Below are 57671 nucleotides of genomic sequence, written 5' to 3'. Positions count from 1 at the left end.
TGTCCGCCGGCTGTTCCGCCAGCGTGGTTGCCGCATCGGTTGGCGCGAGCGTGACCGCGTTTTCAGCGACTTCGGCCACCATGGTGTTCTCGTCCACGCTCAGGCCGCTGGCGGTGGCGCCGTAATAAGCCTGCAGGTCGGAGGCCTCCCAGCCGCTGCCGATGGGCGGTCCGGCAAAGGCCGTGTCATCGCCCACCACGCCGTCGTCCACGCGCGTGATGCCGGCAGCAACCACCTGCTGGGCGAGCTGGTCGGCCCACGCATCGCCGGCCAGGGTGGGGTCGCCGCGGCCGCGCAGCACCAGGGCGCCGCGCAGTCGGCCGCGGCGGATGTCACCCGCGGCGAGCACGTCGGTGTGCGTGCGGTAGTCCGGGCCCAGGCGGTCCATGGCGACTGCCGCGGTGAAGAGCTTGGCCGTGGAGGCCGGCAGCATCAGCTTGCCGTCGTCGTGGCCGTATACGGGGTGCCCGTCGTCGAGCGCGACCACGCTGATGCCCCAGGATGCGGCGGCGAAGCGCGGCGCGGCGAGGTGCGCGTCGATGCGCTGGGTGAGCGATTGCGCGGTGGCGCTACCAGCCAGAAACCACAGGAGCAATGCAACCCCCGTAGGAACGCGCTTGCGCGCGATGGGTCTTGCGGCACGCTGGCTATCGCGCGCAAGCGCGCTCCTACAGGGGGAAGGGGGCCTTGTCGCGGGCTGGCTTTCGCGCGCAAGCGCGCTCCTACAGGAGGCGGTGGTGTCTTTGCTTATCTGAGCCATGTGGGCAGTCCCTTGTCGAGGAAGGCCGAGAGGCCATCCTGGCCCTCGGGTGAAACACGCAGGCGGGCGATGAGCGCGGCGTTTTCCGCGTCGACCTGTTCCATCGCTTGTTCGGTCATGTCGCCCATACCGAGCGCCAGGCGCTTGGCTTCGCGCTGGGCGACCGGGCCGCCCTTGGTGAGCAGGCCGAGCACGCGTTCGATGGCTGGCTCAAGCTCTTCCATCGGCACGGTTTCATGCACCAGGCCCATGGCGGTCGCCGCGGCGGCGCCGAACACCTCGCCCGTGATGAAAAGGCGGCGCGCTTGGCGCAGGCCGATGGCGGCGATGACGTAGGGGGAAATCACGGCGGGAACGAGGCCCAGCTTCACTTCCGAAAGGGCAAACTTGGCGCCCTCGGCGGCGATGGCGATATCGCAGCAGGCCACCAGGCCCACGCCGCCGCCAAACGCCGCGCCGTTCACCCGGGCCACGGTGGGCTTGGAGAGGAACTGCAGGCGGCGCATGAGCCGGGCAAGGCGCAGGGAATCGGCGCGGTTGTCCTCTTCCGATGCCGAGGCCATGCCGCGCATCCAGTTCAGATCCGCGCCGGCGGAAAAACTTGCGCCTGCGCCTGTAAGCACCACCGCGCGCACGGCGGGATCGGCATCCACCTCGTCGATCGCGGCGGTAAGGTCGGCGATCAGGGCGTCATCGAAGGCGTTGTGCACCTCCGGGCGGTTCATCCGCAGGTGGGCGACGGCACCGCGGCGGGTCAGTTCAACAGCCGGCATGAAGGATCTCCGAAAGGCGTAATGCGAATCATAAACGGCCGGTCTGTAGGCGTGGGCCCCGATCTCATCAGGCCTGACCCTACACCACCCCCGATTTTGTAGGAGCGCGCTTGCGCGCGAAAAGGCTAAACGGAGACGCCACGCTTGAATAATGTCTATAATGCGAACAGTTCTTATTTGAGAAATCCCGTGCGCCTGTCCGACGCGCCGAAAGGTGCCCAAGCCGTGGTCCAGTCCGTTACCGATGCTCACCCCGCCGACCCCATTGCGCAGCGTCTGCGCGATCTGGGCTTTGTCGCGGGTGAACCGGTCCGCCTGGTAGCCCGGGGCCCGCTCGGCGGCGATCCCTTGCTGATCCAGATCGGCTCGACGCGCTTCGCGTTGCGCAAGACGGAAGCGGCGCGCGTGGAAGTCACTGTGGATGGTGCGGCATGAGTGCCTCGACGATGCGCATTGCCCTGGTGGGCAACCCGAACTGCGGCAAGACCGCACTGTTCAACCAGCTCACCGGTGGCCGCCAGAAGGTGGCCAACTACGCCGGCGTGACGGTGGAGCGTAAGGAGGGCCGGTTCACGGCACCTTCGGGCCGTACCCTGCAGATCCTGGACCTGCCTGGCGCGTACAGCTTTGATGCCACGAGCCCGGACGAAGCGATCACCCGCGATGTGTGCCTGGGGCGCTACCCGGGTGAAGCCGCGCCGGACCTGATCGTTTGCGTGGCCGACGCCACCAACCTGCGTCTGCACCTTCGCTTCGTGCTGGAAGTGCGTCGACTGGGCCGCCCGGTCGTGCTCGCGCTCAACATGATGGATGCGGCTCGCAAGCGCGGGCTGGTGATTGATGTCGATAAGCTTTCGCGCCGGCTTGGCGTGCCGGTGGTGGAAACCATCGCGGTGCAGCGTGGCGGTGCGCGGTCGCTGATCGAACGCATCGACAAGGCCGTGCCGGATATCGTGCCGTCGGCCATCGATCAGGCCAACGTGGATGAGCTGCATGCCGAAGTGCGCGCCATCCTTGCCGAGACCGTCAGCACCTCGCGCAACACCGTGGCTATCGACGACGCCATCGACCGCTGGGCACTGCACCCGGTGTTCGGCCTGGCGATCCTCGCCGTGCTGATGTTCATGATCTTCCAGGCCGTGTTCTCCTGGGCACAGCCGGTGATGGATGCGATCACTGATGGCATCACGGCGCTGGGTGTGTGGACCACGAGTTTCCTGCCCCCCGATAGCGCGCTGCACAGCCTGCTCAACGACGGCGTGTTTGCTGGCCTCGGTGCGGTGCTGGTGTTCCTGCCGCAGATCCTGATCCTGTTCCTGTTCATCCTCATCCTCGAGGAATCGGGTTACCTGCCGCGTGCCGCGTTCCTGCTTGATCGCATGATGTTCAAGGTAGGCCTGACAGGGCGCGCCTTTATTCCGCTGCTGTCGAGCTTCGCCTGCGCCATTCCCGGCATCATGGCCACGCGCAGCATCAATGATCCGCGCGACCGCCTCACCACCATCCTGGTGGCGCCGCTGATGACGTGCTCGGCGCGCCTTCCGGTGTACACGCTGCTCATCGCCGCGTTCATCCCCGACCGCGCCGTGGGTATCTTCAACCTGCAGGGTATCGTGCTGTTCGTGCTGTATTTCGCCGGCATCTTCAGCGCGCTGGGCGTGGCCTTCGTCATGAAGCGGTTCCGCAAGGACCGCAGCGAACACGCGCTGATCATGGAGCTGCCGTCGTACCGCCTGCCCAATGTGCGCGACGTGGCGCTGGGCCTGTGGGAACGCGCACTCATCTTCCTGAAGCGCGTGGGCGGCATCATCACCGCGCTGACCGTGCTGCTGTGGTTCCTCTCCAGCTTCCCGGGCGCACCCGAAGGGGCGACCGGCCCCGCCATCGATTACAGCCTGGCCGGCATGCTCGGCCGTGGCCTGCAGTACGTGTTCGCGCCGATCGGCTTCAACTGGCAGATCTGCATTGCGCTGGTGCCTGGCCTGGCCGCGCGCGAAGTAGCCGTGGCGGCACTGGGTACGGTGTACGCCATGTCCGGCACCGATGATGCGGTGGCGAGCCAGCTTGGGCCGGTGATCGCTCACTCGTGGTCACTGGCCACGGCGCTGTCGCTGCTGGCCTGGTACGTGTTTGCGCCGCAGTGCATGTCGACGCTGGCGGTGATCCGCCGTGAAACCAATTCCTGGCGCAACGTGGCTATCGCCGCGGGCTACCTGTTCGGCCTGGCCTACCTTGCGTCGCTTGCTACCTACCAGATCGCGAGGGCTCTCTCGTGAGTACGTTCCAGCTCATCCAGGGCGTCATTATCGGCGTGGTCGTGCTGGCCAGCCTGTACGTGGCGTTCCGCAAGCTCCTGCCGAAAACCTCGACACGGGTGATGGCGGGTGTTTCTGCCAGCCTCAACCATGACGGCCGCCCTGGCGTGCTGCGCACGATCGGCAAGAAGTTGCAGCCGGCCAGTGCCTCGGGCAGCTGTGGTGATGGTTGCGGGTCGTGCAACAGCTGCGGGCCGGCGCCGGCGGCGAAGAATGATGCGCAGCCGCTGACGTTCAAGTCACGGCAGTAAGTCACGTTGTAGCGCTGTTGCGGGCTGGGATCGCGTGCAAGCACGCTCCTACAGCGATCGGCGCCCGCTAGGCTGCCGGCTCGTCCGGGTGCTGCTTACGCTGCCGCCGCAAGGTAAACCAGTTCACGCTCAGGTTCACCGCGAACCACGCGCCGATCAGCGCGAGCGGCCATGCGATCACCGCGGGCCAGAAGATCAGTACGGCCGTCACCACGATCGCCGCCAGGGCACCCGCAAGCACCGGCCCGGATTCGGTATCACCCAGCACGCGGTGATGCGTGATGGCTGCACCCACCGTATTCGCGATACGCAACGCACCAGCCGCCGCGCGGCTGGAGCTGCCACCGCCATGCTTCGGTCGTGGTGGCCGCGGCGAACGGCTGCGCATGCGCTCGTTGCCGGACCGGCGGCGGCTGCCCCGCAGCAGGATCTCCGTGGCGTTCTCCAGGTCCGCCTCGTATTGCGCCGCCAGCTTCTGGGCGAAGCCGGCATCCTCGATCGCGACATCGATCTCGCGATTGCTAAGCCAGCTCGCGATATTGAGGTTGGACGAACCGACGCGTGCCCAGCGCCCGTCAGCCACCGCGGTCTTCGCGTGCAGCATGGAACCGTTCCACTCGAACACGCGGATGCCTGCCTTCAATAAGGGCCGGTAACCCGAGCGCGACATGCCGGCCACCATCGGGATATCGCTGGTCCCCGGCACCAGCAGGCGCACATCCACGCCATCGCGTGCGGCGGCCGAGAGGGCCTGCACATACGGTGCGACACCGACGAAATAGGCATCGGTAAGCCATAGCGTCTTCGTGGCCATGGCCGCCACCATCTGGTCCAACCGGTACATGCCGGCCGTACTCGGCTGGGTGGCGATGACGCGCAGGCTCACGTCGCCGGCCTCGGCCACGCCCTCGTGGCGGGCCACGCGCGGATCATCGGGCAGGCCGGCCGGGCCGGCATCGCGCCAGCTATCGGCAAAGGCCTGTTCAATTTCCGCGACGGCCGGCCCGCGCAGCATCACGCCCGTGTCGCGCCACGGCGGAACGTCCCGCGCGGGATCGCCCAGCCATTTCTCGCTGATGCACACGCCGGACAGGAAGCCGATCTCACCATCCACCACCAGCACCTTGCGATGATCGCGGCTGATCCAGCCAAACGAGCTGCCCAGGCGTGGCGGGTTATAGATGCGCACCGAGCCACCGGCCTCACGCAGCGGGTTCCAGAAGCTGGAGCGCGACTGGCCCAGGCAGCCGGCCCAATCGGCGATGACCGCGACGAACACGCCCGCCCGCGCCCGCTCCACCAGCGCATCGAGGAAGGCCTGGCCGATGCGGTCGTTGCGGATGATGTAGTTCTCGAGGAACACGTGGCGCTGCGCGCCCGCAATCGCCTTGAGCCAGGCATCGTAGTGGGCCTGGGCATCGATCAGCAGATCGACGGCATTGCCGCTGATCAGTGGGGCGCCGGCGCTGCGGCTCAGGGCCTGTTCGGCGAACTGGCGGGTGGAAAAGGCGTGGCTGCGGTTTACGTTCATGAGGGGCGAGTGTATCGGCATCTGGCATCATCGCCGCCATGGCATCGATTCCGCGTGACAACGCTACGGCCGCCGCTGTCGAGGCGATCCTTTCCCGTACCGGCGGGCATCCGCGGGTGGCGGCGCCGCTCGGGCTAGGCAAGCCGCATGGTCTGCTCAATGCGTTATATGGCGAGGTCGCCGGGCGGGGCGACCGCTCGTTGACCCTGTTCACCGCGCTCTCGCTGACCCGGCCATCACCCGGCAAGGGCCTTGCCGCCCGGTTTGCCGGGCCGTTCCTGGCGCGGCACTTCGGCGCTGACTACGAAGACCTCGACTACGCGCTGGCCCAGGCCCGCGACGCGTTGCCGGCCAACGTGCACGTCCACGAGTTCTACATGCAATCGGGCGCGTTGCTGCATGCCTCGTCGGCCCAGCGCGATTACATCAGCCAGAACTACACCCATGTCGCCCGCGACCTCGTGGGCCGGGACATCAACGTGCTGGTCCAGCTCGTCGCGGTGCAGGGCGAGCGGATCAGCCTGGCCTCCAACCCCGACCTGACCATCGATTTCCTCGCGCAGATGGCGGTGGCCGGTAAGCCCAAGCCGTTCTGCGTGGCGGTGGCGCACCCGGATATGCCTTTCGTGAGCGGCAACGCGGAAGCCCCGCCAGGCATGTTCGATCTGCTGATCACGCCGCCTGCCATGTCGCCGCTGTTCGCGTTGCCGCGATCGCCCATCGCACCCGCGGAGTTTGCGCTGGGCATGCACGCGAGTGCGCTGGTGGTGGACGGCGGCACGTTGCAGATCGGTATCGGTGCTTTATCCGATGCCCTCGTGCGCGGCCTGTTGCTGCGCCATGAGCAGAACGCCGCGTGGCGCGAGGGCCTGCAAAGCCTGGGTGGCCGCGACGTCGCGTGGGGTGGCAACGAACCGTTCGCGCGCGGCCTTTACGGTGCCAGCGAGATGGTGATGGATGGCTTCATGCACCTGCAGCGCGGGGGTGTGCTGAAGCGCCGCGCTTACGAAGACCTGGCAACGGAGCGCGCTGCCGCACGCGGCGAGGATCCAGGCCCGGCCGGTGGGCACTACCTGCGGGGCGCGTTCCTGCTCGGCTCGCGCGAGCTCTACGCGTGGATGCATGCCTCCGAGCGTGATGATCCCGATGCGATCGACATGTGCCGCGTCTCCAACGTGAACCACCTCTACGGCGATCACCAGCCACTGGCCGCTTTGCAGCGCCGTGGCGCGCGTTTCTTCAACACCTGCATGATGGCCACGCTGTTCGGCGCCGCGGTCTCCGATGGGCTCGAGGACGGCCGGGTCGTCAGCGGAGTAGGTGGCCAGTACAACTTCGTGGCGATGGCGCACGAGATTCCAGGCGGCCGTTCCATGCTCTTGCTGCGCGCGGTACGGGGCAGCGGCAAGGCGGCACGATCCAACATCCGGTTCAACTACGGCCACGTCACGATTCCGCGCCACCTGCGCGATGTGTTTGTTACCGAATACGGCGTGGCTGACCTGCGCGGCCTGTCGGATGAAGCGTGCGTCGAAGCGATGCTGGGCATTGCCGATGCGCGCTTTATCGACGCGCTGGCGGGTGAAGCGAAACGGGCAGGGAAGCTGCGCAAGGATTTCCAGATTCCCGAGGCATGGCGAGCCCATACGCCGGAAGGACTGAAACGCCAGCTCGAGCCGCTTGCCCGCCGCGGCCTGCTCGATCCGTTCCCGTTCGGCAGTGATTTCACCGAGGTGGAGCGGCAGCTTCTGCCGGGCCTGACCTGGCTGAAGGATGCGCCGAAGCAGGCGCTGCTGGGCGCGTTGCTGGCCCCTGGCAAGCCTGTGGCCGGAGAGGCGGACGCTTTGGCGCGCGTGGGGCTGGACGATCCGAAGACGCTGGAGGACCGGGTGGAGCGCCGCCTCGTTCAGGCCGCGTTGCGCCGCAACCCCCTGTAGGAGCGCGCTTGCGCGCGATAGCCAGCCAGCGAAGGCGCAAACCAGGCATCAAGGCAACCCCATCGCGCGCAAGCGCGCTCCTACAGCCCATGCGCTAAAATGCTCCGCTATGACCGAAGAACAGACCCGCCCGCGCCCCGCGGAAGCCGAAGCCCGCCGTCCCAGCACCGGGGTCCATATCGACCGGGTACAGGTCGGTGGCGGCGCGCCCATCGTCGTGCAGTCCATGACCAACACGGATACCGAAGACCCGGTATCCACCGCCAAACAGGTGGCTGAGCTGGCCCGCGCCGGCTCGGAGATGGTCCGCATTACGGTGAACACCCCGGCCGCCGCGGCTGCCGTGCCGCGGATCCGCGAGCGCCTGGAGATGATGGGTGTCTCGGTGCCGCTCATCGGCGATTTCCACTACAACGGCCACCAGTTGCTCGAGGGCGAGCCGGCCTGCGCCGAGGCGCTGGCCAAGTATCGGATCAACCCGGGCAATGTCGGCTTCGGCAAGAAGAAGGACAGCCAGTTCGCCTCGATCATCGAGATGGCCATCCGCTACAACAAGCCGGTACGCATCGGCGCCAACTGGGGCTCGCTCGACCAGTCCATGGTCGCCGCGCTGATGGATGAGAACGGCCGCCGCGCGAACCCGTGGGATGCCGGCCATGTCGCCCGCGAAGCGCTGATTCGCTCCGCGCTCGATTCCGCTGCCCGCGCCGAGGATCTCGGTCTCGCGCGTGATCGCATCATCCTGTCCTGCAAGGTCTCCGGCGTACAGGAACTGATCGCGGTCTACCGCGACCTCGCCCGCCGCGGCGACTACGCGCTGCACCTGGGCCTGACCGAAGCCGGCATGGGCTCGAAGGGCATCACTGCCTCCGCCGCGGCGCTATCCGTGCTGTTGCAGGAAGGCATCGGCGACACCATCCGCATCTCGCTCACGCCGGAACCGGGTCAGTCGCGCACGGCGGAAGTCATCGTGGCGCAGGAGCTGCTGCAGACCATGGGCCTGCGCGCGTTCACGCCGCTGGTCACCGCTTGCCCGGGTTGTGGCCGCACCACGAGCGAGTTCTTCCAGGAACTGGCCAAAACGGTACAAGGCCACGTCCGTGAGCGCATGCCGGAATGGCGGGTGAAATATGACGGCGTGGAAAACCTCACCCTGGCCGTGATGGGTTGCATCGTGAACGGCCCGGGCGAATCGCGCCACGCCAATATCGGCATCTCGCTGCCGGGTAATGGTGAAGCACCCGCGGCGCCGGTGTTCATCGATGGTGAAAAGGCCATGACCTTGCGTGGCGACAACATTGCCGACGAGTTCGTTGCCATCCTCGATAACTACGTCGAAACGCATTATTCCGCGCGCCACGACTAGCCATCACGCCTTGCATGCGGGGCCACCTGCCACCATGGCAGGTGGTTTCCCCCTCCCTAAGGAGACATGGCATATGGCGAACAGCGTCCCCCTGCTTGGCCTCAACGATGGCCATAAGGCACCGCAGCTTGGCTTCGGCGTCTTCCAGATTCCTGATGATGAAACCTCCCGCGCCGTGCAGGAGGCCTTGAAGGCGGGCTATCGCTCGATCGATACCGCGGCCATCTACAAGAACGAAAAAGGCGTCGGCGACGGCATCGAACGCTCCGGCGTGGCCCGCGGCGATATCTTCCTTACCAGCAAGCTGTGGAACTCGGAGCAGGGCTTCGATGCCACCCTGCACGCGTTCGATGCCAGCGTGAAGAAGCTCGGCACCGATTACCTCGACATGTATCTGATTCACTGGCCCACGCCGAAGCACGATCGCTACGTCGACACGTGGAAGGCGTTCATTCGCCTGCGCGAGGAAGGCCGCATCCGTTCCATCGGCGTCAGCAATTTCCAGCCGGCGCACCTGGATCGTATCGTCAAGGAAACCGGGGTCGCGCCCGTGGTGAACCAGATTGAGGTGCACCCGGATTTCGCGCAGAACGATGTCGTCGCCGCGAACCGCAAGCACGGCGTGATCACCGAAGCCTGGAGCCCGCTGGGCCAGGGCGGTGATCTGCTGAAGAACGATGTGCTGGTGCAACTAGGCAAGAAGCACGGCAAGTCGCCGGCCCAGGTCGTCCTGCGCTGGCACGTGCAGCTGGGCCACATGGTGATCCCGAAATCGGTCACGCCCGAGCGCATTCGTTCCAACATCGATGTGTTCGATTTCGAACTGAGCGCTGAGGACATGGCGGCGATCGCGAAGCTCGATGCGGGCAACCGCATGGGCCCGGATCCCGATAAGTTCAACTAATCCATGCCGTAACCGCGTTAAACACCGGCTCTTTGTAGGAGCGCGCTTGCGCGCGATGGGTCTTGTCGCAAGCACCCATCGCGCGCAAGCACCCATCGCGTGCAAGCACGCTCCTACAAAACCCGGTTATTCCATGGAGATATCGATTTCCATGGGGTAGGGCGCGGGCGCCTTCGGCGGCACGGGCAAGCGCCATGCCGAGAACTGCCCGGCGAAGCACGTAGCCACGGGCGTCGCAGGCTGCACTACCACGTCGCTCGACTGCCCCTTTGCATCCACCACCGCCACCAGCGTAAACGCCCTCTTGTCGGCCGGCTTGTTGCTCGCGATGCAGCCCTTCAGCGCATCCGTGGCGGGGTTGCCCACGCTATCCCACAGTTTCGCCTGCCAGGCCTTGCCCTCGGGCTTCGCTTCCAGTGCTTTTGCGGCCTGCACGCGCGCATCAAAACCATCGGCACCGGCCAGGGCGAACATGAGGGCAAGCAGCATCGGGTGTCTCCGGAATGGGAAGGCCAGAGCCTAACAGGCAGGCAGGGTGTTCACATGGGCCGGGCTAGGGTCAAAAGCCAAGGCGCCTGCGGGCGCGTTATGCGGAGCTGCCATGCGTCCTCTCCTCGCACTCGTCCTCCTGGGTACCTCGCTGCTGGACACCTCATCCATGGCGTTCGCCCAGGCCGGTGCACCCGCGCGGCCGGCTTCCGCTCCGCCGCCGCCGGTGCAGACGAATCCCTCGGCTTCGCATGTCGGTACTAATCCGGCATCGGCGCCAATGCAGGCCAACCCTGCCTCCGCACCGTTGCAGCCCGTCTCGGATGCGGGTGCGACCGAGCGGGGCCTCAATAACACCGCGCCACCCGCTACCGGCGTCTCGCCGCAGGTACGCCACGCGGCAAACCATGACACGGATGCCAACGGGCACACGCTGGATCCGCATGGGAAACCGGTGGGGCAGAAGCCTGCGGTGCCCTCGACCGTCAAATAACACGCAGATCGTCTGTAGGAGCGCGCTTGCGCGCGATGGGGTGTACGGCAAGCACCCATCGCGCGCGAGCGCGCTCCTACAGGGTCAAGGTCAGCCTTCGACGATTTCGCGTTCGTCGGGGGAGGTGACGGCGAGTTCCGACCAGTCGAGCTCGTTCTCGAGCAGATGGAATACGTCGTCCTCGATCTCGCCCTTGTGGCGCATCTCTAGCAGGCGTTTGCGTTTCGCCTTCAGGCCGATGCGTTTTAGCTCGGACAGGCGCGTGCCTGCGACGGGGCTGCGGCCGGCTTCGGCTTCATGCCGTGCATCTTCGTAATATTCGCGAGCGCGCCGTGCGGCTTCGTCGGATTCGCCGACCAGGGTCGCCTCCGCCACATCGATCAGTTCCAGGCGCACCTTCGAGGCATCGTCGCGCAGGCTGGTATCCGTGCCGAACTTCAAATACCGGACCAGCCACGCCAGCGTGGTGCCCTGGAACACCAGCGTGCCCACCGTGACACCAAACGCGGTGAGCACGATCAGGTCACGCTGCGGGAAGGCATCTGGCAGGCCCAGCGCCGTCGCCAGCGTAACCAGCCCGCGCATGCCGCACCAGGCGACGACCAGGCCTTGCTGCGGCGTCGGGTTCGGCTGGCTCTTGCGGAACCGGCGCAGGGTCCCGTTGTAGAGCATGACCCAGGCGAACCGCACGGCGATGCAGACACCCAAAGTCGCCAGTGCGAACCACAGCGCGTGTTCCAGCGCAGGGCCTTGCATGCGGGCAATGATCGTGCGCGCTTGCAGGCCTACCAGCAGAAAGGCGATGACATTCGAGATGAACACGACCGCCGCCCACACGGAATACGCATGCACGCGATCGCGCGGGGGCGTCTCGCCGGGCAGCACGTGTGCGATGGTCATGGCGAACGACACCACGCAGAGGATGGCCGAGACATGCAGGTACTCGGCGATCAGCCACACACCGAATACGCCAGCGAACTGCAGCAAGGTGGCGCTGAGCGTGCCGCGCAGCTCGCGCGAGAAGTAGATGAAGACGCGGCCCAGCAGCCAGCCGAGCAGCAGCCCGCCCGGCACGGCGAGGACCAGCAGTGGCAGGGTGTGGGCCAGGCCATCCGGCGCCAGTGCCGTGCGTACCGCAACGCCGAAGATCAGCAGCGCCGAGGCATCGTTGAGCAGGCTCTCCGCCGTCAGCACCTGCACGGTCCGCCGCGGCAGGTTCAGGCGGGAAAGCATGGCCGTCGCCGCCCCGGCATCGGGCGGCGCCACGATGGCGCCCATGGCCACGGCCGCCGCCAGCGGCATGCCCGCCCAGGCCACGCCCAGCCAGGCTACGGCCGCGGTGGTGAATATGACCGCCACCACCGCGAGCGACACCGTGGGCAGCCAGAACCGGCGCAGGGTGCGTGGCGGCATGTCGAAGCCGGCATCGAGCAGCACGGGGGCGATGAACAGCACCAGGGCCAGCTTGGGGTCCATGGCGATATGCGGGGCCCACGGCAGCGCCGCCACGGCCGTACCGGCGGCGGCCAGGATCGTAGGGTAGGGCAGCGCAAAATGCCGCGACAGGCGCAGCAGCACGACCGCCAGCAGCGACAGCAGAATCATGCTTTCAAACAGCGCCATGGCGTCATCCCCTCATCTGGCCTGCCGCATGAATAGCGCAGCGGCGGCCCTCGCGCTACCCGGCTCGCATCGTTTTGCGAGGGTGGGTTACCATCCGGCACATGCCTTTCGACACCGGGGTGCCGATGAAACGTCTGATTGCCGTGGCCGCCATTGCGGTCGGGCTCGCCGGTTGCCAGGGCATGGCGGCCAAGGTGTCCAAACTCGAGGTAGGCACCGCCCGCGAAGACGTGCTCGACCGGCTGGGCCCCCCCGATTCGGACCGCAGCATTATCGGGTTCGAAGTCATGAGCTGGCTTGAGCGCCGCCCCGGGCGTTTCTCCTTCTCCCATAAGGACTACACCGTTGTGCTGAAGGACAACAAAGTGGTCCAGTTCGGCCCCGGCCTGGTTCGCCGAGACAGCAAGACCAGCCTGCAGATCGAAACGGGCGATCCGTAGCAACCACTTCGAAGGCACATCAAGCCGCTACAAGCGCGGCGGGGGCGTAGGGGAATAGGTTTTCTCCAACGCCGCTACGGGAGCCACCCGCCATGCCACGGCCCTTGCCTTCACCCACGTTCGCCGCCCTGGCCAGCGAACTCACCCGCCTGCACGATGCCCGCGAAGCGGCGATCGAGCGGACCCTGGATGCCCTGGAGAGTAGCCACCCGCCACTGGCCCAACTGGTGCTGTGCTGTATCGGCGACCGCCACCGCGCCGCCCGCTGGCTGGTGATGCCCCAGCGCGCCTTCGCCGGCCGTACGGCGTGCGACATGCTGGCCGATGGTGATGTGGAGGCGGTTTGGGACCAGGTGGTCTACAAGCAGTTCGGTACCGTGGCCGCGGTCTAGATCCAGCCGCGGCGGGTATAGATCCACAGCGCCGCATACTCGCGCAGGCAACGCGCGGTCAGCGTCAGGGCTTCGCGCCGGGGGAGCCAGCTGGTCGATGCCGCCAGCAGCTCATGGTCGTCATCATCCGCCGGGGCGGGCGCCACCTGGATGCCCTCGTGGCGGAACGACGCCGCCGCCCGGCGCATGTGGATCGGCGAGGTGACCAGCACGATGGCATCGAGGCCGCCAGCGTGCAGCATGGCAGCGGAGTTGCGCGCATTCTCGTGGGTGTTCTGGCTGCTGGCTTCCACGCGCAGATCGGCCATGGGGACGCCGGATTGCACATAGCCGGCCGCAAGCGTCCGCGCCTGGTCGCTTCCGGAGACGAGCATGACCGGGGCATAGCCCTCCTGCCACAGGCTGAGCCCGATACCGGCGCGTGAGCCGGTTTCGATCCAGGGGCCCATGGGGATGGCACCGCCGCCCAGTACTACGATGGCGTCCGCGTGCGGGGTATCGGCGGCGTGTGCGGTGGCGGCAGGTACGAGGCCCTGGCGGAGGCGCAGGGCCACGGCAGGTGATGACGCCACCCAGATCCAGGCCACGGCAGCGATACCAACTGCCAGGGCGGCGCGCGGCTTGCGCGCTACGACGAAGGCCCCGGCCAGCAGGCCGAGCAGCAGCGCTTGCACCGCGGGGTGCAGTGCGCGCGAGACGAGGTAATCGAGCACGGCCACCCGTTGCGTCCGGAGCGTTTCGCGGGGAGACGATGATCCCCTAAATCGCGACTTCGCACCGTCGGTCAAACGGCATAGGCGGGCTGTTGAATGGACGCCGCCGACCGTTGAAATGACGATACCCGCCGAGAACACACAGGGGCGGGTGGACATCATGAAGCGTTGGAATCGCGTCGCCATCATCATCGCAGCCATGCAACTGGCGGCCTGCGCCACGGGTGGCAGCACGCTACCGCCACCCAAGGCGGATGCGGCAAGCCCGGTGGTGGAGGCCTACCTGATCGGCGTGGACGATCAGCTGCAGATCACCGTATGGCACAACCCTGACCTGAGCGTCAGCGTGCCGGTGAGGCCGGATGGAAAGATCACTGTACCGCTGGTGGGCGATGTTTCTGCCGGGGGGCGCACCACCGATCAGGTGGGCGCGGAGATCCAGCAGAAGCTGGCCCAGTACATCCGCGATCCGCAGGTGGCCGTGATCCTGACGGCACTGCGCAGCCACGAATACCTCTCGCGCGTCCGGGTCACCGGTGCCGTGCGCAGTCCCATTTCCATTCCGTACCGCCAGGGCATGACCGTGCTCGATGCGGTGCTGGCCGCCGGTGGCACCACCGAGTTCGCGGCGCCGGACCGTACCGAGCTCTACCGCAAGAGTGGCGAGACCACCTCGCAGGCTTATGCGGTACGCCTCGACAAGATCCTGCAGCAGGGCGATGTGGCCAACAACTACCCGGTGCAGCCGGGCGACGTGATCACGGTACCGCAGCGTGCTTTCTGACCGATCGCCCGGCCGCGCCGGGAGCAAGAGGGTAATTCGATGAGTGGGGAACTCGTTCCTTTCGCCGGTATGCTGCCGGCCTTGCTGGGTGAAGCACGCAGGCGCCGCCTGACCATGGGCATGGTGTTCGCCGCCATCGCCCTGGTTGCGCTGGTCGTGGGCACGCTGTGGCCGAAGAAGTACGAAGCCTCGGTCACCATCCTCGCGCAGGAATCCAGCATCATCACGCCGTTGATGGAAGGCGCCGCGGCGGCCACCGGTAACAAGAACCGCGCCGGTATCGCCCGCGATGTGATCTTCAGCCAGGATGTGCTCGATCGCGTGCTGAAGACCGGTGGCTGGGCCGCTTCCAACCCCACGCCCATCGAGCGCGACAAGATCATCGAAGGAATCAAGGCGCGGACGAAGATTGCCAACAGCCGCGATAACCTGATCACCATCAGCTATTTCGACTCCGATCCGCGGCGCGCCTTCGAGGTGACCCGCGCCTTCGGCCAGCTGTTCATCAGCGAGAGCCTGGCCTCCAAGCAGCGCGAAAGCCGCGAGGCCTACGAGTTCATCAACAGCCAGGTCGAGGCGTACCGCACCAAGCTGACCGATGCCGAGGACAAGCTGAAGGCTTACCGCGATGCCAACGCGGATGCGCGGCCGGGCAGCGAAACCGACACCAATTCTCGGATCAGCCAGCTGCGCTCGCAGATCGAATCCAACCGCATGGACTACATGCAGAAGGTTTCGCAGGCATCGGCGCTCTCCTCCCAGCTCAATGGCGAATCCGAAGTCAATGCCGTGCAGACCGTGGGCGGCGTATACCAGACCCAGCTGGCCGACCTGCAAGGACAGCTCGACAAGCTGTTGCTGAACTACACCGATGATTACCCGGATGTGATCCGCCTGCGCCACCAGATCGAGGATGTGCGCCGGCAGATGGCCTCCGCCGATGCCACCCGCGCGGTAGGCGGCGGCACACCGGTGGACCACACGGTGGCGATGAACCCGGTGTACCAGCAAATGCGTATACAGCTGGCGCAGACCCGCGCCGACGCGGCGGCGAGTTCCGCCCGCGTAGGTGCCAGTGAATCCATGCTGCAGGCCGAACTGGAACGCAGCAAGCGCATCGCCAATTCGGAAAACGTGGTGGCCGAGCTCACCCGCGATTACAACGTAAACCGCGATGTGTACCAGGACCTGCTCAAGCGGCGCGAGAACGCCCGCGTCTCCATGAACCTGGATGCGGAGCAGCGTGGCCTCACCTTCCTCGTGCAGAACCCGGCGGTGATGCCGCTGGTGCCCTCGGGCCTACGCTTCATGCACTTCGGCCTTGCGGGCCTGGCGCTGGCGCTGGCCGTGCCGCTCGGCCTGCTGTTCATGGTGGCGCGCTTTGATCCCCGCGTGCGCTCCGTGGCACAGCTTGAACGTGCTACGGGCTTCCCAGTGCTGGCCACCGTGCCGTTCTACCCCACGCCGCGTGACCGCCGCCGTAGCCACGTGCAGAACATGATGCTGGGCATGATCGTGCTCGGGGTGGGCATGGTGTACCTCCTCGTCATCTGGCTTCGCCTGAAGGGCTAAAGGACATTCGAGATGGCCGTGAATAACATCGAACTCGGCGACGTGATCGCCACCGCCCACGACGACGCACACGCTACGCCGAGTCATTCCATCGCGCGCATGCGCGAAGAAAGCGGCGCGCTCAGCCCCATCGATTGCGAACGCAAGCGCCTTATCCATCGCGAAGAATCGGTGCGCCAGCAGTCGGATGCTTTTCGCGGCATTCGTACCCGGCTGATCGAGATGGGCGGCGACAGCAACTTCATTACCCTGGTGTGCTCGGTGAGCCCGCGCTCGGGCGGCAGCTTCGTCTCGCGCAACCTGGCCACGGCCTTCGCGTTCGATGAATCTAAGACCAGCCTGCTGATCGATTGCAACCTGCGCTACCCGAACCAGCACAAGGCGCTGGGCGTCGAGCCGGCCACGGGTGGGCTGGTCGATTTCCTCGAGCACCCATCGCGCGGCATCGCTTCGATCATGTACCCCACGGGTGTGCCCCGGCTGCGCATGATCCCAGCGGGCAAGGCGCGCGAGAACAGCAGCGAATACTTCTCATCGTTCCGCATGCGGGCGGTGCTGGATTCCCTTCGCTGCCGCTACCCGGATCGTTATCTGTTCCTCGATGGGCCGCCGGTGAAGGGCGCGCCCGATGCACGCATTCTTTCCGACCTGGCCGATTTCGTGGTGCTGGTAGCCGGCTACGGCCGTGATACCCCGGCTGCCATCAACCAGGCCGTCGCCAACTTCGATCCCGCCAAGCTCGCGGGCGTGGTGTTCAACGAGTCACCGTGAGCCTCGGCTCCAGGGGAGGGAACATGCCGGCAGTGAAGAGGCTCACCCATGCGGTGTTGCTGGCGCTCGCGTGCGCAGCGCCGGCGGTCAGCCAGGCAGGCACGCTGGATTACACGCTCTACGCCGGCCTGGAGCACAGCAACAACATCACGCTGTCATCGGATAACCCGATCAGCGAGAACGTGCTGACGCCCGGTGCCACGTTCCAGTTCAGCCAGATGGGCTCCACGTTTCAGGCCAACGTGGCCGGTACGCTGGAGTACCGCAAGTACCTGGAAAACCACTTCGATTCGCAGACGCAGACCCAGATCGTGGGCCAGGGCAACTGGACGGTCATGCCCGATCGCCTGGATTTCTCGGTGGAAGACTATGCCGGTGTACAACCGGTGGACCAGCTCTCGGCCGATTCGCCGGATAACCAGCAGCAGACCAACGTGCTGGCGGTGGGGCCCACACTGCACATGCGCTTTGGCGATGCCACGCGCGGGCAGTTCGAGCTGCGTTACATCAACAGCTACGCCTCGAAGGTGGATGAGTTTGATTCAAATCGCGGCATGGCCGCCTTCCGCCTGTTCCGCGACCTGACGCCGACGGACACCATCTCCGGCAATGTCGAGTACCAGGACGTCAACTTCAAGAACCAGCCAAGCGACGCGAACTACAAGCGCGAGGAAGCGTACCTGCGCTACACCAGCCAGCTCGCGCACTTCGATGCCGATGTGATGTTGGGTGGCACGCGGCTGAACTTTGACCAGGGCCGCGATCACTCTTCGCCGCTGCTGCGCGTGCAGATCGGCTGGCAGCCGACGCTGCGCAACTCGCTGACCGTGGCCGGCGCGTACCAGTACGCGGATGCCGCCACCGACATGATGACCACGCCCTCCGTCTACGGGCTGGGTTCGACCGATAACGCCAGCCGTGCCGAGGCGCTCGATCCGTTTGCCAACACCGGCGGCCTGGGTCGCGGCAGTCTCTCTGGCATCGGCGTGGGCAGCGCGGTGATCGGTTCGCAGGTGTACAAGGAAAAGCGCTTCGAGGCCACCTGGAACTGGAAGAGCGAGCGGCTGAACATCACGGTGTCGCCCGCCTGGAACAAGCTGCGCTACATCGATGACAGCACGTTCAACCAGACCGGCAAGGGCCTGAGCGTCGGCGTGGGTTACCGCGTGACGCCCACCCTCACGCTCTCGGGTTTCGGCACGGCCGACCGGCTCACGTACGACACGATCAACCGCACCGATAACACCGTGCGCCTGGGCCTGGACCTGGGCCAGCAATGGAACCGCCACTGGAGCTGGCATGCCTCGGTGGCGCGCGAACGCCGCACCAGCGACGCCGTCGGCCAGAGCTACCGGGAAACCGAGTTCTTCGTCGGCGTGGTCTACCGGAGGTAAGCATGCGCAACGATCCTGAACTTCCGTTCTTCTTCGGCGCCGATAACGGGCTGTTCGGCATGTACCACGCGCCGGCCTCGCCGCCGCGCCGCGCGGTGCTCATGTGCCCGCCGTTGGGCCAGGAACTGATCCGCACGCACCGGCTCTACCGGCAGCTGGCGCAGGCACTGGCCGCGCAGGGCGTGGCGGTGCTGCGCTTTGATTACCACGGTACCGGCGATTCCGCCGGCAACAGTGCCGAGGTCGACTGGAACCGTTGCATCGGCGATGCGGTGACGGCGGCAGGCGAACTGCGTTCGCGCGCCGGGCTTGATCGCGTGGTGGCATTCGGTGCACGCCTGGGTGGCAGCATCGCGCTGGGCGCCGCCGATCGCGCCCGTTTTGCCGAAGTGATCGCATGGGACCCCGTGGTGAACGGCGACGATTACGTAGCCGCACTGGATACGATGCAGGCCGCCCTGCGCGAAGACGCCGATCGTTTTAATGTTCCGCGCTCGCATGCGGACGTGGCCGAGCAGTGGCTTGGCTTCGATATTGGCGAGAGCTTGCGCAAGCAGCTCATGGGTCTGCGCGTGGCGCCGCCCAACGTACCCACCCTGGTGCTCGATTCGCTTCCGGCGGACGCGACGCCGCGCTGGGAGCACCTCGTATCGCGGCGGGGCAAGGTGGCCGCCATCTCGCCGCCCACGCCCTGGAACGACCTGCGCCGGCTCGAGGCGGCCATTCTTTCGCACCCGCTGATCCAGGCCGTGAGCGGCCGCATGACGGAGGACGCATGATGCGCGAGGAAGCCTTCCGATTTGGTCGCGCCCGGCATCTGGTCGGTATCGCCGGGGTGCCTGAAGGTTCCGCTGGCGAGACCGGCGTCATCGTGTTGAACGCCGGCCTGGTCCACCGGATCGGGCCATTCCGCCTGCATGTGGAGCTTACCCGGCAGCTCAATGCCGCAGGGTACCCCACGCTGCGCTTCGATCTATCCACGCTGGGCGATAGCGGTGCGAGCGGCGGTGGCCTGACCCGGACGCAGCAGGTCTGCGCCGATGTCGACGATGCGATGAAACTGCTGGCCGAGCGCGCCGGCTGCAAGAACTTCGTGCTCGTGGGCCTCTGCTCGGGCGCGCAGAACGCACATACCGTGGCAGCGAGCGATCCGCGCGTCAGCGGCGCGGTGTTTCTCGATGGCTACGCCTACCGCACGCTGGGCTACAAGCTGCGTCACTACCTGCCACGCGCGCTGGATCCGGCCCGCTGGGCCCGCTTCCTGCGCCACCGCGCCGGTGGCGGCGGCACGGACAAGCCGGCGTCCGAGCCGGTGTTCGCCGTGGCACCTGCGCCGCGCGAGGAAGTCATCGCCGATTTCACCGGCATGGTGGGCCGGGGCATGAAGCTGTACCTCGTGTACTCCGGCGGCATCAGCTACTGCTTCAACCACGCACGGCAGTTCCGCGAATGCTTCGGCAAGGTCATGGACCATCCGGCCGTGACCACCAGCTACCGCGCGGAAACCGATCACACCTACATCCTTACCGGCGACCGCGCACGGCTCGTCGATGGCATTGGCGGCTGGCTGGCGCGTAATTTCCCGCCCGCTTCCGGGAGGCACGCATGAGCACGGTCTTGGTTACCGGTGGCGCTGGGTATATCGGCAGCCATACGGTGCTGCAACTGGTGGCGCGCGGCGAGCGCGTGGTGGTGATCGATAACCTCTCCACCGGCTTCCGCGAAGCGGTGCGCGGGGCGGCGCTGGTCGAGGGCAACGTCGGCGACTGCGACCTGGTCGCGAGCACGCTGGAGGCCTATCGTGTCGATGCGGTGCTGCATTTTGCCGCGCACACAGTGGTGCCGGAATCCGTGAGCGACCCGCTCAAGTACTACGGCAACAACACCTGCAACACGCGTAACCTGCTGGCCTGCTGCGCGGCGGCGGGCATCGACAAGTTCATCTTCTCGTCGACGGCCGCCGTGTACGGCACCACGGCCGAAGGCATCGCGGACGAGAACACGCCGACCCAACCGATCAACCCGTACGGCACCTCCAAGCTCATGTCGGAGACGATGCTGCGCGACTGGTCGGCCACGGGCGCCATGCGCCACGTCATCCTGCGTTACTTCAACGTGGCCGGCTGCGACCCGGAAGGCCGCATCGGTCACTCCACGCCGCAGGCGACGCTGTTGATCAAGGTTGCCTGCGAGCACGCCGTGGGCAAGCGCCATTGCATATCGATCTACGGCACGGATTACGACACGCCGGATGGCACGGGCGTCCGCGATTACATCCACGTGGATGACCTGGCCGCGGCGCACCTTCGCGCCCTGGATCACCTGCGCGCAGGCGGCTCATCGCTTACCTTGAACTGCGGTTACGGCCACGGGTACAGCGTGCGCGAAGTGGTGGATGCCGTGGCCCGCGTGGGCGGCCTGGCCTTGAACGTGGTGGAACTGCCGCGCCGACCTGGCGATATCTCCAAGCTCATCGCCCGCAGCGACAAGCTGCGCGAGGTGCTGGGCTGGGAGCCGCGCTACGACGATCTCGATTTCATCGTACGCACCGCGCTGAGCTGGGAATACCAGCTGGCCGGCGCCGTGCCCGTCGCGTCCGTGGCATGAACGCACGCGTTGCCCGGTTGGAGCGCCGCCTTGCCCTCAGGGACGGGGATGTGCAGCACGTAGGTTCGATTACCCGTCGCTTCCTGTTCCTCCTGGCCTGCCTGCTCGCGCTGGGCTCGGTGCTGGGGCCGGATGCGGTAGCAGCCGGTGCCTTGCCGCCGGCGGTGCAGAAGATCGATGTAAAGCGCGTGGCCGGGCAGGGCGATGCCATGCCGGTATCGGTGGGTATCCCGTTCCCACCGGGTGCGCTGCGTGATGCGAAGGTCCTGCGGATTGTGGATGCGCAGGGTAAGGAAGTCGGTGCCGACGTCAAAGTGATGCTGACGTGGCACTTCCGCGATGGCAGCATCCGCGCGGTGCGCGCGCAGTTTCGCGCGGCGCAGGGTACGTATTATTTTGCTGTGGGCGAGCCGCGCCAGGTATCGGTGGCGGGCTGGCCGTATGCCGATGGCCTGGTGAAGGGCAAGCTCGCCGCCGTGGCGACGCTCACCCCGCAGTGGCTCACCGCCTCGCTCATTGCCGGCCCGCAAAGCGTGGCGGCCAAGGGCGAGGCGTATGCGCGTTTCGTGGATGCCCAGTTCGACTGGGCACGGGAATTGCCGGTGAAGGACACCACGGCGTGGTTGTTTGACCGGCCGTCCACGCTGTTCAAGGCCTATGTACGCACCGGCCGGGCAGATTACCTGCAAGCGGCCGAAGAGAGCTACCGCTGGTACATGGCAGGGATCAAGCGCGATGGCTTCCCGGAAAGCCCTTCATGCGGTGGCGGCTGGCTGCCGGATGGCAAGCCGTGCGACGTCAAATACGTGTATATCGAACCGATCCTGCTGGCCGTGGGCCTGACCGGCGACGACAGCATGCACGATGCCGCAACGGTAACGAAAATGGCCGACCTGTGGGCCAGTGGTGGGTGGAACAACGCACCGGGGCCGTACCGTTCGCCGCAGGATTACTTCACCGAACGCCTCGCCGGGCTCGGCCTGATCGAAACCGTTGCCGCGTTCGAGCTGACCGGCGACAAGCGTGACCGCGCACGCATCGAGGACCGCATTGCCTGGCTCGATGCCCACCAGAAGCACAACCCCGATGGGTTGGGTGATGATGGGGCCTGGCGCAATAGCTGGAACGTGCACGAGAACGATCCTCACGGTGACAACGATGTACGCGGCGCCTCGCCGTGGATGAGTGAGAACATCATTGATGGGTTGTGGCACGCGTGGTTGGTGACCGGCGATGCACGCATTCCGCCGATGGTCGTGGATTTCGGGCGTTACCTCGAGCGCTATGGCTGGATCGACCCGAAGCTGCTGGTGTCGCCGCATAACTGGCGCAACGATTGCTCTGGCCCCGATGGGCAGATCGCATGGTACTGGTCTTCTTCGCACGCGAAGCCGGCCGATATCATGAAGATCCAGGAGAGCGAGGGCTGGTACAGCGATGGTCACACTGTGGAGCTTGGCCTCGCAGTAGCCGCGGCGCACTACTTCACGACCGACCCGGCGCAGGCCGCCGCGCTGCAGAAGCGCTTCGACGCCATCGCCAATTCGTACAGCACGAGCTGCGCCGCCATTTCCGACACGCTGCGCCGGTTCAACTGGAACAACCGCGGCGCCGGCGTTGCGCAATGGATGATGGCGCAGCCAGCCGGGGCCGGCCTGGCATCGCCCCCTGCCGGGGTGGTCCTGGGGGCTCGGCCATGACCCGGCGGCTGGATGTGTTGCGCAGCGTGGGTATCGTCACGGTATCCACGTATATCGAGTACGCGCTCGGCTTGTTGATGAGCGTGTGGATTGCGCGTTCGCTGGGGCCGGCCGACTTTGGCCGGTATGCCTTCACCGTGTGGCTGTGCGGTTGGCTTATCGTCTGCTCTAACCACGCGCTGACCACGTCCTCGACCAAGTTCATCGCCGAGGCCGATGGCATGGGCGATCCACGGCTGGCCTCCAGCCTGGCGGCACGCTTCTCGCGGATCCAGGGCTGGAGTTCGCTGGTGGTGATCGGCCTGTTCACGTTGGTGGCGGTGATCTTCCGCCCGTCAGAATGGGATCAGTCGCTGCTGCCGATCATGCTGCTCGTGGTCGTCGCGGTGGTCGCCAAGGCGAATTACGCCATGCTGGTGGCGATCGGCAAGGGCCAGGAGCGCTTTGAGCCCGAGGCGGTGGCAACGGTCATCGGCGGCGTCGTCGGCATGTTGCTCGTGCTGGGTGCCATGTTCGCCCATGCCGGGCTGCTCTCGTTCGTGGCGTTGTTCGCGGTGGCATGCCTGCTGCTGAACCTCATCAACCGGATCATGTACCGCCGACTGTGCCGGCCTTACGAGCCCGGTGATGTCCCCGCAGCGATGACTACCCGCGTCAACCGGCATCTCAAGCTCACCGCCATGCTGGTGCTGATGGGTTCGTTTCGTACCGGCACCATCGAAGTGTTCCTCCTGAATACCTTTACCGGCTCGGTCGCCGTCGGTTACTTCGCGATCGCCGGCACGCTTACCCGTGGCGCCGTACAGCTGTTCTCCGTGGGCCTTACCTCCACGCTTCTACCATACATGGCCAAGACCTTTGGTGAGAGCGGCACGGCCAAGGCTGCACGGTTCCTTTCCGAGGCGACGCGGTTCTACTGGGCGGTGGGCATCTGCATCGCCGGGCTCGGCGTGGTGACCACGCCGGAGATCGTGCGGCTCATGTACGGCACCCGTTACGTCGATGCCATTCCTGCGATCGAGGCGACCCTGGTGCTGGGTGGTTTGCTGCTGATCGGCAACGGCATCGCGGCGTTCCAGACCGTCGTTGACCGCCAGGACGATCGCGTGCGCATCGCGGTCGTGGCGCTGGTCGCCAATGCGGTGCTGGGTGGCGCGTTAATCCCGCCGTTTGGCCTGGCGGGTGCGGTGGGCACATACGCCGCCACGCGCATTGTCGAAATGGCCCTGGCCGTGCATTACCTGCGCAAGGCGACGCAGGGTGGGTTGCCGCTTGCCGCCATGGTGCGCCTGTTTGCCGTCGGTGTCGTCGCGACCGCGGCCGCGTGGGCCACCACCGAAGCGACGCCGTCACGGCTCGGCTTCCTCGTGGGCGCCGTCGCCTTCATGGCCATCTACATCCCCGGCAGCGCGTGGGTGCGCTACTGGTCCGCCGATGATCTCCAGTTGATGGCAGGCATCAGCCGCAGGCTGGGCCCGCCCGGGCGCGCGCTCTCGCGCGTGCTCGCCATCGTGCCGCCCTCGGCGGCAAAGGCTGCAAGCCCATGAACTACCTCTGCTCCATCCTCCACACGCTGGACGCGCTGCGTAGCGCGCGCGATGAGATGGCCGCGCTGGCAGAAACGCCGGGCGGCTGCGATGGCATCGTCCAGCATCCGGATTGGATCGCGTATGAAGTGGAGAGCCGCGACGACGGCACCGCACCCCACGTCGTGATTGTGCGTGACAGTACCGGGCGCATGGTGGGCTATGCCCCGCTGCTGGCCGTCAATCACACCGCGCGACTGGACCTGGCCGGGCGCCGCGTGCGTGTCTACCATGGCGCCGCCCTGCGCATGCTTGGCGCCGGTGTGGTGGCCGCGGCGGACGAGCGTTCGACGGTCATGCTGGCCGTCGTCCGCCAGCTTCACGGTGACGCCAATGTCCGCGTCATGCGTATCCAGGAAAGCCCGTTGCCCAACCCGTTTGCCCAGGCGCTGGGCTCGGGCGGGGATATGCGCCTGGTGCCGGCCAACCTGCTCGAGCAGGTGCAGTGGACGATCCAGGGTCAGCCCTCGTCGGAGGCGTGGCTGGCCCAGATGGACAAGAAGCGCCGCACCGACCTGACCCAGCGTGTGGGGCGCGCCTACCGCAAGCTCGGCGGCGATGCCGCACTGCATACCTTCGATACGCCTGACGCCATGCCCGAGTACTGCCGGCTTATGAATGAGGTGTACGCGCGTACCTGGCACCACGATGACTTGCCCACCCGCTGGGACGATCCGCTGCGCGTAGCCCTGTTCCAGAAGCTGGCGGCATCCGGCCACATCATTGGCCATATCGTCCTGCGCGAGGGCAAGCCGCTGGCGTACGTGCACGGCTACCGGGTTGCCGGCACCTATCTGGTCGATGACCTCGGCTACGACGAAGAGATCGCCAGGGTAGGCATCGGGTCGGTCGCGGTGTTCCAGGCGATCAAGGCACTACTGGATCGCTTCCCGGGTGAGCGCGTGAGCTTCGGCTACGGCGATAACCAGTACAAACGTCTCCTCGCCACCCACAGCGAACCCTGCGGCTCGCTGTACGTTGTGCGCTCGACGGGCGCCACCGCCGGCTTCCATGCCTACGCCCCTGTGCGCTGGCTCTACCGCGGCCTGCACCGCGTGCGCGAAGACATGCGCGCCCGCAAACGCGTCTAACCCTCCGATCTTTCTCATGCCGCGCGGCCCGGTAGGAGCGCGCTCGCGCGCGATCCGGCGCACGCGCCGGCCAATGATCGGTGAAGCGGCGCAGCGCGCATGCGCGAGAAAAGCCAGAATAAACCCGATAAAACATCGTGTTAGGCTAAGGCTTGGCCGCCCTGGACCGGCCAGTCCAAACGACCAGCCCCAAGGCACTATGTCCGGCCCGTTGCACGCCACGCACATTCGTGGCGACCCCAGCGCAACGAAGGCCGCCATGAACACGCCAGTCGCCACCCCCATCCTGCAAGGGCCGCCCAGCCGGATCCCGTTCGTACGCGCCATGCAGGAAGCGAGCTACGCGCGCCGCTTTCTTGCCCACACCGCAGTCACCCATCACATCTACCGTGGCGTGTACGCCACGTTCGACGAAGCGCGTGCCAGTATTCCGCCGACGCGTGCCGCCGGCTACGACAATAGCGAATCCGCCGAGCTATACCGTGAGCGTACGCGGCGCGTCTTCATCAACGATTACCCCATGATGCTGTGGCTGGACCGTTTCCTCAGCCAGGGCGCCCGGCATATTTTCGATGTGGGCGGGCACATTGGCATCGCTTACTACGCGTACCAGAAGTACCTGGCGTACCCTGCGGCGCTGCGCTGGACCGTGCAGGACGTGCCTGCCGTGAACGCCGCCGGTGCGCGCTGGGCGGCTGATCACGATCCGGCGCGACGCCTTGCCTTTACCGATTCGATCAACGCGGCCAGCGGCAGCGATCTGTTGTTCGCCGCGGGTTCGCTGCAGTACCTCGAGTACACGCTCGCGGATGCGTTACTCGGGATGGCCCAGCCGCCGCGTTTCCTCCTGCTCAACTCGGTACCCGTGCACCCCAGCCAGTCCTACTTCACCGTCCAGAACATCGGCGTTGCGCTATGCCCTTATCGGGTCACGGCGGATAGGGCGTTCCTGGGCAGCCTCACCGCGCTCGGCTACGAACTGCAGGACCGCTGGGAGAATCCGCAGCGGCACTGCACCGTGCCGTTCCACCCCGAGCTTTCGCTGGACCGGTATTTCGGATTCGCGTTCCGTCTCTCGGCAAGTGCTGGCGTCACCAGGTCAACGTGAAGTTATCCACGATGGCCGTCACGCGTCGCGGGTCGCTGGAGGTGTCCTTTCGCAGCACGATGGCGCCGATCCGGTCACCGTAATCCGCCGCGTCAAGCTGTACCCAAAGCCCCGGCAATCCCGTGGCCGGCACCTGGTGCCGCGTGTCCGCCAGTGCTTTGCCGTGCGCATCCAGGATATCCAGCTGGAAGGGTGAGCCATTGCCATTCGGCCCCAGGGCGCCGTAGCCGAACCGCACGGATTTGCACGGTTTGGCAAACACGATGCGTAGCGCGGATACGTCGTCGTGGGCACACAGGAAGGTGCCACCGTGGAAGGGCGTGATGCCCGTCTTGCCGCCACGGACGTACCACGCGCCACCCTCCGCGATGAACGTGATGAAGGGGCGTTTCAGTGCGTCGAACGGGCGCTGGGTGAGATCGTTCAGGTCGTCGGTAGCGATAACCGGCGGCGCGCTCACCGTCTGCACCCGAAGGTCGAGCCATTCGGACTCCAGGGTATGCAGGCATTCACGGCGCATGCCTTCCGGGGTTTCCACGTTCGCGAACGTCTTCACCCGGTAGCACGCGCGTACGTAACCGCCATCCAGCTCCGCGACTTCCGGGCCGGGTATCGGGAAGGGGAGGCTTGGGCGGTCGCGCGCTTCGCTGCCCAGCGCAGATTCCTCATAGCGGGTGGGTTCGCCGTCGGCCTTCATGCCCAACCACACGAGCTGGCACTCGTCGTCACCTGAAAGGCCTGGCCACACGGGAACCTCCACATAGGCGCCTCCCGCCGCCGCGAGCGGATCCAGTACGGCGCCGTCGGCCTGCTGTACCTGCGGCGCGGCGAACCGGCCCACGTGGCCGGCGATCTCAACACGCCGACGAATCGAATAGCGAGGCGCCATGCCGGGCGCGCAGATCGTGTACTGCATCAGGCATTGGCCGCCGGTAGCTCGGCGCAAAAGATCGGCCGGGACCTCGAAGTCGATCGTTTGCCCATCGCGACGTATGGGCACGGATGAGGAGTGCCAGGCGTCGTGCTTGCCGGCCGCCGTGGTCGCGTTGACGTGCAGCGTGATGCGATCGCCCACCAGTGCGCCGTGGCCTTCGACGCGCACGCGGGCGTGGGAGGCCTGTAAGCGCTCGATCAAAAGGACTCGGCCATCGTCACCGGTGGTGCCTTCTGGCCAGGGCGCGGGTGCGAAGGGGCCGCCGAAACGCCAGGGTGCATACACGGCGGGTGCCCAGCCCGACCACAGGCCGTTGCGGTCGTGTACTTGCCAGCTGATTCGTACATCGCGCAGTGCGGTAAGGGTGCGCAGGGGCTCGTCAATGGTAGCCGTCAACGGCTGATCCACCTGCACGGCGGTAAGCGGCGGAAGGGCGATGAGCCGGTCCTCCCACGCTACGATGATGCGATCGCCGGTCGCCATGCCGGGATAAGGCGGCAGGAGGACATCGGCTGTCAGCATCCACCCCGCGAGCACGCTGTCCAGCGTGGCCGGTAGCAAGTAGACGGAGTGATAGGGGGAGGGGCAATGGCGTCGGGTGCCGGTGCCGTTCATGGCGTAATTCTCCAGGTTGGGTGGGGAGAAGCGTCGCGCGCGGCGATGACTGCGGCGCGCGACAGCTTCCTTACACGGTGGGCGTCGTCACGACCCAGATCCATGCGCTTTGCAGGGGGGAGCCCAGGCCAAAGAACCGACGCGCTTCGCGGGCCCCCGTGTTCGGGAACACGGCATAGCGGTGGAACTTGTCCGCCTGCACGCTGCTCCAGCCGGCATCGGCGCGGACGCCAGGGACGCCGCCATAGGCGGCCCGCATGCCATCCCAGTCATCCAGCGTAGGAATGCCGGCCTTGTGCTGCCCAGCAAGCGATACAGCGATGTCCCAACCACCTTGTCGATCGAGATCAACAAGGTGACTTACATGGCTCACCGTGACCGGATACGACGCGGTCGCGCCTTTTGCATCGGTGACGGTCACCAAGGCTGTGCCATTGCGCAGCGAAACGACACGCCCAGTAGCTTCGTCTACCTCGACGGCGCCGCTGTTCGACGCGTAACGGTACGGCGGTACGCCGCCGGTTGCCACCCGCGCCATAAAAGTTCCCTCAGGCGGGACAGTTACGCGCTTCACCAGGCGGGTGATCTTGCCGGAGAGGGTGGCTGGGGTTGAGTCGATGCTCAAAGCGAGTTCGGGCATCGGGACCGTCAGTGAGATCCAGGGCGACTCAAGGTGAATGAACGGTTCGGACCGGATGCCGTCATGGTGCCAGGCGTCAGCCTGAAGAGCGACCGTATAACGGATTCGGACACGGCCGCCGTACAGTACTTCCAGTTCGTGGACGGGCACTTCGACAACCAGCTGCCGGTTTGCGTCAAGCTCACTGCCCGAGGCATCGAACTGCCGGTAAGTGTGAGTCCCGTCAGCGCGAGTCCCCTCCCATTCCACGTAGCAGCGATCTTTCGGCTCGATTCCGTCCCAGGCGTTGATCACGACATGGATCGCATCTAAAACACGGCCGAGGTCGATGGCACCGTCCGACGCCTCCTTGACGGAGGGAGCATCCAGTACACGATCTGCGCCCACAAGTTCAACGCGACGAACTCGAGACCGGAGGCGCACCTGTTGCCCACGCTGAATGGAATAGCTCGCCGATGCGGTGCTGCCCGCGAGGTCCTTGGCTTTCCGATTAGGGACAGTGAAGTCCAGGGTCTGTCCAACGCCATCGAGTACTTGCGGTTCACTCTCGAACACGACGGGCTTCCCCAGCGACGTCCGGCCCGCCCAGCGAACCGCAATGCGCTCACCCATTTCGCCAGAATGATCCTTCACACGCACGTGAATATCGCGAGAGCCGAGAGCGGCAAGGTCGATTGCGCGTCCGTCTTCGTCGATGGTCCCCTTGACCCATGGCGCAGGAGGCGCAGTTGCTTCATCGGGCGGGATCTCGACCGATGAAGCGGGAGACCAGTGTGACCAGTTCGCTACCCGGTCATGGACCTGGTAGCGGACATCTATGACGCCGCCAGCGCCGTCAAGCACGACGTCACGATCAATCGAAATCTGTACGGCGCTACCGACCTCGCTCTCGATGAGCGGCGCCCGGGGTACTAGCATCCGGTTCCACTGCACCGACACCCTGTCACCGACGGCCATATTTTCATAGGGCGGAACTGTCACGACAACGCCCTCCAGATTATCGGGTATGGGGGTCGGGGTGACTGCCGGATTCGAAAGGTTTTCGTTGATGTTTGGCGTGACCGGATTAGGGTCGAGGCCGCCGGGCACGCCGAGCTTCACATGCACGGCCAGCGGCGGCGACTCAAAGACGGAGCTTTGTGAGCGGCCAGTTACGCGCGCACATACCTGGGTTACGCCCTCCCCGAAGCTGGCGAACGCTCGACTCGGAACGGGTATAAGGAGAACGAGTGCGTCGGATGTTTCATACGCGCGTTCCGCAAAAGAGACCTTCTCAGGGCCGAGCAAGATCTCCACGATGTCCCCCTGCAAAAAATCGGTCCAAGGCCCAACGCCTACAACAACGCTAGATGTCGGATCGTCGACGAGGTCTTTATGGCCGAGGCCGCCTTTCAGGGCAGCGGGGATGAACGGCGGAGTAAGTTTCATTGGGGGGCGTGCTGTTTCGTTCATGCTTCTATTTCTCCGTGTTGTTTAAGCGATCTATGCACGCGGCTTTCTGAATTCTGTGATCACAGATCGAGTCAAGGATTCGCCCTTGCCCGCTCGGTTCTCGACGGCGTAGCTGAGGACAATTCGCCCGTACCGAACGCCATCGATGGACTCGGCCGGGATGGTCAGATCGATAAAGACGACGGTCGGCGCATCTGGCTCGCTCGTGTCTTCCTTTGGAATGAGGTCATCTGCGTCGATCGTTCGATTCAGATGCCCGGAGCACTCGGGTATCGCCGAGCCACCATCCCATGCGTCGTAACTGTCAAATGCGAGGGTGACCCTGTCCCCGGTTACGATGTTCCGCCAGCCGTAAATCCGGACGAGAACACCTTTGTCGCGGATCAGATCGACAAGGTCGACGCCGTAAACGCCGGCAGCGTCGTAGTTCCTCTTTGCGGCGACCGACTCACAAGCCTTCATGGGCAGGCCACCGCCTGGAAGACTGGTCTCATCCCGGATAGTTACGACCTGCTGTGGTGACGAGGCGACAACGTGGGTGCGGCCATCACCGACGGCGCGGTCGACGTCATGTCAAGGATCGCCGTACCGGCGTGTGATTTCAGATCGGCTGATGGAACAGGCAGGTGAAGTGGGAATGCGTCGCTCGAAACGGAATGCGGCGTGCCGACGGTGTCCCCATCGAGGTGGATATGGATCACATCGCCATGGCGGATGGAGAACGCATCATCGCCGCCTGCCTGTGCGACCACCATGACAGCGTCCTTGCCGATATCGCCAAGGTCGATGACGTTGTCATCCGATCCAGTCGCTCCCCTGAGTACGGGCTTCGCAAGGTTCTCGTGGAAAGGGGTCGACGGGACGGGGTCTTTCCCACCCGGCGTATCGAGGTTGAGGACCACGTCCGCTTCCAGCGAGGGGCTGCCAATGCCTAGGCGTTTAATGTCATAAGCGCATACGACCTTCTTCTCCGGATGATCGCCATCGTCCAGCGCAGACCAGACATGATCGTACGGAAGTGCAACGTGAAGCATCGGGTCCTGCTCGATGTCCTTCGCCGTAAGCACGATGGGCGCCATTTCGATATCGGCAAACCGCAATGCGACCTGATCCCCAACTTTCGGCGGAGGAGTGCTCTGCGGTATGGAGATTTCCAGGTGCGGCTTGATGTCGCCCTCGGTCACCAGGCCATCCCCCATTCCCGCTACCAAGGGGGCGGGAATGTCGCGCGGGGCGTCCTTGATGAGCACACGAATCGGTGTAGACGGAGATTGGACGCTAGTGTTGCCGGCACGGTCGATAACGACATAGTAAAAGTCGATTTCGCCGTTCTGCGGAATGGCCTGGAGCATCTCCCACGTGAACACAAAGCGCGTTTCGGTGGGCCCTTGACCCACGAACGGCGGCGTACTTCCGACATGGATGCTCAGATCTGATCCGCGAGTGCGGACATAGAAGTCGAGGACGTCCCCTTCGCTGATGTAAGCGTATGCCGGAACAATGCTGGGAAGAGCCATGTCCGGAAGCTTTGCCAGGTAGGACAGCGGCAAGCCAAGCAGCTCGACGCGTTCTGAAAAGATGATACGTGGGAGGAACGTGCCGCCCGCTGGCGTTCTGTCGATGAGAACGGGGGTTTCCTCGGAACGAGCGACCTTGCCAAAACCTGCAGTGACCTGGAAGGCGATGGCGTGGACGATCTCATCGAGTTGGTCGAGAACGCTCTTTGGGATGTGGAGGTCGATCATGGCCGGCACCGGGTCAGCGACAACGACCTCGGAACCGACCACGACTTCTCCGTTGACGACAAGCGCGAAACGGTGGCCGGAGACAGTCTCAAAGCCCGGTTGCGTGACGAGCGGCGCTTGCACGAGCAGGTCGCTCTCGAGTGCTTCGACGGGGATGGTGCGGCCGTCATCCAGGGCGCTGGGAATGAGTGGCCGCGCCGCGATTGGCGTGACACGGCCGGCCCTGACGTTCGATGCGTTGAAAGTACCCTTTACCCGGTCTCTGTCTGAGGCCCAGGTAGTAACGACGGGGGCGGTCACGAGCCGGTGGTTCGAGCGATGCTGCATGGGTAAGTCTCTTGCGGTGGTGAAGGACGCAAGTGTCCGTATCCAGGCTCTGGCATGGGATCGGCGATGCACTCGCCGTTATGGGAGGAATCGCCGCATCGCGGTGTGGTCCGAAGACGTCGGTGCGCGGCGACATGTAAGCAACGCGCTACACCTACACGAGGGCTGGAAGACGCCTACGCGTCCTTGGGAATCGACCTACACGATGTCGTACGGGGTGCATGGTCGAATTTGCCCGCTTCACGCTGTCGTGAGGAACGGAATTTGCGGCCGGTGGTTACCGTGAGATGGTGGACGCTAGTTAATGTCAAGAAGGGAAAGAAAAAGTCGCTGCAGCGCGCTCGGCGCGTCATTCGCATCAGTGGTTGCGGTGAGCTTGAGCGGATCAGCCGTTGCCCGCGTCGTAGCGCCCGGCCAATGGGCCGAGGTACGGGGAGACCATGCAGAACCGGAGAGCTGGTTCGTGGGCTACAAAGGAGAGCTGAGTCTGCTCGAAGGGGCCAGGGTCAAGAGCGTGCAATCGCATGGCGCATTCGTGCGAGCTCAGGATTCCGCGGTGGAAGCGATTGGCCTGCCTGCACTTGCCGTCCGGAATGGGGGCACGATCGACGTCTGGCGGTCGACCTTCATGAGCCGTGATGCGGCGGGTGTCGTTGTCAGCGAGGTCGATGGACTCGATGGCAAGGGCGAGCGAGCCCGTGCCCGTTTCGTCGATAGTATCGTGAGCGGACGTAACGGCATTGATGTGTCCGCCGGGGCTTCCGTCGAGGCGCACCGGTCGATGATCGAGGGACAGCACGGCGCGGGCATCATACTTCGCAGGGGAAAAGTAGAGCTTGATGGCGAGTCTACTGTTGTTGGCGCGTCAGCCGGCATCCTCGTTTCCACCGAACTCTTTCCGTCGGGCCCAGACGAACGTGAGGTACGTGTAAAGACTTCCCGCGTTCTCGCGAAAGAAGGCCCCGGGATTGACGTCGTTGGCAGTGGCACGAGCGTTCATTCGGTCGCGGTCCTGCTCGAAAAGGGGGCGACTGTCGCATCGGAGACGGGCGTCGCTTTGCGGGCGCAGAAGGGTGCTCATCTGGCTGTTATGGTTGCGGATTCTGCAATCCTTGGCAACGTGATGGTCGCCAAGGACGCCCACGCGAATTTGCGACTCACTGATTCGTCGACACTCCGTGGCAGCGTATGGGGTCCAGCCGACGTATTCGTCGGCACAGGGGCGCTATGGGCGACAGGCGGTGCGTCGTCGATTCACCGGCTTAACCTCTCCGGCGGAACGATCGATCTCACTGGCCATGAGGCCGGACCAAACGTATTGAGGCTTGAACGTGATCTGGACGGCATCGGTGGAACCATCAGCCTCCATGCTCACCTGGATACCTCGGGTACGTGGGCCGATCAAATCGCTATCGGCGGCAGCGTCGTGACGTCTGGGCCTACCCTTATCGATGTCGTGTCGACAGGACCGGGTGCGCCCACCGACATAAACGGAGATGGCCGCGTCGATCCCCGTGAAGGTCCGGTGGTCGTGACGGTTGCAGGATCCTCTCGCACCGACGCCTTCAGGCTGAAGGGCGGCTATGTTGTCGTTGGGCCTTACCAGTACGCCTTGCACGCGCTAGGGCCGAGCGAGAGTGGTAGCAGCGAGGCACCGGCCGAAGGTGGCTGGGAATACCGTCTGGCGAGCCGACTCTTGGGGGATGGCCCCGATCCCAACGAACCAGGTGGTCCGGGCTCTGGATCAGGGGGCGGCAGTGGTGGGATCGGCGTGAGGCCGGCGCTTGCTCCGCAGATGGCCAGCTACCTGTCCGCAACCGTAGCAATGAGTTCGCTCGCGGAAGCTCTTGACGACGGCATGCATCAACGGATGGGCGAGCTGCGCGACGCCGGCTTTACCGGGCCCCTGGGCGGCGAAATGTTTGTACGCCAGGTCGGGCGCGCCGAACGCTATCGCTCCAATCGCGGGTTCTCGGCGTACGGATTCGGCTTCGATCAAGACATGACCTCTACGCAATTTGGCGGGTCGGTCGTGGCCCTTGATGGTGATAACGGCTCGCTTCGCGCTGGCTGGGCCATGGATCACGGGCGGACAACGATTCGGCCGCGCGCGGCGGATGGCTATAGCGAAACGAGACTCCGAGAGAATGGTGCCTCGGCCTGGATCACGTGGAAGCACGGTAGCGGCCTATGGCTGGATGGACTTGTATCGGAGCGAAAGATCAGGGGTGGTGCGGCGACCAACCCGGTTGGGCCGTCTGTGGGTTCGCTTGGAGGGCGATGGCACGGCATGTCGGTCGAGGCGGGGCTGCCGTTGCAACTTTCCGAGTCGTGGTCTGTGGAGCCCCACGTGCGCTTGTCTTACCGAAGTGGGCACTGGGCACCTGTCAGCCAGGACGACGGGATGCGCATTCGTCTCAACGGTGGTGGTTATGGAAGGCAGGAAGTGGGGGCGACCGTCAGTCGATTCACCGGTAAGACGTCGCACTACCTCCGGTTGGCCTTCAACAGCACGGCAGGGAGCGGTGCAAACCTGATCGCCCAGCTGGGCGATGGCTCTTTGGCTCAGCGCTTTACCTCGGGTACACCGGGAAACGGTTACTCGGTTGCTGCAGGGTTCGCCGCCGACCTGACGTCCCATCTGCAACTCTTCGGAGAAAGTTCGTATCGCCACTTCCTCGGCAACCACGGATTCCAGGGCTGGTCCGGGAACCTTGGCATGCGCATGAACTTCTGAAGCGACGTTGCAGAGGGCGACGTCGCTCTCTGTGTGTTTGAGCCAGGCGTGACTGGGGCCGGGGCGTTGTGCCGCCCCGGCTCGGTTTCAAAGGCGCACGCTCTCTCGGACTACACGCGTTGTCGCTCCAACGGAAGCAAGCCAGGCGTCATCCCTGATAGGTCCCGACGCGAGTGACGCGTACCTTGGCACTTCCTTCAACGGAGCAGACCAAGGAGTGATCCATGAAACGTCGACGTGAAAAAAAGCAATCCGCCGAAGTCGTCAAGGAACTGATCTACGACGAAACCGGCCGGCTCGAGGGCCGCGCCGTGCGCGGCTGGAGGATTCGTATGACGGCGCTGTTCCGCTGCACCGTGCAGCGCAGTCTCAACCCGATCGTGTTTCCCGAGGAAATGCTGCAGGAAGGTCTGTCGCTGGCCGCGTTGCTGGCCATGCCGCGGCAGGAACTGGTCGGCGTGGTGCCGGACTATCGTGGCCTGCGCACGGGTGATGTCGTCACGGTGCTGATGTATCACCGTGGGCTGCATCGCACGGTGAAGGCAGGCTCCATGTGCGTCTGCCATGGCGACTCGCCGCTCACGTTCCGGTTCAACCGACCGATGCTGGAGCAGTTCGGCGAGAATGGGCGGGTCGACTTCATGTACGAAGTGCGCAGCGCTTGCGGGGATGTGGCCCTGCGTTGTGCATCAGTAACCCTGGACGTGGCAGTCCATGACATGCCGGAGCGTCTGCCGGCACCGGTGGTGCTGGCAAGCCACGATGGGGTGGTTCGCGAAGGCGACATCATCCCGGAGATGGTGGTGGCGATCCCGTCAGGTGGTGGGGCGTGTAAGCCCGGGGACCGCCTGCGCCTGCGCCTGGGCGATGCCTGGTTCGAACCGATGACGCTGGGCAGCATGGATGTTGGGCGGGAGGCGATCGCGCATTTCCTCGTGTCGTGCGACGACGTGCTGAGGCTCGCCTCCATGCAGCCCTCGGAGACGTTCACGCTGGACGTGTCGTTCGACCTCGAACGCCACGGCACGCTCAGCCCCTCGGGTGTGGGCACGGTCCGCTTTGACCTGGGTGAATCGGGTATCCCGCGCGAGCCGCTGTCGTCCTAGATGGCTGCAGCCGCCGGCGCCGCCTGTTTGGCTGGAACATGCGCGGGGCGCGGCAGTTCGTAGTCGCGATACAGGTTTGGGTTGCCCGTCATGCCTGCTTCGGCGGCCTTGGCGATGTTGTACATCTCGCGTGCGGTCACGTAGTGCAGCACATAGTCGCTGCCGTCGTTATAGCGCTGCTCGAGGTACGTGTGCATGGCATCGACCGGAGCGCCGAGCAACGTATCCATGTCGCGCTCCTGGGTACCGTGGGTGTGAATCTTGATGAAGATCCATTCGGGGCGGCCTTCCACGTGGATACCGGTATCGACCCACTGGTCCACGCGATCGCGGGTGGGCGGGCAGCCCTTGCGGATATCGGAATTCTCGATACGCGGGATGATACCGAAGCGACGGTTCTTCCAGTTCAGACCAAGCACGCCCTGGATGATGAGCAGGTCGCCACTGGGCTTGCCACCCACGCGCATGGGCACGCCGGTGTCATGGCCCTTTGGCTTGCCGGGGTTATCCGCCGCGTAGTAGATCGAGTTCGAGGTGCGGGTCTGCGTATCGCTGGGCGCGGAGGGCAGGGTGAAATCAGCGTAACAACCCAGGTCGCGCAGCAGCGCCAGTTCGTTGTTGATACCGCACCAGCGGCCATCAGGGCGGCTGTTGGCAAGGCACCAGTTGCCGTGGATGAAGGCGAACTTGAGCTGCCCGGTGACCGGGTCGCGCGGCAGGGCGCCATGGCGCTCGTGGAGCAGCGCGTTGAACCGGTCGATGGTGGCGACGAAGTTGTCCGGCGTGTCGTCGTCGTGGTGCAGATGGATCTCGATCTCGCCGTAGCCATCGGCACACAGCGCCGAGATCTTCTCCAGGTGCTCCTCGACGTACTCTTCCTCCGGGTAGAAAAAGCCATGCTGGGGCGGGCGCCCATCCGCATCGCGGTGTCGGCTGGCCATCTCGCGGTATTCCTTGCACCAGCGATCCACGCGGTGGCGCTGGCGGTCCATGTCCACGCGGCCCCAGTTGGGCTCGAAGTGGTCCACGAAGCAGAACAGGACGTGCCTGGTGCCCTGCACCTTGGGCGCCTTGCGCCGGGTCAGGTAACCCCACAGCCAGTACTGCAGGTTGCGCGCGCGGATGGCAACGACAAGGGCAGCGCCAAACAGCAGCACCAGGCCCAGGAGGCAGAGGAGGGCAAGACCGATCATGCGGCGGCTCCCGCGGGCACGAGGGTGAGCAGTTGCTCGGCGTTGTTGCGCCACTGACGCTCGCTGGCGATGTAGTCACGGGCGGCGGCGCCTACCCGGCGGCGTTCCTGGGCCTCGCTGGCCAGGGCCAGCACCCGTTCCACGCAGGCGGCGGTATCGCCGCGCGGGAACAGCCAGCCGGTGCGCCCGTCGGCGATCACCTCGGCGACCGGCGCATAGTCCGGTGCCACCACCGCGACGCCCATGCCCATCAGCTCGAACAGCTTCATGGGGGAGCCATAGTGGTTGGAATTGGGCAGCACGGCGTAATCCATGCAGGCGATCCAGCTGGCGACCTCGTCGTGCGGCACGCGCCCCGGGAGCAGCACGCGGTCGCTAAGGCCCCGCGCCGCCACCAGCTCCCGCACTGCGGGCAGGGTCTTGCCGTCACCCACGAACACCAGCGCGAGCCCCGGGGCCTGCTCCAGCCGGTTGGCGATGGCCTCGACGAAGGCATCCACGCCATGCCAGTGTGCGAACACCCCAATGTGCCCACATACGGCCAGGCCGGTCAGCCCGCGCGCAGCGCGCAGGGCGTCGCGATCGAACTTCGAGGGATCGAAGCTTGGCAGGTCCACGGCATTGGGTGAGATCACGGAAGGCGCGATATCGCCGTACGCCTCAACGGCCTTGTCGCGGAAATACGTAGAGATGAAGACCAGCCCAGTGGCATGCCGGAAGCACCAGCGCTCCACCCGGCGGGCCAGGCGGCGCATGGTTAGCGGTCGTACCCGTTCCACCAGCGCGGAATCGTTGATCTCCAGCACGATGGGGATGCCGCGCCGGCGCGCCATCCACACGGTGGCAAACAGGAACAGCGAATAACGTTCATACACCAGCCGCGGCGGCGCGGCGCGCCAGGCGCGCGACATGCGCACGAACGTCACCAGGTTGTAGAGCAGTTCAAAGATCTCGAAGACCACGCCCGGTAGCTTGGGCACCAGCGAGGCCAGCCCGCTCGTGCCGGCCGACGGGGCGCCGGCGCGAGATGAAACCGGTGCCTCATGCTCCCGCTCAGGGTCCGCCCCTGGGAACGACATGACCGAGACACTGTGCCCCAGCTCACGCAGGGCATTCACGATGCCGCGGATGTGCACGCCTTCGACATGGCGGCCGCGCGTGCGGTGGTGGTAGAGGATATTCACGCCGTGCTTCCTGGCAGTGCATCGAAGCGCATGCCCTGGGCCAGCCATTCCGGCAGCACCGCATCCAGCGCATCGGCGGCTTTGTCGCTGTCGTCGTGCATCAGCACGATATCGCCCGCGGCCGGCGGATCGTTGCGCAAACGATCGATCAGCCAGTCGATCGGCTTGTCCTGGTAATCCAGGCTGTCGTACGACCAGTAAACAAAGCTTCGGCGACGCCGCGCAAAGTGCATCAGCAACTGGGCACCGATGTACCCATGCGGAGGGCGCATGCGGTGGTGCGGCCGGTCATCGAACAGGCGGAGCAGGGCATCGGTGCGGTACACCTCATCCAGCTGCTTGCGCAGGTTCATGTTGCGGAACGACCAGTGGCTGTACGAGTGGTTGCCAATCATGTGGCCTTCGCCCACGATCCGCTGCACGATCTCGGGGTACTGCTCGATCTTCTCACCGACCAGGAAGAAGCTTGCCTTCACGCCGTGGCGGGCGAGCACATCCAGTAGCTTCGGCGTGTGCTCCGGTTCCGGGCCATCGTCGAAGCTGAGGTAGCACGTGCTATCGCGCTTGGCCTTGGTCATGAGCAGGTGCTCGGGGAACAGGCTCAGCAGTTCGTGTTTCTTGGGTCGGCGGATCATGCGTTCATACTCACGTGAGCCGGCGCAGCGCCGGCGACCCGCTCAAGCATGTGCTCGAGGCGGTCGATGTTGTCTTCCCAGCGGAAGCTGGTGGCGTGGGCGGCGATGGCTTCGCCATCCACATGGCGGCCCAGCATGTCGCTGAGCGCGCCGGCGAGCAGGTCGGGGTGGTGGGCGGGCACGAGGATGCCGGCGAAGCCGGGCACCACTTCCGGGATGCCGCCGACCGCCGTGGCCACCACGGGAGTACCGCAGGCCATGGCTTCCAGCACCACGTTGGGCACGCCTTCGTTGTGGCTGGGCAGGCACAGCAGATCGGCCGCGCGGAACCAGTCGGGCAGCGCGGCATGGGCCACCGAGCCCATGAAATGCACCGACGGTGCGCAGCACAGCGAGGCGGCCCGCGATTCCAGCGCCGTGCTGTCCGGGCCATCACCCACGAAATACAGCCGCGCATCGCGGCGCTGCTTCGCGAGCAACGGGAACGCCTCGATCAGGTCCATGCAACCCTTGCTGTTCTTCAGGTTGCCGGCATACAGCACGATGGGTTCATCCAGTGGCAGGCCGAGGCGCTCGCGCGCGGCGGCGCGGTTGCCACGGCGGAACATGCGGCCGTCCACACCGTTGTAGATGGTCTCGACCACATCGGGATCAGCGCCGATCTCGATCGCCCTGGCCGCCAGCGCCTTACTCACCGCCAGCACGGCACCCGCACCACGCAGCGCATGCCGGATCTGCGGCCGGCGCAGGCGTGACAAAGCCTGTACGTTCAGATCGCTCCCATGCACTTTGACCACATAGGGCACGCCCAGAAGATGGGCGATCCACGCGGCCGCCGCGGCATCCGGGTAAGCCCAGCTGGCCAGGATCACGTCGTAACACGCGCGGCGCAGCTCGCGCCCGCGCTGCCACATTACGCAGGCCACGTAGCACAGCGCGTTGAGAAACCGGCCGATGCCCGGTGGGTGGTAGAAGGTGAAATGGTCGCGCTTCACGTTTGGCACGTGCACCTGGCCGCGAGCACCGGCCATGCGCTCGCGGAAATCCACCGCGGTGAGCACATCCACCTCGTGGCGCTCACCTAGGCGCTGGAACTGCTGCCGGTTGAAGGTGCCCCGGCGCGGATCCCACGGTGTGGGAAACAGGTTGGTGAGCACCAGGATCTTCACGGCAGCGCCTCAAGGTCGCCGAAATACAGCCGGGTGTAGCGGGCGGTCATCGCCTGCAGCGAACCGTTCTCCTCGACCCACGTGCGTGCGGCGCGGCCAAAGGCGGAAGCTTGCTGCGAAGCGTGCAGCATCTCGAGCATCGCATCGGCCAGCGCAGGGGCATCGCAGGCAGGCACCAGTCGGCCGGTGGCGCGATCACGCACGATCTCCGCGTTGCCACCCACATCGGTGGCGACAATCGGCAGGCCGGCGGCGCAGGCCTCCAGCAAGGCCATGGAATAGCCTTCGGTCACCGAGGAGAGCACGAAAAGGTCAAGGCCCTGCAGCAATTCATGGACATCATCCCGGTCGCCGAGGAAATGCACGCAGCCCGCGATGCCTTCATCGTAGGCGCAGGCGCGCAAGGTCTCGCGCAACTCACCATCGCCGATCAGTACCAGTACGGTATCGCGCCGGTGGTGGCGCACGGCACGGAACGCGCGGATCAGGCTGGCCTGGTCCTTCGCCCAGTTGAGGCGGCCGACGGTGCCGATGATGCGCGTTCGCGAAGGCACGTTGATTAATCGGGCCAGGCGCTCGTGCATCACATCGTTGGCGACATCGAAGCCATCCAGGCGAATGCCGTTCGGCACCACGCAGCATTTGCGTGCAGGGAACATGCCGCGGCTCACCGCATCGCGGCGCGCGGCTTCGCACACGGCCACGACCGCATCCGTGGCCGACATGGCGCGGCGGAACAGCCATTCACGGCGCCCCGGCTTGCGCGTGGCGCCCATGCCATGGCGGGTGTTCACCACCTGGCGGATGCCCATGCCAGCGGTGGCCAGCACGGCCTGGTAGTGCGCCACGGCGTTGTGGGTATGCAGCACTTCGGTGCGGTGGCTAGCGATGAACTCGCGGGCACGGCCGACGGCGCGCAGGTCGATACCAGTGCGCTTCTCGCAGGCGCGCACGGGGATACCCTTGATCTCCAGCTCGGTCGCCATGGCGCCGCGCTCGAACAGGCACACCACCTGCACCTTGTGGCCTTCGCGGTGCTGCTGGGTCACCAGGTCGATGACCATGCGCTCCAGGCCGCCGCGGTTAAGGTTTTCGACGACGTGGGTGATGTTCACGGTTCCAGCTCCGACACGGTGACACGCAGCTTTCCGCTCCGGGTAAGCGGGATGTCGTCGACGAAATGGCAGTGCAACTGCGCACTGTCGCCCAGTACCTTCGCCACTTCACGCCGTATGTAAGCAAGCGACGCGTCGTCGAAGCCCTGGCCGCGCACGATGGAGAGGTCCAGCCGATCGAGCTGGCGTTGCACAAGCTGGAAGCGGGCCAGGCCTGGCACGTCCTTCAGCATGTGCGGGAAAAATTCGCCGGGAAGCACGTGGCCGGCCGGGGTGCGGATGGCATCCAGCTTGCGCCCATCCACGCTGGCCAGCAGGGGCAGGCCGCGGCCGCAGGCGCACTGCCCGTGGAAGTGCGTGGCCATGTCACCGTTAACGTAGCGGATGAACGGCATGCCATAGTTGAACAGATCGGTGATCGTCACCTCGCCACTGCCGTGGTGGGTGGGTTTGCCATCCATGCCCAGCGTTTCGACAAGCAGGTGGTCCGCGTTCACATGCAGGCCGTCGCGGTGTTCGCATTCGGAGGCGATGAGCATGAATTCGCGACAGCCATAGGTGTTGAACACCGGCGCGCCACCGAACGCGCGCTCGATAAGATCACGCTGGAACGGATGCAACGCCTCGGCAGCACCGATGATCGAGGCAGGGCGAGCGACACGGCGGCCCTCGGCAATCAGGTACTGGGCCAGGCGAACCAGCGGCCCGACGTACGACACGATCACTTCCGGGCGGTACGCATCCATCGCGTCGGCATACGAGGCGAGGTTCGCTTCGGTCATCGCAAAGCTGTTGAGCAACTTGCGCGTGAATACGGTGTTGTACACGCGATCCTTGAAGCGGTGCGCCGCCGTGGGCTCGCCGACCGCGCCACCCCACAGGAACAGCGTGCGCCGGCCCATGCGTGAACCTGCCCAGCCGTAGCCGCGCCACATCACGGCCACGCGGCGATCGTTGCTTTCGCGGGTGTAGCCGTAACGCAGCGGCTCACCGGTGGAGCCACCGGTGGCTTTAAACGCAAGGGAATCCTTCAGTGAGTCGGCCTTCAACGCATCGGCGTTCTCTCGGATATCAGCCTTGGTCAGCACCGGTAGCAGGGCAATGTCGGCCGGCTCGCGGATATCCGCCGGCGACAGGCCCATCTGCGCCCAGCGCTCCCGGTAGAACGGCACCTCGCGCTGGCACCAGTCGAGCAGGGCCTTGAAGCGCTTGAACTGCAGCGCACGGATTTCATCGGCCGAGAGCCACTGTGTCTGCGCGTATTCGCGCAGGTAGCGCGGCGTATCGCGACGGCGCAGGCCACCCTCGTAGGCGGGCCACAACACGTTGCGCAGCAGGGGCTCGTATAGGCTCATTGGGTTCGCAGCAGCACGGCCACCAGCACGAACAGGCCGGCGACGCCTGCGAAGGCGGCCGGGACCCAGCGCCAGCCATCGCGTGAGAAACGGAAGGCGGGCAGCTCCGGCCAGCGGCGCCGGGCACCCACGTAATGGCCGGCCACCACCGCGGCGATCAGGTACAGCACCACCATGTAGCTGCGGCTTAAGAAGAACGCGGCGGCGAACAGCCCGCACAGCGAGAGCAATAGCGTCAGGGCCAGTTGCCGTTCCATTGCCCATTCCGCCTCACGCCCCGGTTCGTTGGCGGCAGTATGCGGATGCCGGACGATCGTCAACATCATCCAGAAGCCATAGCCTACAAAGGCAAGCCATAGGACAAAGCCCAGGAACCCGGTTTCGGCGAGTACCAGCACGAACGAGTTATGTGCGGTGAGTTCGTTGTACTCGGTGAAATTGCCCGGGCCTACGCCAAACAGCGGGCTATCACGGAACATCTCCAGGCCCGCGTACCAGGCATCCACGCGGCCGGCGGCCGATTCCTCGCCCGCATCCAGCTCATCCATGCGGGAGGAAAGCAGCTTCAGGCCGACCAGGCCGATGACGCCCAGCGTACCGGCCACCACCATGCCCTTGCGGTACCAGATGTAGCAGCCGGCCACGACAAGCACCGCCAGCAGGGCGCCACGCGAATTGGTCAGGTAGGTGCCATACAGCAGCAGCACGGCGCAGGCGAGCCACAGCAGGCGTCCTGGCGCGCCGCGCCGGCCCAAAAACACCGCCATGGGCAGCGTGGCGGCGAAGAGCAGGCCCAGGTCGTTCGGGTCGTTGAAGATGCCCACGTACTGGATACGGTTGCCTTCGCCGATGGGAATGCCGGTCCAGCCCATGCCCGTACGCGCCTGCTCCACGCCATGCAGGGCAAGCACGGCGGCGCAGGCCACCATCACCGCCATCGCGATACGCACGCGCTTCTGGGTGGTACAGGAGGCGCCCAGCACGAAGAAGGCGATGACCACGGGGCCGAAGTGGGCTAGCTCATCCAGGGCGCCGCCGGTCCAGCCGTTGGTCACCTGGGAAATCATCAGGATCAGCAGGAAGCAGGGCAGGATGATGAACTGCGGGGCCTCGAAGGTCTTCTGGCTCGAGCCCAGCCACGCGAAGAAGGCCAGGGCCAGCACGACCGGCAGGATCGGCACCAGGTCCAGCCCGGGGATGTAATCCTGCGGGCGGATGATGGTGAGGACGACATACAGGAGGATCAGGAGGAACATGCCTGCTCCTGCGGTCCATGTGCTTCGTGGGCCGCGGTGGGGTAGCTCATCAGCTGGGGAAGGGCCAGCATGGCCGCGAACCAGCCGGGGCCCATGTTGGCCTCCACCGGCAGGCGGTACAGCGAATAGCGGTTTTCGGAGGGCTCGGGGTTGGTGCCGCAGATATAGCTGCAGGCCAACTGGAAACCCGCCTTGCGCGTGGCGGCGATCACCGCCTCGTTATAGGCACGGTCGCCCCCCACCGGGTACGACATGAGCACCGCCGGGTTACGCAGTTCCCGATCCAGGGTGCGCTTGGACTGCAGGATCTCCGCTTCCATTTCTTCGATGGGCAGGCGGGCCAGCATGCGGTGGTGCACGCCGTGCGAGCCAAACTCCATGCCGGCGGCTTCCATCTCCCGCGCCTGGTCCCAGGTCATCGGGCGGCAATCCACCGGCCGGGCACCGGCCGAGGGCATATCCCATGCCTGCTCCAGCCGTTCGGTCATGGCGCTCTGGCCATGCGCATCGAGCCACTTCATGCGCAGCAGCACGTTGCCGGCGATACGCCGGCGCAGCAGGCGCTCCGGCGGCAGCGGCACATCGATACCTAGTTCGGGCAACACCAGCCGCGGTGCCTTCGTCATAAGGATCATGTGCACCAGCCAGTCGTACGAGTACGGCGTGCCGGTATCGATATGGCCGGTGGAAACGAAAAACGTGGCGGGGACGCCCACATCAGCCAGGATGGGTGCGGCCACGCGGTAGTTATCGTCGTAGCCGTCGTCGAAGGTCACCGCCACGGTATCCGGCGGCAGCGCTTCGCCGGCATCCAGCGCCGCGACGATGTCGGTCAGGCGCATGGGCCGGAAATGCCGCTTCAGGCGCAGCATCTGTTCGCGGAATTCATCCGGCGGCGTGCTGATCAGCTCCATGTCGAACTCGTACGTTTCCGGGTCCGGCAGGGGCATCACCCGGTGGTACGCCAGGATGCGCAGGTCGCGATGGATCCACGAGCGTACGCGCTGCAGCGAATGCAACAAGCCACTGGCGTAACACAACTCGCCAAGCCGGCCACGGATACCCGGAGCGCCACGTCCATTCATGTCGATCACCATAGGTGGAGCCTGCGATTACGGGCGAAGGCCAGCAGGGCCTGCGCCGCGAAAAGGTTGAGATAGAAGAAGGCGACGGCGATGCGTGCCGGCATCCACGTGCCCAGGCGCGGGCGGACGCGCGCCGCCCCGACCAGGGCCGCACCCAGGCCCAGGCCGCAGAAGGCCAGGGCGTACATGGGGTGCCGGTTGAACAGGAAGCCGGTGCTGAGGAACAGCGTCACGATCAGCCACGGGGCCATGAGGCGCAGCACTTTGTGGCTCATGAAGCAGAACCACAGCGGATTGCGGAATGGCGAAAGCAGCCACGGCGCGAGCTGCAGCAGCTGGAAATTGCCGGCCAGCGTGCGGATCTTGCGCCGGCGCTCGGCCTCGGGTTCCTGCGAGGGCTGGTCCCAGGCCATGGCGCGCGGTTCGAACACCACGCGCTTGCCTTGCGCGGCGACGCGCATGGGCACCAGCACATCATCCAGTACGGTGCCGGGCGGCAGCGGTTTGAACAGCGAGCGGCGAATAGCGTAGATCGCGCCGGTCACGCCGATCATGGAGCCGGCGGTGCTCTCGGCATGCCGGATCAGCTTCTCGTAACGCCAGTAGAAATCCACGCCCTGGGCGAAGCCGGTGCGCACGTTTTCCATGTGCAGCTCCCCGCCCACGGCGCCCACCTCGGGATCGGCGAGGTTGGCGACCAGTTCCTTCAGCGCACAGGGGGAAAGCCGCTGGCGGATATCGGTCATCAACAACACTTCACCACGGGTGAGCGCCACCGCATCGTTCACGCACGCGGCCTTGCCACGGCGGTTCGGGAAATCCAGCACCGTCAGGCGCGCATCGGTGCTACGCCGTGCGATCGCCACGGTGTGGTCGTGGCAGCCATCGCAGGCCAGCACGATATCGATCAGCTCCGGCGGGTAATCCAGGCCCTGCAGGTTGGCCAGCTTGGTGCGGATGTAGCGCTCGCCATCATGCACGGCCACCACGATGCTCACCGTGGGCAGCCATGAACCGCGCGCCACCGGCCGCGGGCGCAGGCGCGCCCACAGCGCCATCAGCAGCGGGTAGCCCACGAAGACGTGGGCCAGGAGCAGCGCCGAGGCCCAACAGGCCAACCAGGCGATATGTGTCATGGCGTCTCCCCCTTTTGATGACGTCGCAACTCAGCCGCGCCCGAACAGCCTGCCGAACAGGCCGCCGCGTTTGGCAGTCGGTGGCGCCGTAGGCGTGGCCATGGCCAGGTCGGCTGCCAGGGTGCCCAGCGTGCCGTTGGCGATATCCAGCAGGTTCATCTGGATACCGGTCAGCTTTTGCACGCGTTGCGCCATGTCCACCGCCAGCAGCGAGTGGCCGCCTACGTCGAAGAAGTTATCGCTGGTACGCACGCGGCTCATGCCGAGCAGTTCGTGCCACACACTGGCGAGCAGGCGCTCGCTTTCCGTAGCCGGCTCGGTGCTCGGGCCTTCCGCTTGCTGGAACGCGGTGCGCTCCTCGGGTAGCGGCAGCGCATCGATATCGGGCTCACCCGTGGGCAGCAGCGGCATGGCATCGAGCAGCATCAGGTGGGCTGGCATGGACCACGCCGGCAGCTGGGCCGCCAGCGTGGCGCGCAGGCTTTCCAGGTCGAGCTGGAAGCCGGGTGCGGCGACCGCATAAGCATCGATACGCTGTTCGCCCAGCCGGTTGGTGCGTGGCACGGCCAGTGCGCGGACGATGCCGGTCTGCGTCAGCAGCACGGCATCCACGGCGGCCGGTTCCACATCCAGGCCCTGGCGACGGATGCGGCGGTCATCGCGATCCAGCACCTGCACCTGGCCATCGGCCAGCCAGCGGCCGCGGTAGCCGGTGCGCAGCAGGTGTTCATCGTTGCTGGCATGGTCGGCGGTGGCACGTGTGCCGAAGCGCTGCGACAGCGCGGTGCCGGCGATGGCGACCTCACCGGTCGCACCGATCGGGCAGGGCTCGCCGTCGCTATCGAGGATCCACAGTTCGTTGCTGCCGATCGGGCTGCCCGCGTGCAGCGCATCGGCCGCGCGTTCCACGCGGCCGCAGGTGGCGACCGGCGCGGTCATCGCATCGCCGAACAGCGTCCACAGGCCCGCCGTGGCATCGGCGATGCGCGAGGCGGTGTCCTGGGTAGGCGTGCCACCGAGCATGGCGGCACGCAGCTGGCCATCACCGGCCCAGCCCTGGTCGAACAGCGCGTTCCAGGTTTCCGGCGAGGCGATGAAGCAATCCAGGTCAGCCAGCTCGCCATGGGCGAGGCCGTGCGGTTCCTGCACGTCCCAGGTAGCGCCGCAGCTCAGCGCGAGCAGCGGTTCGATCACCGACATGGGGTCGGATGGCATGGCATCACCACTGATGCATTGCCCGGCATCGATGGCGAGCGCTTCGGCCAGCCCGTGCACCATGCCGGCGATGGCGGTGTGCGAGAGCGAGGCGCCATGCGCGCGGCCGTCGGGGCCGGGCACATGGAAGGCGATAGCCGGGGATTCAGCGCAGGCGCGTTTTTCGAAGGTGCTGGCATCGCCGACCGTGCCTTCCAGTTCGGCATGGTCGGCATCCAGCCACAAGGCGCAGGCGCGCGGCCAGTCCAGTGCGGCTTCCAGCGCCGAATCGCCCACCAGCACGGTCATGCGGCCGTCGGTGACGATATCGCGCAGGCGCGCGGTGGGGTCGGCGCGATCAAGCAGGAGCGCGGTGCTGCCGGTAAGGCCAATGGCGAGCAGGCCCGCGAGGCGATCAAAGCCGGGTTCGACGCAAAGGCCGACCACAGCGCCATTGCCCGCGCCACGGTCACGCAGCAGCGTGGCCATGCGCGTGGCTTCGCCGACGAGCTGGGCGTAGGTGTGCTTGCGCAGGCCATGTTTCACGGCGGTGGTATCGGGCGTGATCGAGGCTTGGGTATCCACCATGGCGAACAGGTCGGCCGGCAGCGGTGAACCACCGCAACCCGCGTTCCAGGTGCGCATGCGGTCGCGTTCCAGCGTGCTGGCCGCGGTGAGCTGGCCCACCGCGATAGACGGGTTCTGCGACACGACGTGCATCATGTCCAGGTAGCGCTCGCGCATGAGCCGGGCGGTACCGGCCTGGAGCAGGTCGGCGTTGTAGGTGACGCCGCCGACCATGCCGCGCTGGCTTTCCAGGAACCACATGCCCAGGTCTTCGGTAGCGCCGCTCTGGAACAGCAGGATCTGCTCGTGGTCCAGGCCGCCCCAGTCGATTGCACGCTGGCGGGCATCCTGGAATGAGAACAGTGCCTGGTACAGCGTGGCGCCCGCGCCGTGGCCGACCTTCAACTCGCGCTGCAGGTATTCCAGCGGCACATCCGGGCATCCAAACGCATCGATGGCGGTGCGCTTCACGTGGCGCACGAACTCCAGGAACGACAGGCCCGGGTCGACATGCACATGCAGCGGCAACAGGTTGTTGAAGTAGCCCATGACCGATTCGACCTCGGTCTGGTTGCGCGCGCGCACCGGTGTGCCGACGACCAGGTCGCGCTGACCGGCGGAGCTGGAGAGCATGGCGAAGTACAGGGCCAGCAGGGTCATGTTGAGCGTGGCATCGGCCTGGCGGGCCACGTCGTGCATCGCATCGGTGTGCTCGCGCGAGACGTGGATCCATTCGGTGCGGCCAAGGCCCGACATGCCGGGGCGGCGCGGGTAATCGGTCGGCAGGGCGCGCACATCGCCGACCTGGGTCAGGCGATCGCGCCAGAACGAAAGCTGGGTCTGGAACGCCGGCGATTCGAGCCAGTGCGCGTGCCACTCGGCGTAATCGCCGTAGGTGACCGGCAGCGGTGCGAGCGGCGAGGGCTGCCCGGCGGTAAAGGCGCGGTACAGCGCGGAGAGCTCGTTGTAGAAGATATCGAACGACCAGCCGTCCCAGATGATGTGGTGCGGCATGAAGAACATGGCGTGTTCGCTATCCGACAACTTGAACAGCTTCGCGCTGAACAGCGGCGCGGTACCCAGGTCGAACGGCGTATCGGTGAGCTCGCGCAGGCGCGCCATCAGGCGCTCTTCGCGCGCCTCCGGCGGCAGGTGGCTCAGGTCTTCGGCCGGAAACAGCGGGTAGGTCAGTTGCGCCTGCACCACCTGCATCACGTCGCTGCCGAGATCGCGGATCGCGGTGCGCATGCTCGGCTGGCGCTGGATCAGGGCCTGGAAGGCCATGTCGAAGGCGTGCTCATCCATCGTGCCACGCAGGCGGTGCGCCGAGGGGGCGTTGTAGGTGACGCGGCCCGGGTGCATCTTCTCCAGTGCCCACAGGCGGCGCTGCATGAGCGAGAGCGGTGCGTGGTCCTGCTCGGTGTCGTTGCGGTGAATGATGGGCTCGGCGGCCGGCGTGTTACCGGTCGCCACCTGCGAACCGATGGCGGCGGCGAGTTGTTCAACGGTGGGCGCATCGAACAACGTGCGGAACGAAAGCGTGACGTTGAACTCGCGGTTGAGCTTCGCGGTGAGCTGCGCGGCGAGCAGCGAGTGTCCGCCGAGGGCGAAGAAGTCGTCGCGCACATCCAGGTCAGGCAGGCAAAGCACCGCTTCCATGGCGGCAGCAACGCGGCGTTCGTCGTCATTGCGCGGGGCGATCCGCTCGCCGGTCTCGGCCAGCGAATGGGCCATCGGCGCCGGCAGGCTCTTGCGGTCGATCTTGCCGTTGGGCAGCAGCGGAATGGCCTCCATCAGCATGATGTGCTGCGGCACCATGTAATCCGGCAGGCGCGCACGCAGGCGGCCGCGTAGCATGTCCTCATCCAGCGACATGCCGTCGCGTGCGACCACGTAAGCCACCAGGCGCACATCGCCCGGGCGGTCTTCGCGGGCAATCACCACGGCGCGCGCCACTTCCGGCACATCGGCCAGTACGCATTCGATCTCGCCCGGTTCGATGCGGTAGCCGCGCACCTTTACCTGGAAATCCAGGCGGCCCAGGTGTTCCAGCATGCCATTGGCCAGCCAGCGGCCGCGGTCACCGGTCTTGTACATGCGCGAGTCCGGCGTCTCCGACCACGGATCGGCCACGAAGCGCTCGGCGGTAAGGTCCGGGCGCTCCAGGTAACCCAGGGTCACGCCGGCGCCGCCGATATGGATTTCGCCAGGCACGCCGAGCGGGCAATGGTTGCCCTGCTCATCGAGGATATGCACGGTGGTGTTCGCGATGGGGCGGCCGATGTAGATACCTTCGCGCGGATCGGAAACCCGCCAGTAGGTGGAATACACCGTGGTCTCGGTCGGGCCATAGCCGTTCCACACTTCGCCACAGCGATCGAGCAGGCCTTCGGCCAGGTCCACCGGCAGCGGCTCGCCGCCGGAAACAGCGCGGAACGCCGGGCGGCCATGCCAGCCGGCGTCCACCAGCAGGCGCCAGCCCGCAGGCGTCGCCTGCATCATCGTGGCATCACTTTCTTCGATCAGGTGACGCAGCTGTGCGCCATCGCGCACATCGTCGCGGCCGGCGATCACGATCTCGGCACCGCTGGTGAGCGGCAGCATGAGTTCCATGAAGGCGATATCGAACGAAAGCGTGGTGACCGCCACCAGGCGATCATCCGGGGCGATGCCCGGCACGCGCTGCATGCTGGTCAGGAAGTTGCCCGCGGCGCGGTGCGGTACGCGTACGCCCTTCGGCCGGCCGGTGGAACCGGAGGTGAAGATCACGTACGCGACGGAATCGGGCGTGGCGGCCTTGCGGTTGCGCTCGGGGCGCTCGATGCAGGCATGCACCACTTCATCGCTGTTGAGGGCGAGGACGCGGCTCGCATCGAATGCGAACGAGAGCGGCGTATCGTCATCCACGACCAGTGCGGCCAGTGCCGCGTCCTCGGCCATGAAGGCAAGCCGATCGGCGGGGAAGGCCGGGTCCAGCGGCACGTAGCCCGCGCCCGACTTCATGACACCCAGCACGGCGGCGACCATGTCCAGGCCGCGGGCAAGCGAGATGCCCACCAGCGCGCCGTGGCCGATGCCACGCTCACGCAAGCTGTTGGCGATGCGGTTGGCGCGCGATTCCAGCGCGGCGTAGGTCAGCGAGCGGTCGGCATAACGCACGGCGGCGCGCTCGGGCGCGCGGTCCACCTGTTGCTCGAAGTATTCGTGGGCCAGGCGCAGTTCGGGGAACGGCGTCGGCGCGGGTTGCAGTGCGGCCAGTTCGCGATACACGGCATCGGAAACCACGGCGAGCTTCGCCACGGGTTCGGCCGGGTCACGTGCGGCGTCGCGCAGCAGCGTGGCGTACGCATCCAGCCAGCCCTGCACGGTGGCGCCTTCGAACAGATCGGCGTTGTACTGGCATTCCAGGCGCAGCGCGCCATCCACCTGCACGGCGTTGATGAACAGTTCGAAGTTTTCGTATTCGCGGGGAATGGCATCCACGCTGAAACGCAGGCCCGGGAAGCGCACGGTGCTTTCATCGAGCACGGCATCCAGGTTGAACAGCACGCTCACCAGTGGCAGGCGCGACGGGTCACGGGTCATCGAGAGCTTGGGCAGCAGGCTGCCGAGCGTGTAGCGCTGGTGCTCAAACGCATCGAGCAGGTCGTTACGCACGCTGCCGAGCGTGGCGCCGAAGCTGGCCGCGTCGTCGATACGCGCGCGCAGCGGCAGCACGTTCACCGCATGGCCCACCAGCGTATCCAGGCCCTCGGCAGCCTGCCCGGCGGTCGGGATGCCGATCACCACATCGTCCTGTCCGGCTACCCGGCGTAGCAACAGGGCGAAGCCGGTAAGCAGCGTGGCGTAGAAACTGGCGCCGTGGGATGCGCCGAGGCGCTTGATGGCAGCGACCTCGGCGGCATCCAGGGTGCGGTCTTCGCGCCGTGAAGTAAACGTACGGCGGCGCGGACGCGAGCGGTCGGTGGGGAGGTCAAGCGCTGGGGCCGTGCCGGCAAAGCGGGCTAGCCAGTACTGTTCGTCTTCCCGTGCCGTTCCCGTACCGGCGTGCGTGGCTTCGGCCAACGCGAAGTTCGAGAACGCGTGCGCGGCGGCCGGGCCGGGGCCCTGGCCGGTGCGCTGCGCGTAAAGGGCGGCAAGATCGCGAACGATCACGCCGAACGACCAGCCGTCGCACACGATGTGGTGGGCGGCGATGGTCAGGATGTGGCGATCGGCGGCGAGCTTGAACAACTCGGCGCGGACCAGTGGGCCGTGCTCCAGATCGAACGGGGTGGTGACGATGCGCGAGTACGCCGCCATCAGGCGGGCATCGCTTTCGAACGGGGCCAACAGGCCCAGGTCGTGGAATGCGATGGGCACGCTCACGTGTTCGGCGATGAACAGGCTTTCGCCATCGCCGCTGAAGGTGGAGCGCAACGCCTCGTGGCGCTCCACGATCGCCTGCAGTGCCGCTTCGAGGGCCGGCACGTCGAGCAAGCCCTTCAGGTTGATGGCAATCGCCTCGTTGTACGCCAGCGAGGCTTCCGGCTCCAGCCGGGATGCCAGCCACACCTCGCGTTGCGGTTCCGTCGTCGGCACCAGGTGCGCGACAGGCGCGCCGGCGAACGGGTCGTAGTCGACCGCCGTGGCGGCGGCCAGCTCGTTGGGCGTCATGCGGTAACCCTCAGGTACTTGCCCGGCGCATCCGGGTTAGGAACGAACCACGCGGGCTGGCCGTCGGGATCCTTGCCCAGCCGGGCCCCAGGCACCGGCGGGTGGTTCGGATCGAAGGCGGCCACCTCGCGGTGGCGCGGCAGGAATTCCGCTTCCTGCATTTCAAGAATGGATTCGCGGAACGCGTTCGTGATGGCGGCAAAGTCCTCCTCACGATGCGCGGTGGTGAAGAAGCAGGGGAAGTTATCCAGGATGTGGATACCGCGGCTGCGCATCATGGCGAACAGCAGGTCCTGCAGCGGGTGGTCTTCGGTAAAGGTGGTCTTCCACACCGAGGCGAAGTGCACCACCTTGATCGGGGCGCCGACATTCGCGCAGAACGCGTTCATGTCGTCGGCCATGGCGGTGACCTTGGCGTTGAGCGTGGACTGCAGCTGCGCGCCTTCGTTGGCCAGGTGGGTGAGCACCGCGTGCGCGGCGGCCAGGGCCAGCGGGTGGCGCACGAAGGTGCCGGCGAAGTAGGTGACGCCGACCGTCGGGACCGAGGCATCCCCGAAGCGCCAGTCGCCACCATCCAGCGCATCCATGAAGCGCCGCTTGCCAGCGATGACGCCGATCGGGAAGCCTCCGCCGACGACCTTGCCGTACGAGGCCATGTCCGCATCGATCCCCAGCACCTCCTGGGCACCGCGCGGGTGGGAACGGAAGCCGGTAACCACTTCATCGAAGATGAGCAGCGAGCCGGCTTCTTCGGTGATGGCGCGCAGTTCCTGCAGGAATTCCACCGGCTGGAAATCCGGGCGGCGGCTCTGCACCGGTTCCACCAGCACCGCGGCGATCTCATGCGCACGCTCGCGGATGATCTGCAGCGATTCCGGGGTGCCGTAATCGAGCACCAGCACGTGTTCGGAGGTGTTGCGCAGGATGCCCGGCGCGGCCGGCACCGATTTCAGCTTCTTGGTGCCGCGCACGATTACTTCATCGAAGATGCCGTGGTACGAGCCGGTGAAGATCACTAGCGTGTCGCGGCCCGTGACGGTACGTGCCACGCGCACGCAGCCCATCACCGCCTCTGAGCCAGTGTTGCAAAGTGCAGCACGGTCGAAGCCGGTGAGGTCGCAGACCTGCTTTGCCACCGTGCCTGCCAGCGGGTGCTGCGGGCCGATTTCATAGCCGGCATCGAGCTGGGCGCGCACGGCATCCAGCACGAAATCGGGCTGCCAGCCGAACAGGTTCATGCCGAAGCCGTTCAGCGCATCGACGTATTCATTGCCATCCAGGTCCCACACCTTCGGGCCCTTCGAGCGTTCCACCACGATCTGGTAGATGATTTCCTTCAGCAGCGGGCGGAAGCCGTTCACCACGCGCGGATCGGCCAGGTGGCCACGGTGTTCGGTGGTGTAGGCCTTGGAAAGCTTGGTGCGCTCGATATAGCGGCGCATGAACGCATCCAGGCGCGCGCGCTGGCGGTTGCTCAACTCCGTGCCACCCGCCGTGTGGATGCGGGCGATGGCGCCGAAGGCCTTTTTGACGTCGTAGGTGGTGTGGGCGAGGGCGGCCTCTTCCGTATCATTCGCTGCGTTGGCCGTCGGCTGCGCCGCCAACGACGCGGTGTCCACGGGCACCTGCGGCATGACCGCCGGTGCCGGAATATGAATCGCAGCCGGGGCAGCAGCGCCCGACAGCAACGCCAGCTGATCCCGCATGATCTGCATCTGCTGCGCGATCACGTCCTGGATCAAGCCACCACTGGCCGCGATAGGCGCGACCGGTGCTGCCGCCATGGCCGGTGCGGCAGGTGCCGGCACGGCCAGGGGTGCCGCCGGCGCGGTATCCGCCGGCAGGAGACGATCGATATGCGCCGCCAGGCGCTCGAACGAAGAGCACCCATCCATCAGCTCGCGGAAGGTGATCTTCAGGGCATAGGTTTTCTGTAGCTGCAACGCCACCTGGGTGAGCGAGAGCGAATCGAGCCCCAGCTCCACGAAGTTCGCACCCGGGTCGATGTTCTCAAGCTCGGTACCCGAGACATCCTCGAACAGGGCGACGAGTTCCGTAACGAGGCGCTGTGGGCGATGGGATGTGGCTGCGGGCATGGCCTGCTCCAAGGACTGGGGCGAAGAAGGAAGGGTTTTGGTTTCGATGGTGGTGGCGAAGCTTTCTGTAGGAGCGAGCTTCGCTCGCGATCCGCCAGCTTCACCGGCGACAACCGGCGAAAGAGGCAACGCAGCCGCAATAGGCGTCACGGACGCAGGCGTACGTGCCTCCACCCAATGCCGCTTCCGCTCAAACGGATACGTCGGCAGACGAACGCGGCGGCGCTGCTCACGGTGGTCAAACGCATCCACCTCGACATGCACGCCCGCCGCCCACAGACCACCGGCGGCGTTCAACATGGCGGCACGCTCCTCACCGGCGTTATCACCCAGGCTGGCGATAAACGTGCGGCCGCGCGCCTGCGCATGCTGCCGGCCCAGCTGGGTCAGGCTGCTGCGCGGGCCGACTTCGACGAACGCGAGGGTGGCTTCTTCCAGGGCATGTAGCAGCGCTGGTGAGAAGCGCACCGTATTGCGCAGGTGGTGAGTCCAGTACGCCGCGGAGGTCGCTTCCTCATCGGAAAGCGGCAGCCCGGTGGCGGTGGAAATGATCGGCAGCTTCGGCGCATGCAGCGCAATGCCGGCCACTTCGGCGCGGAAGGTATCCAGCACCGGATCCATCATCGCCGAGTGGAATGCGTGCGAGGTATGCAGCAGGCGGCACGCCACGCCATCGGCTTCCAGCGCCACGCGGAAGGCTTCGACTTCTTCGTGGGTGCCGGAGACGACGGTGGCGTTCGGCGCATTTTCAGCGGCCAAAGACAAAACACCCGAGAGCCGCGCCCGCAGTTCGGCGGCCCCCAGGCGAACGGAAAGCATGGCACCCGAGGGCAGCGCCTGCATGAGGCGGCCGCGACGGGCGACGAGGCGGGCCGCATCGGCCAGCGGCATCACACCGGCCAGCACCGCGGCAGTGAACTCGCCGACGCTGTGGCCGATCATCGCCACTGGCTGCACGCCCAGGTTCATCCACAGGCGGGCCAGGGCGTATTCCAGCGCGAACGTGGCCGGCTGGGTGAGGGCGGTCGCCTTCAGCGCTTCGGCATCGTCGTCAAACATCCGCTCGCGAAGGTCGAAGCCGAGTTCATCGCGCAGGGCGCAGGCGACTTCATCGATCGCGGCACGGAACACCGGCTCGGTGGCATGCAGTTCGCGGCCCATGCCAGCGTATTGCGAGCCCTGGCCCGGGAACAGGAATACGACGCCGGGTGCCGGGTTGCTGCTGGTGTGGCAGATCGCGGCAGCGGCGATATCGCGCAGGCGTACTTCGGCATCGGTGGCCGAGGCGGCGACGACGTGGGTACGCTGGCCAAACGCCTTGCGGCCCTTCGCGAGCGTAAACGCGGTATCGGCCAGGTTGCCATCCGGATGCATGGCCAGGTGATCGGCCAGGCGTGCCGCGGCGGCAGCGAGCGCGGCCGGCGTGCGGGCGGAGAGGGTAAGCAGCTGGGCGCCGGTGGCGGCATCGGAAGGCGTGCGTGCCGGGGCTTCTTCCAGGATCACGTGGGCATTGGTGCCGCCCACGCCGAAGGAGCTCACACCTGCCAGCAGCGGGCCGGCGCTCTGCCACGGCCGCAGCGTATCGTTCACCACGAACGGCGACGCATCCAGGTTCAGGCGCGGGTTTGGCGCGGTGAAGTGTAGCGACGGCGGTAGGCGACGCTCGCACATCGCCAGCGCGGTCTTGATCACACCGGCCGCGCCGGCGGCCATCACGAGGTGGCCCACGTTGCTCTTCAGCGAACCGATCGCGCAGAAGGCGCTGTCGTTGGTCGTCTGGCGGAAGGCCTGGGTAAGGCCTTCAATTTCGATCGGATCGCCAAGCGGTGTGGCGGTGCCATGCGCTTCGACGTAGGAGATATCGCGCGCTTCCACCCCGGCGTTATCCAGCGCCATGGTGATCACGGCAGCCTGGCCGGCAGCGTTCGGCGCGGTGAAGCTGGCCTTCACCGCGCCATCGTTGTTCACGGCGGCACCGCGGATGGTTGCGTAGATGGGGTCGCCATCACGCAGCGCATCGGAAAGACGCTTCAGCAGTACCACGGCGGCGCCATCGCTGAACACGGTGCCCTGCGCGTTCACGTCGAACGTGCGGGTGTGCCCATCGGGCGAAAGCATGGAGCCTTCCTGCGCGATGTAGCCGCTGTTGGGCGGGCAGGCGATGGATGCACCACCGGCCAGCGCCATGTTGCAGCGGCCCGCACGCAGGGCATCGAACGCCTGGGCAATCGCCACCAGCGAGGTGGAGCAGGCGGTGTTGAGGCTGATCGCCGGGCCAGTGAGGTTGAGCTTGTGCGCCACGCGGGTGGCGACGTAATCCTTCTCGTTGCCCAGCATGACCTGGAAGGCGCCGAGCTTTTCGATCAGGTCCGGGCGGCCACTGATGTGCTTCTGGTAGTAGGTGGCGTTGTGCATGCCGCCGAACACGCCCACCGGCACGTCCTGGCCATCGGGCACGTAGCCGGCGCGCTCCATGCATTCCCAGCACAGCTCCATGAACAGGCGCTGCTGCGGATCGGTCAGTTCGGCTTCGCGCGGGGACATGCCGAAGAACGGCGCATCGAAATCGCCGACGTTATCGACGATGCCGCGGGCGAACACGTAGCCCGGGTCGTCACGGTCGGACGCCGGTACAGCCGGGTCGAGCTCATCGGGCGCGAAGAAGCGGATGGATTCGCGGCCTTCGCACAGGTTGTCCCAGAAGGTTTCCACATCGGGCGCACCCGGGAAGCGGCCGGCCATGGCGATGATCGCCACGGGCTCCCCACCCGCCGGGGGGGGGGGGGGGGGGGGGGGGGGCGGGGGGGGGGGGCGGGGGGGGGGGGGGGGGGGGGGCGGGGGGGCGGGCGGGGGGGGGGGGGCGGGCGGGGGGGC

General features: G+C 65.9%; 43 protein-coding genes (1 of these 43 running past the window's edge). 22 read left to right on the top strand and 21 right to left on the bottom strand.

What is annotated here, in order from left to right:
- Positions 1-595, bottom strand: the 5' portion of a protein-coding gene (dacB, locus tag ABIE56_RS21120) for a D-alanyl-D-alanine carboxypeptidase/D-alanyl-D-alanine endopeptidase (RefSeq protein WP_429245780.1). Its footprint begins 755 nt before the window's first position; 595 of the gene's 1350 nt are visible here — the first part of the coding sequence; its start codon is at positions 593-595; the stop codon falls past the left edge of the window.
- A 152-nt stretch (positions 596-747) separates the two neighbouring features.
- A complete protein-coding gene (locus tag ABIE56_RS21115) occupies positions 748-1533 on the bottom strand; it encodes an enoyl-CoA hydratase-related protein (protein ID WP_429245779.1) in 786 nt (261 codons plus the stop codon).
- A gap of 189 nt (positions 1534-1722) precedes the next feature.
- Between ABIE56_RS21115 and ABIE56_RS21110 the strand changes: the two genes are divergently transcribed.
- Genes ABIE56_RS21110 through ABIE56_RS21100 form a run of 3 tightly spaced genes read left to right on the top strand, consistent with a single transcriptional unit; the run spans position 1723 to position 4099 of the window.
- Entirely contained in the window at positions 1723-1968 is a 246-nt protein-coding gene (locus tag ABIE56_RS21110) for a FeoA family protein (RefSeq protein ID WP_247436137.1), read from the top strand.
- Positions 1965-3809, top strand: coding sequence for a ferrous iron transport protein B (gene feoB, locus ABIE56_RS21105; protein ID WP_429245778.1), 1845 nt, complete (start codon positions 1965-1967; stop codon positions 3807-3809). The genes ABIE56_RS21110 and feoB overlap by 4 nt, the downstream gene beginning before the upstream one ends.
- Positions 3806-4099 (top strand): DUF6587 family protein, encoded by a 294-nt coding sequence (locus ABIE56_RS21100; RefSeq protein WP_429245777.1) that lies wholly within the window; start codon positions 3806-3808, stop codon positions 4097-4099. Before feoB ends, ABIE56_RS21100 begins: the two co-directional genes overlap by 4 nt.
- Before the next feature lie 67 nt (positions 4100-4166).
- Here ABIE56_RS21100 and ABIE56_RS21095 read toward each other — a convergent pair whose 3' ends face one another.
- Positions 4167-5630 carry a phospholipase D-like domain-containing protein gene (locus ABIE56_RS21095; RefSeq protein WP_429245776.1) on the bottom strand — a complete coding sequence of 488 codons (1464 nt, stop codon included), beginning with the start codon at positions 5628-5630 and terminating at the stop codon, positions 4167-4169.
- Positions 5631-5668: 38 nt separating this feature from the next.
- On the opposite strand from ABIE56_RS21095, the gene ABIE56_RS21090 reads away from it, so the two are divergent.
- The 3 genes from ABIE56_RS21090 (at position 5669) to ABIE56_RS21080 (ending at position 9837) form a co-directional block, all read left to right on the top strand.
- Positions 5669-7567, top strand: a complete 1899-nt coding sequence (locus ABIE56_RS21090) for an acetyl-CoA hydrolase/transferase C-terminal domain-containing protein (protein WP_429245775.1) — start codon at positions 5669-5671, stop codon at positions 7565-7567.
- 109 nt (positions 7568-7676) lie between these two features.
- The gene (gene ispG, locus ABIE56_RS21085; protein WP_429245774.1) at positions 7677-8933 is read left to right on the top strand and encodes a flavodoxin-dependent (E)-4-hydroxy-3-methylbut-2-enyl-diphosphate synthase; all 1257 of its coding nucleotides are present in this window, start codon (positions 7677-7679) and stop codon (positions 8931-8933) included.
- 73 nt (positions 8934-9006) lie between these two features.
- The gene (locus ABIE56_RS21080; protein WP_429245773.1) at positions 9007-9837 is read left to right on the top strand and encodes an aldo/keto reductase; all 831 of its coding nucleotides are present in this window, start codon (positions 9007-9009) and stop codon (positions 9835-9837) included.
- A gap of 126 nt (positions 9838-9963) precedes the next feature.
- Here ABIE56_RS21080 and ABIE56_RS21075 read toward each other — a convergent pair whose 3' ends face one another.
- Positions 9964-10326 carry a peptidase C13 gene (locus ABIE56_RS21075; RefSeq protein WP_429245772.1) on the bottom strand — a complete coding sequence of 121 codons (363 nt, stop codon included), beginning with the start codon at positions 10324-10326 and terminating at the stop codon, positions 9964-9966.
- Positions 10327-10438: 112 nt separating this feature from the next.
- On the opposite strand from ABIE56_RS21075, the gene ABIE56_RS21070 reads away from it, so the two are divergent.
- Positions 10439-10819, top strand: a complete 381-nt coding sequence (locus ABIE56_RS21070; protein ID WP_429245771.1) for a hypothetical protein — start codon at positions 10439-10441, stop codon at positions 10817-10819.
- A gap of 90 nt (positions 10820-10909) precedes the next feature.
- Here ABIE56_RS21070 and ABIE56_RS21065 read toward each other — a convergent pair whose 3' ends face one another.
- Positions 10910-12442, bottom strand: a complete 1533-nt coding sequence (locus ABIE56_RS21065) for a cation:proton antiporter (protein ID WP_429245770.1) — start codon at positions 12440-12442, stop codon at positions 10910-10912.
- Between the two features lie 125 nt (positions 12443-12567).
- On the opposite strand from ABIE56_RS21065, the gene ABIE56_RS21060 reads away from it, so the two are divergent.
- A complete protein-coding gene (locus ABIE56_RS21060) occupies positions 12568-12882 on the top strand; it encodes a hypothetical protein (RefSeq protein WP_429245769.1) in 315 nt (104 codons plus the stop codon).
- A 92-nt stretch (positions 12883-12974) separates the two neighbouring features.
- Positions 12975-13274, top strand: coding sequence for an antitoxin Xre/MbcA/ParS toxin-binding domain-containing protein (locus ABIE56_RS21055; RefSeq protein ID WP_429245768.1), 300 nt, complete (start codon positions 12975-12977; stop codon positions 13272-13274).
- On the opposite strand, the gene ABIE56_RS21050 is transcribed toward ABIE56_RS21055, so the two are convergent.
- Complete coding sequence (locus ABIE56_RS21050) at positions 13271-13993, bottom strand: YdcF family protein (protein ID WP_429245767.1); 723 nt, start codon at positions 13991-13993, stop codon at positions 13271-13273. The two genes, ABIE56_RS21055 and ABIE56_RS21050, sit on opposite strands and share 4 nt — an antisense overlap.
- A gap of 154 nt (positions 13994-14147) precedes the next feature.
- Between ABIE56_RS21050 and ABIE56_RS21045 the strand changes: the two genes are divergently transcribed.
- The 11 genes from ABIE56_RS21045 (at position 14148) to ABIE56_RS20995 (ending at position 26600) form a co-directional block, all read left to right on the top strand.
- Positions 14148-14771 (top strand): XrtA/PEP-CTERM system exopolysaccharide export protein, encoded by a 624-nt coding sequence (locus tag ABIE56_RS21045; RefSeq protein WP_429245766.1) that lies wholly within the window; start codon positions 14148-14150, stop codon positions 14769-14771.
- 39 nt (positions 14772-14810) lie between these two features.
- A complete protein-coding gene (locus tag ABIE56_RS21040) occupies positions 14811-16343 on the top strand; it encodes an XrtA system polysaccharide chain length determinant (RefSeq protein WP_429245765.1) in 1533 nt (510 codons plus the stop codon).
- A gap of 12 nt (positions 16344-16355) precedes the next feature.
- On the top strand, positions 16356-17114 hold the full coding sequence (locus tag ABIE56_RS21035; RefSeq protein WP_429245764.1) for a polysaccharide biosynthesis protein: 759 nt from the start codon (positions 16356-16358) through the stop codon (positions 17112-17114).
- A 23-nt stretch (positions 17115-17137) separates the two neighbouring features.
- On the top strand, positions 17138-18508 hold the full coding sequence (locus tag ABIE56_RS21030; protein ID WP_429245763.1) for an outer membrane beta-barrel protein: 1371 nt from the start codon (positions 17138-17140) through the stop codon (positions 18506-18508).
- Between the two features lie 2 nt (positions 18509-18510).
- Positions 18511-19287: a serine aminopeptidase domain-containing protein gene (locus ABIE56_RS21025; RefSeq protein WP_429245762.1), complete on the top strand. Its 777-nt coding sequence runs from the start codon at positions 18511-18513 to the stop codon at positions 19285-19287.
- Positions 19284-20117, top strand: coding sequence for an alpha/beta fold hydrolase (locus ABIE56_RS21020; RefSeq protein WP_429245761.1), 834 nt, complete (start codon positions 19284-19286; stop codon positions 20115-20117). Before ABIE56_RS21025 ends, ABIE56_RS21020 begins: the two co-directional genes overlap by 4 nt.
- On the top strand, positions 20114-21115 hold the full coding sequence (gene galE, locus ABIE56_RS21015) for a UDP-glucose 4-epimerase GalE (protein ID WP_429245760.1): 1002 nt from the start codon (positions 20114-20116) through the stop codon (positions 21113-21115). The genes ABIE56_RS21020 and galE overlap by 4 nt, the downstream gene beginning before the upstream one ends.
- On the top strand, positions 21112-22815 hold the full coding sequence (locus ABIE56_RS21010; protein WP_429245759.1) for a hypothetical protein: 1704 nt from the start codon (positions 21112-21114) through the stop codon (positions 22813-22815). The genes galE and ABIE56_RS21010 overlap by 4 nt, the downstream gene beginning before the upstream one ends.
- On the top strand, positions 22812-24362 hold the full coding sequence (locus tag ABIE56_RS21005; protein ID WP_429245758.1) for an oligosaccharide flippase family protein: 1551 nt from the start codon (positions 22812-22814) through the stop codon (positions 24360-24362). Before ABIE56_RS21010 ends, ABIE56_RS21005 begins: the two co-directional genes overlap by 4 nt.
- Positions 24359-25492, top strand: coding sequence for a GNAT family N-acetyltransferase (locus ABIE56_RS21000; RefSeq protein WP_429245757.1), 1134 nt, complete (start codon positions 24359-24361; stop codon positions 25490-25492). Before ABIE56_RS21005 ends, ABIE56_RS21000 begins: the two co-directional genes overlap by 4 nt.
- A 259-nt stretch (positions 25493-25751) precedes the next feature.
- Positions 25752-26600 (top strand): TIGR04325 family methyltransferase, encoded by an 849-nt coding sequence (locus tag ABIE56_RS20995; protein WP_429245756.1) that lies wholly within the window; start codon positions 25752-25754, stop codon positions 26598-26600.
- On the opposite strand, the gene ABIE56_RS20990 is transcribed toward ABIE56_RS20995, so the two are convergent.
- From ABIE56_RS20990 to ABIE56_RS20975, 4 genes are all read right to left on the bottom strand, one after another.
- Positions 26584-28149, bottom strand: coding sequence for a hypothetical protein (locus tag ABIE56_RS20990; protein WP_429245755.1), 1566 nt, complete (start codon positions 28147-28149; stop codon positions 26584-26586). The two genes, ABIE56_RS20995 and ABIE56_RS20990, sit on opposite strands and share 17 nt — an antisense overlap.
- A gap of 70 nt (positions 28150-28219) precedes the next feature.
- Positions 28220-30241, bottom strand: a complete 2022-nt coding sequence (locus ABIE56_RS20985; RefSeq protein ID WP_429245754.1) for a hypothetical protein — start codon at positions 30239-30241, stop codon at positions 28220-28222.
- Positions 30242-30271: 30 nt separating this feature from the next.
- Positions 30272-30703, bottom strand: a complete 432-nt coding sequence (locus ABIE56_RS20980) for a hypothetical protein (protein ID WP_429245753.1) — start codon at positions 30701-30703, stop codon at positions 30272-30274.
- A gap of 41 nt (positions 30704-30744) precedes the next feature.
- Entirely contained in the window at positions 30745-32313 is a 1569-nt protein-coding gene (locus ABIE56_RS20975; protein ID WP_429245752.1) for a hypothetical protein, read from the bottom strand.
- Between the two features lie 463 nt (positions 32314-32776).
- On the opposite strand from ABIE56_RS20975, the gene ABIE56_RS20970 reads away from it, so the two are divergent.
- Together ABIE56_RS20970 and ABIE56_RS20965 are read left to right on the top strand one after the other, a co-directional pair.
- Positions 32777-35050, top strand: a complete 2274-nt coding sequence (locus ABIE56_RS20970) for an autotransporter outer membrane beta-barrel domain-containing protein (protein WP_429245751.1) — start codon at positions 32777-32779, stop codon at positions 35048-35050.
- Between the two features lie 224 nt (positions 35051-35274).
- Complete coding sequence (locus tag ABIE56_RS20965; RefSeq protein WP_429245750.1) at positions 35275-36156, top strand: hypothetical protein; 882 nt, start codon at positions 35275-35277, stop codon at positions 36154-36156.
- On the opposite strand, the gene ABIE56_RS20960 is transcribed toward ABIE56_RS20965, so the two are convergent.
- Genes ABIE56_RS20960 through ABIE56_RS20910 form a run of 11 tightly spaced genes read right to left on the bottom strand, consistent with a single transcriptional unit; the run spans position 36153 to position 57554 of the window.
- On the bottom strand, positions 36153-37349 hold the full coding sequence (locus ABIE56_RS20960; protein WP_429245749.1) for a hypothetical protein: 1197 nt from the start codon (positions 37347-37349) through the stop codon (positions 36153-36155). The genes ABIE56_RS20965 and ABIE56_RS20960 overlap by 4 nt on opposite strands.
- Positions 37346-38533, bottom strand: coding sequence for a glycosyltransferase family 4 protein (locus ABIE56_RS20955; RefSeq protein WP_429245748.1), 1188 nt, complete (start codon positions 38531-38533; stop codon positions 37346-37348). Before ABIE56_RS20955 ends, ABIE56_RS20960 begins: the two co-directional genes overlap by 4 nt.
- Positions 38530-39168 carry a polysaccharide deacetylase family protein gene (locus ABIE56_RS20950; protein ID WP_429245747.1) on the bottom strand — a complete coding sequence of 213 codons (639 nt, stop codon included), beginning with the start codon at positions 39166-39168 and terminating at the stop codon, positions 38530-38532. Before ABIE56_RS20950 ends, ABIE56_RS20955 begins: the two co-directional genes overlap by 4 nt.
- Positions 39165-40337 (bottom strand): glycosyltransferase family 4 protein, encoded by a 1173-nt coding sequence (locus tag ABIE56_RS20945; protein ID WP_429245746.1) that lies wholly within the window; start codon positions 40335-40337, stop codon positions 39165-39167. Before ABIE56_RS20945 ends, ABIE56_RS20950 begins: the two co-directional genes overlap by 4 nt.
- Positions 40334-41452, bottom strand: coding sequence for a glycosyltransferase (locus ABIE56_RS20940; RefSeq protein ID WP_429245745.1), 1119 nt, complete (start codon positions 41450-41452; stop codon positions 40334-40336). Before ABIE56_RS20940 ends, ABIE56_RS20945 begins: the two co-directional genes overlap by 4 nt.
- Positions 41449-42807 carry a phenylacetate--CoA ligase family protein gene (locus ABIE56_RS20935; RefSeq protein WP_429245744.1) on the bottom strand — a complete coding sequence of 453 codons (1359 nt, stop codon included), beginning with the start codon at positions 42805-42807 and terminating at the stop codon, positions 41449-41451. The genes ABIE56_RS20940 and ABIE56_RS20935 overlap by 4 nt, the downstream gene beginning before the upstream one ends.
- Positions 42804-44063, bottom strand: coding sequence for an O-antigen ligase family protein (locus ABIE56_RS20930; protein ID WP_429245743.1), 1260 nt, complete (start codon positions 44061-44063; stop codon positions 42804-42806). Before ABIE56_RS20930 ends, ABIE56_RS20935 begins: the two co-directional genes overlap by 4 nt.
- Positions 44051-45148, bottom strand: coding sequence for a polysaccharide deacetylase family protein (locus ABIE56_RS20925; protein ID WP_429245742.1), 1098 nt, complete (start codon positions 45146-45148; stop codon positions 44051-44053). Before ABIE56_RS20925 ends, ABIE56_RS20930 begins: the two co-directional genes overlap by 13 nt.
- Positions 45149-45153: 5 nt before the next feature.
- Positions 45154-46284 (bottom strand): glycosyltransferase family 2 protein, encoded by a 1131-nt coding sequence (locus tag ABIE56_RS20920; RefSeq protein WP_429245741.1) that lies wholly within the window; start codon positions 46282-46284, stop codon positions 45154-45156.
- Positions 46285-46314: 30 nt separating this feature from the next.
- Complete coding sequence (locus tag ABIE56_RS20915) at positions 46315-52701, bottom strand: amino acid adenylation domain-containing protein (protein WP_429245740.1); 6387 nt, start codon at positions 52699-52701, stop codon at positions 46315-46317.
- Positions 52698-57554, bottom strand: coding sequence for an aminotransferase class III-fold pyridoxal phosphate-dependent enzyme (locus ABIE56_RS20910; protein WP_429245739.1), 4857 nt, complete (start codon positions 57552-57554; stop codon positions 52698-52700). Before ABIE56_RS20910 ends, ABIE56_RS20915 begins: the two co-directional genes overlap by 4 nt.
- Positions 57555-57671 lie beyond the last annotated feature (117 nt).

The organism is Luteibacter sp. 621 (assembly GCF_050435445.1).
In the GTDB taxonomy this organism is placed as follows: Bacteria; Pseudomonadota; Gammaproteobacteria; order Xanthomonadales; family Rhodanobacteraceae; genus Luteibacter.
Note: the sequence above shows the minus strand (reverse complement) of the source record. Positions and strands in the feature narration are given on the sequence as shown.

Coding starts and splice junctions, on each gene's coding strand:
- ABIE56_RS20930 (WP_429245743.1), bottom strand. CDS start 44,063: ATGTTCCTCCTGATCCTCCTGTATGTCGTCCTCACCATCATCCGCCCG.
- ABIE56_RS21030 (WP_429245763.1), top strand. CDS start 17,138: ATGCCGGCAGTGAAGAGGCTCACCCATGCGGTGTTGCTGGCGCTCGCG.
- ABIE56_RS21090 (WP_429245775.1), top strand. CDS start 5,669: ATGGCATCGATTCCGCGTGACAACGCTACGGCCGCCGCTGTCGAGGCG.
- ABIE56_RS21000 (WP_429245757.1), top strand. CDS start 24,359: ATGAACTACCTCTGCTCCATCCTCCACACGCTGGACGCGCTGCGTAGC.
- ABIE56_RS21040 (WP_429245765.1), top strand. CDS start 14,811: ATGAGTGGGGAACTCGTTCCTTTCGCCGGTATGCTGCCGGCCTTGCTG.
- ABIE56_RS20960 (WP_429245749.1), bottom strand. CDS start 37,349: ATGATCGGTCTTGCCCTCCTCTGCCTCCTGGGCCTGGTGCTGCTGTTT.
- ABIE56_RS21020 (WP_429245761.1), top strand. CDS start 19,284: ATGATGCGCGAGGAAGCCTTCCGATTTGGTCGCGCCCGGCATCTGGTC.
- ABIE56_RS20985 (WP_429245754.1), bottom strand. CDS start 30,241: ATGAACGAAACAGCACGCCCCCCAATGAAACTTACTCCGCCGTTCATC.
- ABIE56_RS21115 (WP_429245779.1), bottom strand. CDS start 1,533: ATGCCGGCTGTTGAACTGACCCGCCGCGGTGCCGTCGCCCACCTGCGG.
- ABIE56_RS20995 (WP_429245756.1), top strand. CDS start 25,752: ATGAACACGCCAGTCGCCACCCCCATCCTGCAAGGGCCGCCCAGCCGG.
- ABIE56_RS21060 (WP_429245769.1), top strand. CDS start 12,568: ATGAAACGTCTGATTGCCGTGGCCGCCATTGCGGTCGGGCTCGCCGGT.
- ABIE56_RS21045 (WP_429245766.1), top strand. CDS start 14,148: ATGAAGCGTTGGAATCGCGTCGCCATCATCATCGCAGCCATGCAACTG.
- ABIE56_RS20980 (WP_429245753.1), bottom strand. CDS start 30,703: ATGAAGGCTTGTGAGTCGGTCGCCGCAAAGAGGAACTACGACGCTGCC.
- ABIE56_RS20965 (WP_429245750.1), top strand. CDS start 35,275: ATGAAACGTCGACGTGAAAAAAAGCAATCCGCCGAAGTCGTCAAGGAA.
- ABIE56_RS21010 (WP_429245759.1), top strand. CDS start 21,112: ATGAACGCACGCGTTGCCCGGTTGGAGCGCCGCCTTGCCCTCAGGGAC.
- ABIE56_RS21075 (WP_429245772.1), bottom strand. CDS start 10,326: ATGCTGCTTGCCCTCATGTTCGCCCTGGCCGGTGCCGATGGTTTTGAT.
- feoB (WP_429245778.1), top strand. CDS start 1,965: ATGAGTGCCTCGACGATGCGCATTGCCCTGGTGGGCAACCCGAACTGC.
- ABIE56_RS20990 (WP_429245755.1), bottom strand. CDS start 28,149: ATGAACGGCACCGGCACCCGACGCCATTGCCCCTCCCCCTATCACTCC.
- ABIE56_RS21070 (WP_429245771.1), top strand. CDS start 10,439: ATGCGTCCTCTCCTCGCACTCGTCCTCCTGGGTACCTCGCTGCTGGAC.
- ABIE56_RS20975 (WP_429245752.1), bottom strand. CDS start 32,313: ATGCAGCATCGCTCGAACCACCGGCTCGTGACCGCCCCCGTCGTTACT.
- ABIE56_RS21095 (WP_429245776.1), bottom strand. CDS start 5,630: ATGAACGTAAACCGCAGCCACGCCTTTTCCACCCGCCAGTTCGCCGAA.
- galE (WP_429245760.1), top strand. CDS start 20,114: ATGAGCACGGTCTTGGTTACCGGTGGCGCTGGGTATATCGGCAGCCAT.
- ABIE56_RS20950 (WP_429245747.1), bottom strand. CDS start 39,168: ATGATCCGCCGACCCAAGAAACACGAACTGCTGAGCCTGTTCCCCGAG.
- ABIE56_RS21055 (WP_429245768.1), top strand. CDS start 12,975: ATGCCACGGCCCTTGCCTTCACCCACGTTCGCCGCCCTGGCCAGCGAA.
- ABIE56_RS21065 (WP_429245770.1), bottom strand. CDS start 12,442: ATGGCGCTGTTTGAAAGCATGATTCTGCTGTCGCTGCTGGCGGTCGTG.
- ABIE56_RS20915 (WP_429245740.1), bottom strand. CDS start 52,701: ATGACGCCCAACGAGCTGGCCGCCGCCACGGCGGTCGACTACGACCCG.
- ABIE56_RS21025 (WP_429245762.1), top strand. CDS start 18,511: ATGCGCAACGATCCTGAACTTCCGTTCTTCTTCGGCGCCGATAACGGG.
- ABIE56_RS21080 (WP_429245773.1), top strand. CDS start 9,007: ATGGCGAACAGCGTCCCCCTGCTTGGCCTCAACGATGGCCATAAGGCA.
- ispG (WP_429245774.1), top strand. CDS start 7,677: ATGACCGAAGAACAGACCCGCCCGCGCCCCGCGGAAGCCGAAGCCCGC.
- ABIE56_RS20925 (WP_429245742.1), bottom strand. CDS start 45,148: ATGAATGGACGTGGCGCTCCGGGTATCCGTGGCCGGCTTGGCGAGTTG.
- ABIE56_RS21005 (WP_429245758.1), top strand. CDS start 22,812: ATGACCCGGCGGCTGGATGTGTTGCGCAGCGTGGGTATCGTCACGGTA.
- ABIE56_RS21035 (WP_429245764.1), top strand. CDS start 16,356: ATGGCCGTGAATAACATCGAACTCGGCGACGTGATCGCCACCGCCCAC.
- ABIE56_RS20920 (WP_429245741.1), bottom strand. CDS start 46,284: ATGACACATATCGCCTGGTTGGCCTGTTGGGCCTCGGCGCTGCTCCTG.
- ABIE56_RS20935 (WP_429245744.1), bottom strand. CDS start 42,807: ATGAGCCTATACGAGCCCCTGCTGCGCAACGTGTTGTGGCCCGCCTAC.